The sequence below is a fragment of the Streptomyces sp. NPDC001717 genome, from assembly GCF_042892775.1.
Classification (GTDB): Bacteria; Actinomycetota; Actinomycetes; order Streptomycetales; family Streptomycetaceae; genus Streptomyces.
In genome coordinates this window covers 654548-712218 of sequence record NZ_JBIAUK010000001.1, presented here as the reverse complement: position 1 = coordinate 712218, position 57671 = coordinate 654548, and the positions used below count along the sequence as shown (strand labels likewise).

At 72.0% G+C, this 57671-nt stretch carries 40 protein-coding genes and 1 pseudogene (1 of these 41 cut by a window edge); 26 read left to right on the top strand and 15 right to left on the bottom strand.

Features of this window, described 5'->3' with window-relative positions; all coding sequences use genetic code 11:
- The 3 genes from ACFYZL_RS03465 to ACFYZL_RS03455 form a co-directional block, all read left to right on the top strand.
- Nucleotides 1-178, top strand: the 3' portion of a protein-coding gene (locus ACFYZL_RS03465) for a pyridoxal-phosphate dependent enzyme (protein WP_384744416.1). Its footprint begins 935 nt before the window's first position; only the last 178 of its 1113 coding nucleotides appear in the window; the start codon falls outside the window, past its left edge; its stop codon occupies nt 176-178.
- 318 nt (nt 179-496) lie between these two features.
- Nucleotides 497-1318 (top strand): isocitrate lyase/phosphoenolpyruvate mutase family protein, encoded by an 822-nt coding sequence (locus ACFYZL_RS03460; protein ID WP_388675598.1) that lies wholly within the window; start codon nt 497-499, stop codon nt 1316-1318.
- Between the two features lie 29 nt (nt 1319-1347).
- Nucleotides 1348-2283: an EamA family transporter gene (locus ACFYZL_RS03455; protein ID WP_384744413.1), complete on the top strand. Its 936-nt coding sequence runs from the start codon at nt 1348-1350 to the stop codon at nt 2281-2283.
- 24 nt (nt 2284-2307) lie between these two features.
- Here the strand turns inward: ACFYZL_RS03455 and ACFYZL_RS03450 are convergent, their stop codons facing one another.
- From ACFYZL_RS03450 to ACFYZL_RS03435, 4 genes are all read right to left on the bottom strand, one after another.
- Entirely contained in the window at nt 2308-3099 is a 792-nt protein-coding gene (locus ACFYZL_RS03450; protein WP_384744412.1) for a trypsin-like serine peptidase, read from the bottom strand.
- On the bottom strand, nt 3096-4187 hold the full coding sequence (locus tag ACFYZL_RS03445) for an alpha/beta hydrolase (RefSeq protein WP_384744410.1): 1092 nt from the start codon (nt 4185-4187) through the stop codon (nt 3096-3098). The genes ACFYZL_RS03450 and ACFYZL_RS03445 overlap by 4 nt, the downstream gene beginning before the upstream one ends.
- Nucleotides 4188-4398: 211 nt before the next feature.
- Nucleotides 4399-5550 (bottom strand): alpha/beta hydrolase, encoded by a 1152-nt coding sequence (locus ACFYZL_RS03440; protein ID WP_388675594.1) that lies wholly within the window; start codon nt 5548-5550, stop codon nt 4399-4401.
- 174 nt (nt 5551-5724) lie between these two features.
- On the bottom strand, nt 5725-6162 hold the full coding sequence (locus ACFYZL_RS03435; protein ID WP_384744407.1) for a MarR family winged helix-turn-helix transcriptional regulator: 438 nt from the start codon (nt 6160-6162) through the stop codon (nt 5725-5727).
- A gap of 87 nt (nt 6163-6249) precedes the next feature.
- Here ACFYZL_RS03435 and ACFYZL_RS03430 point away from each other — a divergent pair, with 87 nt between their 5' ends.
- The gene (locus ACFYZL_RS03430; protein WP_384744406.1) at nt 6250-7230 is read left to right on the top strand and encodes an SMP-30/gluconolactonase/LRE family protein; all 981 of its coding nucleotides are present in this window, start codon (nt 6250-6252) and stop codon (nt 7228-7230) included.
- A gap of 83 nt (nt 7231-7313) precedes the next feature.
- On the opposite strand, the gene ACFYZL_RS03425 is transcribed toward ACFYZL_RS03430, so the two are convergent.
- The 3 genes from ACFYZL_RS03425 to ACFYZL_RS03415 all read right to left on the bottom strand — a co-directional run bounded on the left by ACFYZL_RS03425 (nt 7314) and on the right by ACFYZL_RS03415 (nt 11410).
- A complete protein-coding gene (locus tag ACFYZL_RS03425; RefSeq protein WP_384744404.1) occupies nt 7314-9467 on the bottom strand; it encodes a DEAD/DEAH box helicase in 2154 nt (717 codons plus the stop codon).
- Between the two features lie 66 nt (nt 9468-9533).
- The gene (locus ACFYZL_RS03420; RefSeq protein WP_384744403.1) at nt 9534-10178 is read right to left on the bottom strand and encodes a LuxR C-terminal-related transcriptional regulator; all 645 of its coding nucleotides are present in this window, start codon (nt 10176-10178) and stop codon (nt 9534-9536) included.
- Nucleotides 10163-11410 (bottom strand): sensor histidine kinase, encoded by a 1248-nt coding sequence (locus tag ACFYZL_RS03415; protein ID WP_384744401.1) that lies wholly within the window; start codon nt 11408-11410, stop codon nt 10163-10165. The genes ACFYZL_RS03420 and ACFYZL_RS03415 overlap by 16 nt, the downstream gene beginning before the upstream one ends.
- A gap of 176 nt (nt 11411-11586) precedes the next feature.
- Between ACFYZL_RS03415 and ACFYZL_RS03410 the strand changes: the two genes are divergently transcribed.
- A complete protein-coding gene (locus tag ACFYZL_RS03410; RefSeq protein WP_388675588.1) occupies nt 11587-13506 on the top strand; it encodes a serine hydrolase domain-containing protein in 1920 nt (639 codons plus the stop codon).
- A gap of 105 nt (nt 13507-13611) precedes the next feature.
- Here ACFYZL_RS03410 and sbnB read toward each other — a convergent pair whose 3' ends face one another.
- Nucleotides 13612-14619, bottom strand: a complete 1008-nt coding sequence (gene sbnB, locus ACFYZL_RS03405) for a 2,3-diaminopropionate biosynthesis protein SbnB (protein WP_388675585.1) — start codon at nt 14617-14619, stop codon at nt 13612-13614.
- Nucleotides 14620-14673: 54 nt separating this feature from the next.
- Nucleotides 14674-16926, bottom strand: a complete 2253-nt coding sequence (locus ACFYZL_RS03400; protein WP_384744396.1) for an MMPL family transporter — start codon at nt 16924-16926, stop codon at nt 14674-14676.
- Nucleotides 16927-17284: 358 nt separating this feature from the next.
- Here ACFYZL_RS03400 and ACFYZL_RS03395 point away from each other — a divergent pair, with 358 nt between their 5' ends.
- The 12 genes and pseudogenes from ACFYZL_RS03395 to ACFYZL_RS03340 form a co-directional block, all read left to right on the top strand.
- Entirely contained in the window at nt 17285-18271 is a 987-nt protein-coding gene (locus ACFYZL_RS03395) for an ATP-binding cassette domain-containing protein (protein ID WP_384744394.1), read from the top strand.
- A complete protein-coding gene (locus tag ACFYZL_RS03390; RefSeq protein ID WP_384744392.1) occupies nt 18268-19071 on the top strand; it encodes an ABC transporter permease in 804 nt (267 codons plus the stop codon). Before ACFYZL_RS03395 ends, ACFYZL_RS03390 begins: the two co-directional genes overlap by 4 nt.
- A gap of 21 nt (nt 19072-19092) precedes the next feature.
- Nucleotides 19093-20073 carry a 2,3-diaminopropionate biosynthesis protein SbnA gene (sbnA, locus tag ACFYZL_RS03385; protein ID WP_384744391.1) on the top strand — a complete coding sequence of 327 codons (981 nt, stop codon included), beginning with the start codon at nt 19093-19095 and terminating at the stop codon, nt 20071-20073.
- A complete protein-coding gene (locus ACFYZL_RS03380) occupies nt 20070-27800 on the top strand; it encodes an amino acid adenylation domain-containing protein (RefSeq protein ID WP_388675580.1) in 7731 nt (2576 codons plus the stop codon). The genes sbnA and ACFYZL_RS03380 overlap by 4 nt, the downstream gene beginning before the upstream one ends.
- A complete protein-coding gene (locus tag ACFYZL_RS03375) occupies nt 27797-36247 on the top strand; it encodes an amino acid adenylation domain-containing protein (RefSeq protein WP_388675577.1) in 8451 nt (2816 codons plus the stop codon). The genes ACFYZL_RS03380 and ACFYZL_RS03375 overlap by 4 nt, the downstream gene beginning before the upstream one ends.
- A gap of 275 nt (nt 36248-36522) precedes the next feature.
- Nucleotides 36523-36732: an MbtH family protein gene (locus ACFYZL_RS03370; RefSeq protein ID WP_384743038.1), complete on the top strand. Its 210-nt coding sequence runs from the start codon at nt 36523-36525 to the stop codon at nt 36730-36732.
- Between the two features lie 34 nt (nt 36733-36766).
- A complete protein-coding gene (locus tag ACFYZL_RS03365; protein WP_384743040.1) occupies nt 36767-37024 on the top strand; it encodes an acyl carrier protein in 258 nt (85 codons plus the stop codon).
- On the top strand, nt 37021-38289 hold the full coding sequence (locus ACFYZL_RS03360; RefSeq protein ID WP_388675573.1) for a beta-ketoacyl-[acyl-carrier-protein] synthase family protein: 1269 nt from the start codon (nt 37021-37023) through the stop codon (nt 38287-38289). The genes ACFYZL_RS03365 and ACFYZL_RS03360 overlap by 4 nt, the downstream gene beginning before the upstream one ends.
- A complete protein-coding gene (locus ACFYZL_RS03355; RefSeq protein WP_384743046.1) occupies nt 38286-39359 on the top strand; it encodes a beta-ketoacyl synthase N-terminal-like domain-containing protein in 1074 nt (357 codons plus the stop codon). Before ACFYZL_RS03360 ends, ACFYZL_RS03355 begins: the two co-directional genes overlap by 4 nt.
- The gene (fabG, locus tag ACFYZL_RS03350; protein WP_384743048.1) at nt 39356-40108 is read left to right on the top strand and encodes a 3-oxoacyl-[acyl-carrier-protein] reductase; all 753 of its coding nucleotides are present in this window, start codon (nt 39356-39358) and stop codon (nt 40106-40108) included. The genes ACFYZL_RS03355 and fabG overlap by 4 nt, the downstream gene beginning before the upstream one ends.
- Entirely contained in the window at nt 40105-40911 is an 807-nt protein-coding gene (locus tag ACFYZL_RS03345) for a 4'-phosphopantetheinyl transferase family protein (RefSeq protein ID WP_388675569.1), read from the top strand. Before fabG ends, ACFYZL_RS03345 begins: the two co-directional genes overlap by 4 nt.
- Nucleotides 40908-41852 (top strand): annotated as a pseudogene (locus ACFYZL_RS03340) (hydroxyacid dehydrogenase); the annotation flags it as partial. The gene ACFYZL_RS03345 and the pseudogene ACFYZL_RS03340, both read left to right, overlap by 4 nt.
- Before the next feature lie 65 nt (nt 41853-41917).
- Here the strand turns inward: ACFYZL_RS03340 and ACFYZL_RS03335 are convergent.
- The gene (locus tag ACFYZL_RS03335; RefSeq protein ID WP_384743053.1) at nt 41918-42940 is read right to left on the bottom strand and encodes a LuxR C-terminal-related transcriptional regulator; all 1023 of its coding nucleotides are present in this window, start codon (nt 42938-42940) and stop codon (nt 41918-41920) included.
- 143 nt (nt 42941-43083) lie between these two features.
- Between ACFYZL_RS03335 and ACFYZL_RS03330 the strand changes: the two genes are divergently transcribed.
- The 8 genes from ACFYZL_RS03330 to ACFYZL_RS03295 all read left to right on the top strand — a co-directional run bounded on the left by ACFYZL_RS03330 (nt 43084) and on the right by ACFYZL_RS03295 (nt 51648).
- On the top strand, nt 43084-43434 hold the full coding sequence (locus ACFYZL_RS03330) for a hypothetical protein (protein ID WP_384743056.1): 351 nt from the start codon (nt 43084-43086) through the stop codon (nt 43432-43434).
- An 89-nt stretch (nt 43435-43523) separates the two neighbouring features.
- Nucleotides 43524-43751: a hypothetical protein gene (locus ACFYZL_RS03325; protein WP_384743059.1), complete on the top strand. Its 228-nt coding sequence runs from the start codon at nt 43524-43526 to the stop codon at nt 43749-43751.
- A gap of 2 nt (nt 43752-43753) precedes the next feature.
- The gene (locus ACFYZL_RS03320; protein WP_388675565.1) at nt 43754-44029 is read left to right on the top strand and encodes a chorismate mutase; all 276 of its coding nucleotides are present in this window, start codon (nt 43754-43756) and stop codon (nt 44027-44029) included.
- Between the two features lie 78 nt (nt 44030-44107).
- Nucleotides 44108-48130: an amino acid adenylation domain-containing protein gene (locus ACFYZL_RS03315; protein ID WP_388675562.1), complete on the top strand. Its 4023-nt coding sequence runs from the start codon at nt 44108-44110 to the stop codon at nt 48128-48130.
- A complete protein-coding gene (locus tag ACFYZL_RS03310) occupies nt 48112-48888 on the top strand; it encodes an SDR family NAD(P)-dependent oxidoreductase (protein ID WP_384743066.1) in 777 nt (258 codons plus the stop codon). Before ACFYZL_RS03315 ends, ACFYZL_RS03310 begins: the two co-directional genes overlap by 19 nt.
- Nucleotides 48889-48925: 37 nt before the next feature.
- Nucleotides 48926-49936 (top strand): 3-oxoacyl-ACP synthase III family protein, encoded by a 1011-nt coding sequence (locus ACFYZL_RS03305; protein ID WP_384743069.1) that lies wholly within the window; start codon nt 48926-48928, stop codon nt 49934-49936.
- 10 nt (nt 49937-49946) lie between these two features.
- Nucleotides 49947-50909 carry a zinc-binding dehydrogenase gene (locus tag ACFYZL_RS03300; RefSeq protein WP_388675558.1) on the top strand — a complete coding sequence of 321 codons (963 nt, stop codon included), beginning with the start codon at nt 49947-49949 and terminating at the stop codon, nt 50907-50909.
- Nucleotides 50910-51066: 157 nt separating this feature from the next.
- Nucleotides 51067-51648 (top strand): Uma2 family endonuclease, encoded by a 582-nt coding sequence (locus ACFYZL_RS03295; RefSeq protein ID WP_388675555.1) that lies wholly within the window; start codon nt 51067-51069, stop codon nt 51646-51648.
- A gap of 186 nt (nt 51649-51834) precedes the next feature.
- On the opposite strand, the gene ACFYZL_RS03290 is transcribed toward ACFYZL_RS03295, so the two are convergent.
- The 3 genes from ACFYZL_RS03290 to ychF all read right to left on the bottom strand — a co-directional run bounded on the left by ACFYZL_RS03290 (nt 51835) and on the right by ychF (nt 55228).
- Entirely contained in the window at nt 51835-52290 is a 456-nt protein-coding gene (locus tag ACFYZL_RS03290; protein ID WP_383505018.1) for a hypothetical protein, read from the bottom strand.
- A 14-nt stretch (nt 52291-52304) separates the two neighbouring features.
- Nucleotides 52305-53945, bottom strand: coding sequence for a restriction endonuclease fold toxin-2 domain-containing protein (locus ACFYZL_RS03285; RefSeq protein WP_388675552.1), 1641 nt, complete (start codon nt 53943-53945; stop codon nt 52305-52307).
- A gap of 194 nt (nt 53946-54139) precedes the next feature.
- On the bottom strand, nt 54140-55228 hold the full coding sequence (gene ychF / locus ACFYZL_RS03280) for a redox-regulated ATPase YchF (protein WP_384743076.1): 1089 nt from the start codon (nt 55226-55228) through the stop codon (nt 54140-54142).
- Nucleotides 55229-55549: 321 nt separating this feature from the next.
- Between ychF and ACFYZL_RS03275 the strand changes: the two genes are divergently transcribed.
- Nucleotides 55550-55885, top strand: coding sequence for a DUF6542 domain-containing protein (locus ACFYZL_RS03275; protein WP_388675549.1), 336 nt, complete (start codon nt 55550-55552; stop codon nt 55883-55885).
- Here ACFYZL_RS03275 and ppgK read toward each other — a convergent pair.
- Nucleotides 55882-56631 carry a polyphosphate--glucose phosphotransferase gene (gene ppgK / locus ACFYZL_RS03270; RefSeq protein ID WP_384743081.1) on the bottom strand — a complete coding sequence of 250 codons (750 nt, stop codon included), beginning with the start codon at nt 56629-56631 and terminating at the stop codon, nt 55882-55884. The genes ACFYZL_RS03275 and ppgK overlap by 4 nt on opposite strands.
- 21 nt (nt 56632-56652) lie before the next feature.
- Nucleotides 56653-57657 carry a 4-hydroxy-3-methylbut-2-enyl diphosphate reductase gene (locus ACFYZL_RS03265; protein ID WP_376662417.1) on the bottom strand — a complete coding sequence of 335 codons (1005 nt, stop codon included), beginning with the start codon at nt 57655-57657 and terminating at the stop codon, nt 56653-56655.
- Nucleotides 57658-57671 lie beyond the last annotated feature (14 nt).

Sequence of the window (57671 nt, the reverse complement as noted above, 5' to 3'; positions counted from 1 at the left end):
GGACGACCGGCTCCGGGAGGCCCAGCGGGACCTGGCGCGGCGCGGGCTGTTCGTGGAACCGACGGCCGCCGCGTGCTGGGCGGCCGTGGGGCCGGGCGCCCCGGACGACCCCCTGCGGGGCCGCACGGCGATCGTCCCCCTGTGCGGGGCGGGCGCCAAGACGGGCCTCCCCGCCTGACCCCGCCGCCGTACGCCCCCTGGGCTCCGCCCCGGACCCCGCTCCTCGAACGCCGGAGGGGCTGGAACGCGCCCTGCCGGTCTCCCGGGCGCGGCCGAAGGCACGCCGCTGCGCGGCTCCCTGGGCTCCGCCCGGACCCGCTCCTCAAACGCCGGAGGGGCTGGATTCCGCCCCTGCCGCCACCCAGGTGCGGCTCCCCCGGCGGACATCCAGCCCCGCCGGCGTTCGAGGAGCGGGGGCCGGGGTGGAGGATCGGCGGTGGGGGTACGTGTCGGAAATCCGCGAGCCTCCCGACGCCCCGCGTGATGGGGTGGGGGCATGACCATCACGCACCCCGAACTCACCGCCAAGGCAACCGCGTTCGCGGCCCTGCACACCCCCGCCTCCCCCCTCGCCCTCGCCAACGCCTGGGACGTCGCCTCCGCCCGGATCGTCGAGGCGGCCGGTGCGAGCGCCGTCGCCACCACCAGCGCGGGCGTCGCCTGGTCGCTCGGCTCCCCCGACGGTGACGCCCTGGCCCGCGACCGTGCCCTCGACCTCGTGGCCCGGGTGGCGTCCGCCGTCTCCGTGCCCGTCACCGCCGACATCGAAGGCGGCTTCGGAGCCGACCCCGCCGGCGTCGCCGAGACCGTCGCCGGAGTCCTGGCCGCCGGCGCGGTCGGCGTCAACATCGAGGACGGCCGCCGCGCCCCCGCCGACCACGCGGAGCGCCTCGCAGCGGCCCGCTCCGCCGCCGACGCCGCCGGGGTCCCGCTCTACGTCAACGCCCGCATCGACACGTACCTCTTCGGCCTCGGCGACCCGGCGACCCGTCTCGACGAGACCCTCACCCGCGCCGCCGCCTACCTCCGCGCCGGAGCCACCGGCGTCTTCGTGCCCGGCGTCACCGATCCGGCCACCGTCGCGGAGCTCGCGAAGGGCATCGACGCCCCGCTGAACGTCCTCGCCGGCCCCGACGCCCCCGGCGTCGCCGAGCTCGGCGCCCTCGGCGTCTGCCGCGTGAGCCTCGGCTCCTGGGTCGCGGAGGCCGCGTACGCCGTGGTCCGGCGGGCCACCGAGGAGCTGCTCTCCGGCGGTACCTACGGCACGCTCTCCCACGCACTGCCGTACGGCGAGCTGAACGGCCTCCTCAAGGGCTGAGGACGGGCCGACGACCATAGGATCTCGTCATGCGCACATCAGCTCCTGCGAGGGAGGGCAGCACGGTCAAGGCCACGACGGCCCCGGCCGCGGCCGTCTGGACCGCCCTCGCCCTCGTCTACGTGGTGTGGGGTTCGACCTACCTCGGCATCCGGGTCGTCGTCGAGACCATGCCGCCCTTCCTCTCCGCCGGAGCCCGCTTCATCACCGCCGGCCTGCTGCTGGTCGCCGCCGTCGCCTGGCGGTTCGGCCCGGCCGCGCTCAAGGCCACCCGGGCCCAGGTGGCCTCGGCGGTCCTGGTCGGCCTGCTGCTGATCCTCGGCGGGAACGGCCTGGTCGTGCTCGCCGAGACCTCCGTGCCCTCCGGGCTGGCCGCCCTGCTGGTCGCGGCGGTGCCGATGTGGGTGGTGGTGCTGCGGGCGGGCACCGGGGACCGGCCCCCGCGGCGCACCCTGGGCGGGGTCCTGGTGGGGCTGGCCGGGCTCGCGGTGCTGACCAGCCCGGGCATCGGCGGGGCCGTGCGGCTGTCCGGGGTGCTGCTGGTGGTGGCGGGCTCGGTGCTGTGGTCGCTGGGCTCGTTCTCCGCGTCGAAGCTGTCCCTGCCGGGCAACCCCTTCACGGGCAGCGCGTACCAGATGCTCGCGGGCGGGATCGGCGGCGTGGTGGTCGGCCTGGTGCGCGGCGAGCACCGCGGTCTGGACCCTGCGGCCTACTCCACCGCCTCCTGGCTGGCCCTCGGCTACCTGGTCGTCTTCGGCTCGCTCGTCGGCTTCACGGCGTACGTGTGGCTGCTCCAGGCCGCGCCGCTGTCGCTGGTGTCCACGTACGCGTACGTCAATCCGGTGGTCGCCGTCGTACTGGGATGGCTGATCCTCGACGAGGCGCTGACCTGGCCGATCGTGGTGGGCGGCGCGGTCGTCGTGGCGGCGGTGGGCGTGATCGTCGGTACGGAGCGCAAGAAGTAGCCGGGAGCGGGCACGCGCGCCCGCTCAGCCCCGGGCCGCCCGCTCGTACAGGGCCTTCGCCCGCTCGTCGAACAGTGCCGCCGTGGAGTCCACGTCCGTGTCCCCGCCGCTCAGCACTCCGATCAGCCGGCCGGGATGCCCCGGACCGCCGCGGTCGGCGATCCAGGGGCTGCCGCTGGTGCCCGTCCAGAAACCCGCGCAGCTCATGTAGAGCATGTCGGGGTCGTTGTCGTCGTGCCGGGTCTGCGTCGTGCAGGAGACGGGCTTGTTCTTCGGGTTGTGATCGGACTCCGGGTAGCCGACGACGGTCACGTCCCGGTCGTAGCCCGAGGTCCATTCGGGTTTCGGGGCCTCCGCCGCCCCGCCGACGGCCTCCTGCACGCTGCGCCCGTCCTCGTCCGGCGCGAGGGTGAGGAAGGCGAAGTCGGCGGTCTCCTCGCCCCACTTCGTCCAACGGTCGTCGACGTGGATCGAGCGGACCTTCCACACCCCCAGGGGCTGGGTGCCGGCGCCCTCGCCGGAGAAGGCGGGGGCGAAGGCGAGCTCTCCGATGGCCAGGCCGTCGTGGGCGACCTCGCCCGGTTGCCCGGCCTCGCCGGCCGGGGCCACGCAGTGCGCGGCGGTGGCGACGACGTTGCCCTTCGGGCTGTCGACGACGCTCGCCGTGCACCAGTGCTCGCCGCCCGCCATGAGCACGCCGACGGTGGGGAAGGGGAGCACGAGCCGGTCGCCGGGCGACTTCAGGAACGCGACGGCGCACACCGCCGCGATCCCCACCACGGCGGCCACCGAGGCCCCCTTCACCGCACGGCTCATCGCACGGTGGGATCGGGGGTCGGCGCGGACATCACCTTGCTGATCCACTCCAGCGCGCCCTCCCTCATGCCGCGAACGTACGACTTCCCGTTGTGCTCACCATCCTGGATCACCTGGAGCGTGGTGTGCACGGGACCCTTGCCGTAGTCCTGCATGAACTTCTCGGCCTTTTCGCGGCCGGTCTCCGCGGTGCCGATCTGGAAGTTGATGTAGACGTCCGGGCCGCCCGCGTTGATCAGCTTCTCGGCGAGCTTCTCCGGGTTGTCCAAGTCCATGGCCTGCGTGTTCCCGTTCCACAGCGGGGAATCGGGGACGATGTCGACCCCGCTCGCGATGGCCGCCTTGAAGCGGTCGGGGTACTTCAGGACGTGCTTGAAGGCGCCGAAGCCGCCCGCCGAGGACCCCATGAAGGCCCAGCCGTCGCGGGAGGTGAAGGTCCGGAAATTGGCCTTCGTGAAATCCGGGACGTCTTCGACCATCCAGGTGCCCATCTTGGGCTGGCCGGGGATGTCGGAGGCATCGAAGTGGTGCTTGGTGTCGGCGTTGTGCACCGGCATGATCAGGATGAAGGGCAGGCTCTTGCCCGACTTCGCCCCGTCGGCGACGGCCTTCTGCAGGCCGAGGCCGGGTCCCGTGCCCCAGTAGTTCGTGGGGTAGCCGCGGCCGCCGGGCAGGGAGATCAGCACCGGGAAGGCGCTCTTGGCGTACCTCGGCTCGTCGTACTCCTTCGGCACCCACACCCACACGTCACCCGTGAACCCGGACTTCGCCCCGGTGAGGGTGGTCTTCCCGATCTGGGTGCCGTCCGGCAGCCGGCTCGTACGGGTGAACTGGGCCTTCGGCCCGGTCGGCATCCGCACCCCCGGCGGCGCCTCGGACACCGCGGCGGCGGTGGAGGTCTTCTGCACCTTCCCGAAGGACACCGGTTCCCCTATGTCCGAGAAGAGGCCGTACTTGTACGCTGCCGCTCCGCCGCCGGCGGTCAGGACGAACGCGAGCCCGCCTCCGATCAGAAGCAGGCGCAGGCGCTTGGGGCGACGGCCGCCCTTGGTCGTGGGGCCGCCGTCGCCTTGCTGGTCATACTGCACGGAATTTGTCCCGTTCCCTCTCCGGTGCTCACCTCGGAGCGCCGGTCGGACCGTTCGGTCCCCCTTACACCCCTGTCAGAGGTATGAACGACGGGACGGGTTGCCTGGGACGGGCGTGACGTGTCGAGCGCCACCCGATGGTGGTCGGGTGTTCGACCGACCGGTCGAGGGTCGGGTCGGGGGCGCGCTCGACAGCCGGTTCGGGGCGCGGTCAGCCGGCCTCGGGCTTGGGGCCCTTCAGCACCTTGCTGATCCACTCCAGGGAGCCTTCCTTCATGCCCCGTACGTAGTGCCAGCCGTTGTGCTCGCCGTTCTGGATGTCGCGGATGGTCGTCTTGACCGGCCCCTTGCCGTAGGTCTGCACGAACTTCGTCATCCGCTCCTTCCCGCTCTCCTTGGTGCCGATCTGGAAGTTGATGTAGACCTCGGGGCCCTTGGAGTCGATCAGCTTCTTGGCGAGGACCTCGGGGTTGTTCGCGTCCATCTCCGCCTGGTGGCCCTTCCAGAGCGGGGAGTCCGGGACGATCTCGCCGCCGCTGGCGATCACGGCCTTGAACCTGTCCGGGTACTGGAGGAGCGTCTTCATGCCGACGAAGGCGCCGGAGGAGGAGCCCATGAAGGCCCAGCCGTCGCGGGACTTGTACGTACGGAAGTTGGCGCGGGTGAAGTCCGGGACGTCCTCGGCGATCCAGGTGCCCATCTTGGGCTGGCCGGGGATGTCGGCGCCGTCGTAGTAGTACTTGTTGTCCGGGTTGAGCACCGGCATGATCACGATGAACGGGAGGCTGGTGCCCGCCTGGACGCCCTCGGTGATGGCCTTCTGGAGGCCGAGGCTGCGGTCGGCCCAGTAGTTGTTCGGGTAGCCGTTGCCGCCGGGGAGCGCGATGAGCACCGGGAAGGCGCTCTTGGCGTACTTCGGGTCGTTGTACTCCTTGGGCGCCCACACCCACACGTCGCCCTCGAAGCCGGACTTCGCACCCGCGAGGCGGGTCTTGGCGATGATCGTGCCGTCGTCGAGCTTGGTGGTCTGCTTGAAGTCGGACTTCGGGCCGCTCGGCATCTGGACGTCGGGGTCGCCGGTCGGCGTGGGCGAGGCCGAGGCCGCCGGGGCTGCCGGGGTCTGCTTCTCGGACCCGGCCGGGGACGGGGACTGCTTGCCGAAGGTCACCGCGTCGCCGTTGCCGGAGAACCAGTCGAGCTTCCATGCGGCGAAGCCGCCGGCGCCGAGGAGGAGGGCGAGGGCGACGACCGCGGCGATCCATATTCGGCGCCGGGACCTGCCGGGCCGCTGCGGCTGCGGGTACTGCGAGTCCTCGGCCTCGTGGGGCCGGGGCGGGGCCGGGGGCTGCGGGTGCTGGTGCACGTACTTCGCTCCGAACGGTCGTGGCTGCCCGACGGGCAGAAGGACTTGCTGCTTTTCCTGATGTACGAATTGCCCCGCACAGTTCCAAATCCCGGCAAAAACATGTCGGAATCTTGGGTGAACGTCGGGGTCGGCCGCCGAGGTCGGCCACCGGCGTCGGCCGCCGGTCGGCCGTCAGCGTCGGCCGTCGAGGACCTCGGCGCACCGGCCCAACAGTGCGATGAGCTGCGCCCGCTCCTCCGCGGTGAACGCCTCGGCCAGCGCCCGCTCCACGCGCACCGCGCCCGCGTCGGCCTGCTCCATCACCGCCCGACCCTCCTGGGTGAGGCGGGTCTCCAGCACGTTGCGGTGGAGCTCGTGCGGGGTCCGCTCGATGAGCCCGCGCTCCTGGAGGTTCTTCAGGACGGTGTTCATGGTCGGCGGCGTCACCCCGCACAGCCGGGCGAGCGCGGCGGCGGAGACGCCGGGCTTCTCGGCCAGCCAGAGCAGTGCGGCGTACTGCGGAACCGTTACCGCGGCCGGCTTCACCGCGGCGTTCTTCGCCGCGAGGAGCGCCTGCTCGGCGCGCTTGATGTGCGCGCCGATGCGCTCGTCGGGGGCCATGGAGGTCATTCCCGCATCCTACGACCCTTGCGCACATTAGAGCTCTAACATAAATTCGCCTACACCTGCCAAGTAGAGGACACCTGGGGATACGTGATGAAATTCCTGCCCGCCGCCGCGCTGACCACCGCCCTGACCCTGGCCTGCCTGGGAGCGGCCCCGGCGTCCGCGCTCACCGCGTCGGCCGACGCCCGGATGTCCACCGCCTTCTCGATACCCGGCGCGAAGGTCTACCCGGAGGGCATCGCGACCGACGCCCGTACGCACACCGTCTACGTGGGCTCGTACGCGGACGGCACCGTCTACCGGGCCCGCCCCGGCCGCGCCGAGGCCGAGGTCTTCCTGCCCTCCGGGACCGACGGCCGCCGCACGGCGAACGGCCTGCGGGTCGACGCCCGGGGGCGGCTCTGGGTGACGGACTCCACGGCCGGGGTCTCGGTCTACGACACCAGGACCGGCTCCCGCCTGGCCCACTTCGAGGTGGCGGGCAGCGGACCCCGCTTCGTCAACGACCTGACGATCACCCCGGACGGCTCCGCGTACCTGACCGACAGCGTCCGCGGGGTGATCTACCGCGTGACCCCCGAGCAGCTGGCCGCCGGCAGCGGCCCCCTCACCGAGGCGTACGACCTGACCCCGGCCCTGCGCCCCCGCCCGGCGGGCGGCTTCAGCCTCAACGGGATCGTCTCGGACCGTGCCGGGCGGTACCTGCTGGCCGTCGACATGCCGGAGGGGGACCTGTACCGCGTGGACCTCGCCACCGGGGCCGTGCGGCGCGTCGACCTCGGCGGCCGGGACATGAAGGCCGCCGACGGCCTCGACCTCTCCCCCGACGGCACCCTGCGCGTGGCGCACAACACCACCAACACCCTGACCCGCTGGCAGCTCGGCGCGGACGGCACCAGGGCCCGCCTGACCCGCACGGTCACGGATCCGTCCCTGCAGATCCCGACGACCCTGTCCCACACGCCGGGCCGCACGCTGGTCGTCCGCTCCCAGTTCGACAAGGGCGGCCCGATGACCCCGAGCACGGGCAGTCCGACCACCTTCACGGTGGCCTCGGTGCGCGGGTTCTGACGGGACGACGGGGAGGGGCGGCCGCCAGGGGCTGTGGTCACGCGGTCGGTGGCGTCCGTCCCCACGAGGTCACACCCGCTCGATCAGCGGCTGCCGCCGGTCGCACCCAGCCGGGCCTGCTCGTCCTCGACGATCCGCCGGGCCAGGGCGGTGTCCGAGACGTCGACGGCGTCCGGGGTGGACTCGGCGACCGCGCTGCGCCGGGCGTACGCGTCGAAGAGCCTCGATTTGTTCGCCAGCATCCGCACCATCCGCTCGTCCACCCCGCCCGTGGCGAGGAGCCGGTGCACCTGGACCGGGCGCACCTGCCCCATGCGGTGCGCCCGCGCCACCGCCTGGTGCTCGACGGTGGGCTTGACCTGCGGCTCGCAGATGATCACGACGGAGGCGGCCTGGATGTTGAGGCCCACCCCTCCCGCCTCGATCTGCGCCAGCAGCACGGCGTGACCGGACACGGCCGCGAACTCGTCGACGAGCTGCTGCCGACGTGCGGGCGGCAGGTTCCCCGACAGCGGTCCGAAGACGTCGGCGGACGAGAGCGCGTCCCGGACCACGGCCAGGACGTCCCGGAAGGTGGAGAAGACGATGACCTTCAGCCCGCCCTCGGCGGCCTCCGCGACGATCTCCCGCAGCCGGTTCAGCTTCGCCGACTCCTCCGGGTGTGCGTACGCCGCCCTGCGCATCGCCATGAAATTGCCGTCCAGCACGGCCTTCCGATAGGCGTCCTCGTCCCGCGCGCTCGGCTCCTCCCACTCGTCCGTGTGCTGGAGCGCGGGCAGTTCGGCGAGCACGTCCAGCTGGTTGCGCCGCAGGTAGACGGGAGCGACCGCCTTCCGGAACGCCTTGGAGCCGGCCACGCCGGTGTGCTCGCCGATGGTGTCCGCGAGTCCGGGCCGGAGGATCTCCACCAGGCTGCGGAACTCCGCGACCCGGTTCTCCATGGGCGTGCCGGTCAAGAGGGCCACCCGTTCGCAGCGCTCGGCCCACTCCCGCACGGCCAGGGAGCGGCGGGCCTTCGGGTTCTTCACGTAGTGCGCCTCGTCGACGACGAGCATCGCCGGCTCTCCGCCCCGCGGCGCCGGGAAGCCCCGCAGGGCGTCGAAGGTGGTGACGCCGACACCGCCGCGCCCCTTCCAGTCGGCGAACGCCTCCTGGCGCTCGGGCCCGTGCAGGGCCGTCACCCGGAGCCTGCTCCGACTCTCGATCTCCCGCGTCCAGTTGATCAGCACGCCGGCCGGGCAGACCACCATGAAGTGGCTCTGCCCCTCGGCCGCGAGGTGCGCGAGCGCCGCGATCGCCTGGATGGTCTTGCCGAGTCCCATCTCGTCACCGACGATCACCCGGCGCTGGGCGAGCATGAAGCGGGCGCCGAACGCCTGGTAGCCGCGGAGCGAGACCCTGCGCTGCGTGTCGTCGAGCCGCTGGCCCCTGACCCGCTCGGCCACTTCGCCGGGCAGGAACCCCTCTGCCGCGGCGGGATCGGGCCGGCGGTCCGAGATCTCCGCGATGAGGCTGTAGTACTCGGCCGAGCGGAGTTCGAAGTCGACCAGGGCCGCGATCTCCGTGGCGGGGCCCCGCAGCAGGTCCACGGACGCCTGGGCGAGCAGCTCCGGCACGCCCTCCCGCTCGGCCTGCCCGGTCACGGCCCGGATCTCCGCGGCGGCCCCGAGCGCCCGTTTGCGTCCGGGCTTGCCCGCGACGAGCAGGCGCAGCCGGGAGGAGACCGGCCTGGCCTCGTCGAGCAGCGGCCCGAGCCGGTCCGACAGGGCCCGGGCCGCGTCGAGCGCCCGCCGCGCCTCGGGCCCCGCCTCCACCAGCACGTGCAGGGCGACGACCAGCGCGGTGGTCCGGGGATCCGGCCGGTCGACGTCGATGTGGACGGCGATGGTCTCCCGTACGGCATCGGCGATCTGGCGAGCGGCGGCGACGGTCTGGGCGGCGGTCCGCTGCCCGACCCCGGGGATCTGCCGCAACCGGTAGGGCCCGGCGTCGAGCACCTGCCGAACGGTACGGAAGCCGGCCCGCTCGACCTCCCCGAGCCGCAACCTCCCCTCGGTGACCTCCTTCAGCCGGGCCACCGGGATGGAGTCGAGCTCGCGTTCCGCGAGGCCCTCGCAGATCGGCGTCAAGGCCGCGCGCACCGCCTCGACGGCACGCGCGTGGTCCCCGACGACGCCCTGCGCCGCCCCGCACAACCGCCGCCCCCGGGCAACCGCCTCCCGGTCACTCCGCCCCATCGCGCCCCGGCCCCTCTCGTCAGCCCCCCGCATCCTCCCACCTGCGAAGGAGCCGGCGCGCCGGGCTCACTTGAGGTACGCGATGACCGCGAGCACCCTCCGGTTGTCCGCCTCCGACGGGGGCAGGTCGAGCTTGGTGAAGATGTTCGACGTGTGCTTGATGACCGCGCGTTCGGTGATCACCAGTTCCTGGGCTATCGCGGCGTTCGAGCGGCCCTCGGCCATCAGGCCGAGGACCTCGCGCTCGCGCGGGGTGAGGCGGGAGAGGGGGCCGTCGCGGTGGAGTTCCTTGGCGAAGAGCTTGGCGACGACGTCGGGGTCCATGGCGGTGCCGCCGGACGCGACACGGCGTACCGCGTCCACGAAGCCGTCGGGGTCGAAGACCCGGTCCTTGAGCAGGTAGCCGATGCCGCCGCTGCCGTCGGCGAGGAGTTCGCGGGCGTAGAGCTGCTCCACGTACTGGGAGAGGACCAGGACCGGCAGGCCGGGGACCTGGCGCCGGGCCTCCAGGGCGGCCCGCAGTCCCTCGTCGGTGAACGTCGGCGGGAGCCGGACGTCGACGACGGCGACGTCCGGCTTGTGGTCGAGGAGGGCCTGGAGCAGTCCGGGACCGTTGTCCACGGCGGCGACCACCTCGAAGTCGTACGACTCCAGCAGGCGGACCAGACCGTCCCGCAGCAGGAACAGGTCTTCGGCTAGGACAACGCGCACGGGAGCTCCATGGTGAGGGTGGTCGGTCCGCCCGGCTTGCTGTTGATCGCGAGGAGCCCGTCGAAGGCGGCGAGGCGGCGCTCGATGCCGCGCAGTCCGGTGCCGCGCGAGGGGTCCGCGCCGCCCTGGCCGTCGTCGACGACCTGGCTGCGCAGCGCGCCGCCCTCGTACCAGAGGTCGATGCTCACGGTCGTCGGCGAGGCGTGCTTGGCGGCGTTGGTGAGGGCTTCGGCGACCGCGAAGTACATCGCGGACTCGACGGGTGCCTCGAGCCGGCCGGTCAGGTCGGCGTTGACGGTGACGTCGAGCGGGCTGTCCAGGGCCAGGGCGCGCACCGCGTCCGCGAGGCCCCGGTCGGCGAGCACCGGCGGGTGGATGCCGCGGACGAGGTCGCGCAGCTCGGTCAGCGCGGCGGCGGAGGCCTTGCGGGTGTCGGCCAGGATGGTGCGTACGGCCTCCGGGTCCTTGGCGAGCAGCTGCTCCGCGACGCCGAGGTTCATCCCGAGGGCCACCAGACGGGCCTGCGCTCCGTCGTGCAGGTCCCGCTCGATGCGGCGCAGTTCGGCCGCGGAGCTGTTGACCGCGTCGCTGCGGCTGTCGGTGAGGCGGCGGACGCGCTCGACGGTGCGGGTCGGGCCGAGCAGCGTACGGGCCAGGGAGGCGTGGACGCGCAGCAGCGCGGGGCCGACGGCGAGACCGGCGAGCAGGGTGACGAGGCCGAGGGCGGCGGCGTACCAGGCGGAGGTCAGGTCGCTGATCTCGACCCACAGGTAGTAGTTCTGGCCGGCGTCGGCGATGGGCCGGTAGATCGCCGGCATCAGCATGCCGCCGAGTCCGCCGACGACGAGGACGAGCGGCGACAGCGCGAGCACCACACCCACCACCGGGTTGACCAGCATCCAGGCCAGGTCCCGCCAGGTCGCCGGGTCGGTCAGCACCCAATGCGTGCGCTGCCACTGTCCCTTGAGACCGGGCTCGGCGGCGGGCGCGGGAAGGTACGGCTCCTCGACCGCTCGGCCCGACCACCGCGCCGCGGTCCTGCGGGAGTTGTTCACCACGGCCCGTACGGCGACGGCGAGCGCCGGGACGAGCAGGACGCCGAGGCCGATGCCGAGCAGGGAGACCGCCGTCACGAAGAGGCAGAACAGGACGAGTTCCCCGATCGCGAGGAAGAGAACGGGCAGTCCCCTGCCGATGGAGCGGAAGCCAGTACGTATGTCCAGGTTGTTCACGATCGTTCCATTCCCCTCTGCGCACGGCTCGCTGCCGCGGTGATGTCCCTAGTCTTCTCGGCCCCGGCCCGCCACGCACGGGACGTGCGTGGCGTGTGCGGTGGTGTACCTAGGTCCCCCCTGGGACGCCACCGGGGTGTCTTTTTCGGCTCTGTCGTGGCGACTTGACTGTATACATGACGATGCGACTGCGGCTCCTTCTCCTTCCGCTGTGTGTCCTGCTGCTCCTGGCGGGTGGCACCAGCGCCGCCTCCGCGGAACCGGCACACCGGACGGGTGCCCGCTCCGCGGCCGGGCCGTCCGAACTGCCGGGACTTGCCGGGGCGGTCGACGCCCTCGTGCGCCGGCAGCTCACCGACTACCGCATCCCCGGCGCCTCCGTGGTGGTCGTCGAGAAGGGCGAGCCGGTCCTCACCCAGGGGTACGGCGTCACGGACGCCACCTCGGGGACACCGGTGGATCCGCGGAGCACCGGCTTCTTCATGGCCTCCGACGCCAAGCTGTTCACGGCGATCGCGGTCCTGCAGCAGGTCGAGCAGGGACGTCTCGACCTGGGCTCCGACGTCAACCGCTACCTCACCTCCTTCAAGGTGAAGGACACCTATCCGGGACACCCGGTGACCGTACGCGATCTCCTCACGCACACGGCGGGCTTCGACAACAACATCATCGGGCGGGCCACCACCCGGCCCGAGGACGTGCGCCCGCTCGGCGAGAGCCTCGCCGACCACCAGCCGCGCCGGGTGCGCCCGCCGGGTGAGGTCGCGAGCTACGACAACTACGGTGTGGCGCTGGCCGGTCACCTCGTCGAGACCGTGACGGGCACCCCCTTCGCCGCGTACGTGGACCGGTCGATCCTGCGGCCCCTCGGCATGAACCGTACGAGCTTCGCGCAGCCGCACACCCCCGCGATCGAGGCGGACCTCGCACGCGGCCACCGCCCGGACGGCGGGCACCAGCGCGTCCAGGACGGTCAGTACGGCGACTGGTCCCCGACCGGCGCCGGCGCCGTCACCACGGTGGCGGACATGGGGGAGTTGCTGCGCGCCCTGCTCGACGGCGGCGGTCCGATCCTGAGCGACCGCTCCGACTCGGCCCTGCTGACGCGGCAGTTCGGCAATGACGACCGGCTGCCCGGCCTCGGTTACATCCTCGAGGAGCGCGTCCGCGGCGGGCAGCGGATGCTCGTCAAGGACGGCGACCTGCCCGGCTTCCACGGCAATCTGGCGCTGCTGCCCGAACGGAACGCCGCGGTGTACGTCGTCTACAACGGCGATGGCGAGAACGGGCGCGCCACCTACGCGGGGCAGGAACTGGCCGACCTCGTCGCCGACCACTTCGGTGGGCCGGCCGCGGTGCGGCGCTCCACGTCGCTCGCCGATGTCGGGCAGTACGAGGGCGACTACCGCTCCACGCGCACCAGTTCTTCGGAGCTGACCCGGGTCAGCGCGCTGACCGGTTCGGTACGGGTGAGCGCGGGCGAAGGGGCGACGCTGACCACCACGGGACTGTCGCGCGACCCGGACGTGACCGAGCGTCACTGGGTGCAGCTGAGCCCGGGGCTCTTCCAGGAGCAGGACGGCCAGGACCGGATCGCCTTCCGTGACGGCCGCCTCTCCGTCGCCTCCGAGGTCTCCGTCGCGTACGAGCGGCTGCCCTGGTACCTGTCCCCCACGCTGCACCAGCAGGTGCTGCTCGGTTCGCTCGCGTTCCTCGCCCTGACCGTACTCGCGCTGCCGGTGCTCGCCCTGCTGCGCCGCCGCTCGCCGGGTGCGCCGGCCGGGGCGCGCGCCGCCAAGCTGCTGCTGTGGACGTCCGGAGCGCTGATCACCGCGGCGACGGTCTGCTTCCTGCTGCTGTCCGCCGACCCCAATGCCCTCAACCGCACGATCATCGTGGGCGACTCGCCGCTCCTGACCGCGGTACCGGCCCTGACCGGCATCGCGCTCGCGACCACGGTCGCCATGGCCGTCTGCGCGTTCCTTTCCTGGCGGCGGCGCTGGTGGCGCCTGTCCGGCCGGCTGCACTACACGTGCAGCACCCTGGCCTCGATGGTCTTCCTCGGGGTGTGCGCCTCGTACCGGCTGGTGGGCTAGGCCACCGCCCCACGACATGGGGGTCACGATCATTCCTTCGTCGGACGTGGGGCGGCCCGGGCAGGAGCTCCTCCTGCCCGGGCCGCGTACGCAAGGGACCGGCGACTACCAGCGGGTCGTCTCGCCGAAGAAGTCCGCGATCTCCACGGCCTCGCCCGAGGCCCGCGCCGCGCGCAGGACGTGCAGGCCGACCGCCAGGTCGAGGACGCCCAGGCCGAACGGCGAGAAGATCACCGGCTTGTCGGCGCCGGTGGTCACCTCGCCGTTGATGAACTGGGCGAGCGTGCCGGTGACGAAGTGCCGGTCGCCGTACTTCTGCTCCGCGAGGTGCGGCGAGGTGTTGGCCTTCATGCAGTGCTCGACGTCGTCGAAGATGTTGTACGCGCCCTCGATCAGCTCCGGACCGATGTCCCGCAGCGAGATGTTGAGGACGACCTGACCGGGTGCGAAGGCCTTCGGGTCGAGGATGTACGGCTCGGCGGCGGTCGTCGCGAGGACCACCACGTCGGCGCCGGCGAGGGCCGCGGCGAGGTCGGACTCCGTGCCGGCCGAGTAGCCGAGGGCGTTCGTCGCGTGGGCGGCGAGCGCGGAGCCGTACTCCTCGCTCCTGTCGTGCACGACGACCGAACCGACCTGCCAGTCGCGGGACTTGAAGAACTCCAGGATGTTGCGCGCGATGATGCCCGCGCCGACGACCGCCAGCTTCCCCGCGGTGCGCCCGCCGGTCAGCTGCTCCGCGGCCAGCACCGCCGAAGCGGCCGTACGGGCGGCGCTGATCTGCGAGGCCTCCAGGCACGCGAAGGGGTAGCCGGTCTCGTGGTCGTTGAGCAGCAGGGCCGCCGACGCACGCGGGATGCCGCGCTCGATGTTCGCCGGGAAGCTGCTGATCCACTTGATTCCGGAGACGTCGGCGCCGGCGCCCAGGTGCGCGGGGAGCGCGATGATGCGGGCGTCGGGCTTCTCGGGGAAGCGCAGGAAGTAGCTGTCGGGGTTCACCGAGTCGCCCGCCTCGTGGGCGAGGTAGGTGTCGCGGACGACGTCGACGATGTCCTGCCGGGAGGCCGAGATGATCTCCCGTGCGGTCTTGCCGCCGATGACGCTGAACTCGTACATGGAGAAGGATCCTTGGAATCGTGAGCGGATACGGGGGTGAGGGCCTCGGGCCGCTCAGCGGCCCGCGAGGGTGGGCTGGGCCGGCTCGGTCCGCCGGTGCCCGGCGGGTGCGGCGTGCTGCCGTACCGGAGCCGGCTCTTCCTCGCCGTGCGAGAGCTCGGGCAGCCACTTGAGCCAGGAGGGCAGCCACCAGTTGGACCGGCCGAGCAGCACCATCACGGCGGGCAGCAGGACGGCGCGTACGAGCGTGGCGTCGAGCAGGACCGCGACGGCCAGACCCACGCCCAGCTGCTTGAAGTCCTGCATGGACAGCGTGCCGAAGACCGCGAAGACGGCCACCATGATCAGGCCGGCACTGGTGACGACCCCGGCGGTGGAGCGGACGCCGTGGGCGACGGCCGCCCGGTTGCCGACGCCCTTGTCGTAGGCCTCGCGGATCCGGGAGACCACGAAGACGTGGTAGTCCATCGACAGGCCGAACAGGACGACGAAGACGAACAGCGGCATCCAGGACTCGATCGCGCCGACGGCCTTCGTGCCGACCAGCTCGTCGCCCCAGCCCTTCTGGAAGACCGCGGTCATCACACCGTAGGCGGCCACCACGGACAGGAGGTTGAGGATGATCGAGGTGATCGCGATGACCGGGGAACGGAAGCAGAGCAGCATCAGCAGGAAGCTGATGCCCATCACGAAGGCGAAGACGGGCAGGATCGACGACTTGAGCTGGTCGTTGTAGTCGGTCGAGAACGCGAGGTCGCCACCGACCGGCGCCTGGTTCGATCCGTCCTTCTTCAGGGTGGCCGGGATGATCACGTCGCGCAGCTGCTTCAGGGCGCGGACCGAGGTCGCGTTGCGGCCGTCACCGGCGAGGGGCGCGTTGATGACCGCGATGTTCTCGTCCTTGTGGACGGTCACCTCGATGGGGTTCTTGACGTGGCCGGAGGCCAGCGCCCGCTCCTTGAAGGCGGCGATGGCGCCGTTGGCCTCGGCCGAGGTGACGTTGCCGGTCTTGAAGACGATCTGGGCCGGTGCCGGGGCGCCGGGGAAGGCCTTCTCGATCCGCCGGGCGGTCTGCGCGGTGACGTTGTCGGCGGGCAGCAGCTGGTCGAAGCCCAGCTTCTCGGTCTTCATGGACAGCGCGGGCGCGGCGAGGGCGAGCAGGAGCGCGATGCCGAGGAAGGCGAACAGTGCGGGCGCCTTCAGGACCGCGCCGAGCAGCCGGCCCGGCTTCTCGCCCATGGTGCGTACGCGCGTCTTGCGGCGCAGGCCCGGGATCCGGCCGGCGTCGATCTTGTCGCCGAGCATCGCCATCACGGCGGGCAGCACCGTCATGGAGCCGAGCACCGCGATCAGGACGACCTCGATGGTGGCGACGGCGAAGCCCTCGAAGACCGTGAGGCCGGAGAGGAACATGCCGGCCATGGCGACGGCCACGGTCAGACCGGAGATCAGCACCGAGCGCCCGGAGGTCGCGGCGGCGATGCGCAGCGCGCTCTCGCCGTCGCGGCCGGCGGCGCGCTCCTCGCGCTCGCGGCGGATGTAGAAGAGGCAGTAGTCGACGCCGACGGCGAGGCCCATCAGGAGCAGCACCGAGTTGGTCATCGCGTCGACCGGGACCAGCTGGCTGGAGAGCGCGAGCAGGCCCATGGCGGCGACGCACGCGGTGATGGCGAGGATCAGCGGCAGGACGGCGGCCAGGAGCGCGCCGAACACGACGAGCAGGATGCCGAGTGCGACGGGCACGGCGGTGAACTCGGCGCGGGTGAAGTCGTCGCCGAGCGAGTCGTTGATGCCCTTGAGTCCGCTGGCGGCGCCGTACTGGCCGAACGTGACGCCCGTGTGGGCCTCGTCCGCCTTGGCCAGCGCGTCGACGACGGGCTGGATGCGGTCGGCGGCGGTGTCCGGGTCGCCCTTCACCGCGAACTGGACCAGCGCGTCGTGCTTGTCCTCGGAGAACGCGCCGGTCTCGTACGGGTCTCCGATGTTCTGCGCGAGGCCGGTGCCGTCCACGGCCGCGATCGCGGCAGCGACGGCCTTCTTGAACTCGGGGTCCTCGGCGGCCAGTCGATCGCTGTGGACGAGGACCATCTCGGGCGCCGGGGTCTTGATGCCGGCGTCGACGAGGATCCGGGCGGCGCGGCCCGACTCCCCCGTGCCGTAGTCGGCTTCGGTCAGGCTCTTCTGGCCCGTCAGACCGCCGAGGACCGTGAGCACGATGACAGCGAAGAGCCATCCGAAAAGTGCGGTCTTGCGGTGCCGGGCGCTCCAGGCTCCCAGTGAAGCCGCCAGATTTCGTTGCCTTGCCATTACCTCTCCCAGTGGGACGTCTGCGGTGACCGTTGATGAGCGACGTCTTTCACTGTAGATATTCGGCGCCGGTGGACTCCCTTGGCGATATGTCAGCTCAATGCGGCTGCAGCATCCTGCCGGCACGGAGGCAACACGAGGTCGGCAGCATGCTGCCGCGGCAGTCTGTGGCCACCTGGAACGACGGGATCCGGCCAAGTCGCCGGTTAGGTTCCTTCTCGTCGGGAGATACGGGGCGACACGGACTGCGATTCAGCCACACGCGACCCGCAGCATGTCTACCCGCCGAACAACTCCCCAATCCAGCACCAGCCAAACAACTCGGAAATTCACCTGAGAAATGAAAGGGGGGAATTCCGTGAACACCGCGATCGAGGCCGCCGGCCTGACGAAACAGTACGGCAGCCACCGCGCCTTGGACGGTGTGGACCTGTCGGTCGAAGCGGGCACGGTGCTCGGTCTGCTCGGGCCCAACGGCGCGGGCAAGACCACCACGGTCCGCATGCTCGCCACCCTGCTCGAACCCGATGCCGGCACGGCTCGCGTCGCGGGCTTCGACATCGTGCGGCAGCGACGCGAAGTGCGCCGCCGGATAGGTCTCGCCGGGCAGTACGCCGCCGTCGACGAGCTCCTCACGGGCCGCGAGAACCTCATCCTGCTCGGCAGGCTGCTGCGGCTCGGCCGCAGGGGCTCGGGGGTCCGCGCCGCCGAACTCCTCGCACAGTTCGAGCTGGAGGCCGCCGCGGACAAGCCCGCCAAGGAGTACTCGGGCGGCATGCGCCGCCGACTCGATCTGGCCGCGAGCCTGATCGCCTCGCCCGAGGTGCTGTTCCTCGACGAGCCCACCACCGGACTCGACCCGGCCAGCCGGGCCACGCTGTGGCGGATGGTGCAGGACCAGGTCGACCGGGGCGTCACCGTCCTGCTGACCACCCAGTACCTGGAGGAGGCCGACTTCCTCGCGGACCGGATCCTGGTCGTCGACCGGGGCCGGGTGATCGCCGAGGGCACTTCCGACGAGCTCAAGCGGAAGGTCGGGGGCGAGCGCCTGGAGGTGGCCGTCGCCGACGCCGCCGCGCTCGCGCAGGCCGCCTCCGTGCTCGCGCCGCTCGCGGTGAGTCCGCCGCAGCTGGACGAGCGGCAGCGCACCGTCCACGTACAGCTGCCGGACGGCATGGGCGCGCTGGCGTCCGCCGCGACCGCACTCGACTACGCGGGCGTCACCGTCGAGGAGTTCGCCCTGCGGCGGCCCTCGCTCGACGACGTGTTCTTCCACCTGACCGGCGAGCTGTCGGGCGCGCCGGCCTCGCACCCCGGCGCAGCGAATGCGGAGGCGTCCCTATGAGTTCGGTGCTTGCCCACGGCGGAGACGTCGCGGCCCTCACCGGCCGGCATCTGCGCCATCTGCGGCGCACCCCGGAGAAGATCATCGGTGTGGCGCTCACGCCCGTCGCGATGGTCGTGATCCTGGGGTATCTCTTCGCGACCGTCGTCGAGGTGAAGAACACCGGCGGCAGCTACCGCGAATACATCATGGCCGGGGTGTTCGCCCAGATCGGACTCTCCTGCATCGGCATCACCGCGATCGGTGTGGCCGCCGACCTCGAGAAGGGGCTGATCGACCGGTTCCGCTCGCTGCCGATGGGCCGGGCCACCGTCCTCGTCAGCCATACGCTCGCCGACCTCGCCGCCGCGGCCCTGAGCATCGTGCTCGTGGCCGTCACCGGCCTCGCCATCGGCTGGCGCGTGCACGGGTCGTTCGCCGAGAACGCGGCCGGCTTCCTGCTGCTGCTCGCCTTCGCCTACGCCATGCTCTGGGTCGGCGCGCTCCTCGGCATGGTGATGCGCAACCTGGAGGCGATCAGCGGCGTGGCCGCCCTGCTCCTGGTCCTGTTCTCCTTCCTCTCCAGCTCGTTCATGCCGCTGACCGGACTTCCCGGCTGGCTGCAGGCCGTCGCCGAATGGAATCCGGTCAGTGCGGTCTCGGAGGCCTGTCGGCAATTGTGGGGAAATACCGACGTCGCCGCGTCCGGCAGTTTCCCGGTGGAGCATCCGGTGATCGTCTCGGTGGCGAGCATCGGGCTGCTCGTCGCCATTCTCGTACCGCTGAGCCTGCGCGTGTACCGCACATCGGCCACGCGATAGCCTTGTCTTGATGGGGGGATCATGCCGGTTATCTCGGCACCGCACGAATTCAATACCGAGGATCTCTACGTAGATCTCCGGGAGATGTACGGATATCCGCTGCACCTCAAATGCGAAGGGTTCAATTTCGCCGGTTCCATCAAGCTCAAGGCCGCCGCGAGCATGATCGAGGCGGCCGAGCGCAGCGGTCGGCTCACCAAGGGCTCGACGCTGGTGGAGTCGTCGTCCGGCAACCTCGGGGTCGCGCTCAGCGTGATCGCCGCGGCCAAGGGCTACCACTTCATCTGCGTGATCGACCCGCGGACCAACGTCGCGACGCGCAAGCTCATCGAGTCGCTCGGCAGCGAGGTGCACACCGTCACGGAGCCCGCCGCGGAAGGCGGGTTCCTGGCGGCGCGGCTGGAGTACGTACGGTCGCTGCTCGCCCACAACCCGCGGGCCGTGTGGCTGAACCAGCACGCCAACCCGGACAACTGGCGGGCGCACTACCGCACCACTGCCCCGCAGATCGAGAAGCAGTTCCCCGACCTGGAGCTGCTGTTCATCGGCGCCGGCACCACGGGCACCCTGATGGGCTGCGCCCGCTACTTCAAGGAGCTGCCGCGGCCGGTGACGGTCGTCGCGGTCGACAGCGTCGGCTCCGTCACCTTCGGCGGACCGGCGGGCCCGCGCATGATCCCCGGACTCGGCACGGGAGTACGGCCCGCGCTGCTCGACACCTCGTACATCGACGACGTCGTGCACGTCCCCGAGGCCGACACCGTGCGCGCCAGTCACACCCTGGCACGTGGCGGATTCCTCTTCGGCGGCTCCACCGGAACGGTGGTGAGCGGTGCGGTGCGCTGGCTCGCCGAGCACCGTCCGGGCCAGAACGTCACGGCGGTCGCCATCGCCCCGGACCTGGGCGAGCGCTACATCGACACCGTCTACCAGCCGAGCTGGGTGCGTGACGTGTACGGCATCGAAACGTCCGAACTTTCCACTGGAGCACTGCAGTCATGATCCCCGCACCCCCCGCCCGGCAGCTGCCGCTCTCCGCCGCTCAGCGCGAGATGTGGTACGGGCAGCAGGCCGACCCGGGCAACCCCGTCTTCACCATGGGCGACTTCCTAGAGCTCCGCGGCCCCCTGGACACCGCCCGGTTCACGGCCGCCTGGCAGGGGGTGCTGCGGGAGGCCGGCACCCTTCGTGCCCTGTTCACCGAGCTCGACGGCGAGCCGCGCCAGGAGCTCGCCGATGTCGGGGACTTCCCCGTCGAGACGCTCGACCTGTCCCGGGAGCCGCGACCGCGCGACGCCGCCGAGGCGTTCATGCGCCAGGACCTGCTCACGCCGCCGGACCTGACCGCGGGCACGCTGCGTTCGGTGCTGCTGCGGCTCGGCCCGGAGCACCTGCTGTTCTACATCCGGGTCAACCACATCCTGGTCGACGGGTTCAGCCGCGTCCTCATCTACAACCGGCTCGTCGCGCTGTACGCGGACCCGGACGCCGAGGGCGCCTTCCCCGATCCGCGCACGCTCACCGACGACGAGGCCGAGTACGCCGAGACCGCCAAGTACCTGAAGGAACAGGAGTTCTGGCGCGGCCGCTTCGAGGAGCAGCCCGAACCGGTGAGCCTCTCGCCGCGCCCCGGCGGGCCCGCCCGCAGTTCGCTGCGGTGCGAGGCCGTACTGCCCGCGGCCACGGTCGAGCGGCTGCGGGCACTGGCCTGGGACTCCCGCGTCACCTGGCAGACGCTGCTGATCGCCGCGACCGGCGCGTACGTCCAGCGGGCGGCCGGCGTGGACCGCGCCCTGCTCACCCTCGCGGTGCCGGCCCGTGCGACGGCGGCCGCCCGCGCCGTTCCGGGCATGCGCGCCAACTTCGTGCCGCATCCCGTACGCGTGCTGCCCGGCCGTACGGTCGCCGAGTTCCTGGGCGACAGCGCGGGCGAACTGCGCGCCACACTGCGCCACCAGAACTACCGGGGCGACCGGATCCGTCGGGACCTCGGCTTCACCGGGGACGCGGGACGCTCGCTCGGGCCGACCGTCAACGTCCTCGAATCGGGCTTCGACTACGCGTTCGGCGAGTGCGCCGGACGCCTGCACAACCTGTCGACCGGCCCGGTCGAGGACATGCAGATCATCTATCTCGACTCGGCCGAGGACGGCTACGCGGTACGCCTCGACGCCAATCCCTCGCGCTACACGCAGCAGGAGCTCGAACTCCACCAGCGCCGCCTGTTCGGCTGGCTGGGGACGCTGGCCGACGCGGGGCCGGAAGCGGTCGTCGACCGGCTGGACATCCTGCTGCCGGACGAGTCGGCCGCGCTGCGCGCGGGGTGGAACGCCACCGCGATCGACGATACATACGCCGGGGTGGTCGAGCGTGTACGGGCATTGGCTGTCGACGAGCCCGAGAAGACTGCGGTGCAGGATCCGCAGGGTTCTGTTTCATACGGTGAGCTGGTCGCTCTCGCCTCGGCCCTGAGTCGCCGCCTGGTCGCGGCCGGCGTGCGTCCCGGGTCGCGGGTGGCGATGCTCTGCGAGCCCGGAATCCCCTTCGTGACCGGCATCCTCGCCGTCCTGGGCGCCGGAGCCGCCTGGGTCCCCCTCGACCTCCGCGCCCCCCGGGCCCGGACCGCCGCACTCCTCGACGACGCACGACCCGACGTCCTCTACACCGGACCCGGACTCGACCGCACGGCCGGCGAACTCCTGGCCACCACATCGAGCAACCCGACCGTCATCGCATGGGACGGCGCCCACGACACCGAACTCGCCACACCCATCGGCGGCGCCGACGACCTCGCCTACATCATCTTCACCTCCGGCTCCACCGGCCGCCCCAAGGGCGCCATGGTCCACCGCGCCGGCATGGTCAACCACCTCCTCGCCAAAGTCGACGACCTCCACCTCACCGACACCGACGTCATCGTCCACAACGCCCCCGTCACCTTCGACATCTCCGTATGGCAGATGCTCTCCCCCCTCGTCACCGGCGGACGCCTGATCGTCGTCGACCGCGACACCGCCGCCGACCCCCAGGAACTCTTCGGACGCATCGCCACCGACCACATCACCATCCTCGAAGTCGTCCCCTCCCTCCTGCGCGCCGCCATCGACTCCTGGCAGTCGGGCACCCCCCGTCCCTCGCTGGACGGACTGCGTTCGCTCATGGTCACGGGCGAGACCCTGCCGGCCGATCTCGCCGTCCAGTGGGGCGAGCTGGAGCCCGGTATCCCCCTGGTGAACGCCTACGGGCCGACCGAGTGCTCCGACGACGTCACCCACGCCGTCATTCACGCGGGCGGCGACATCGGCTCCCGCGCGCCGATCGGGCACGCTGTCCGCAACACCCGTCTGTACGTCCTGGACTCCCACCTGCGGCCCGTACCGCCCGGCACCCCCGGCGAGCTCTACGTCGCCGGGACCGGCGTCGGACACGGCTACCTCGACGACCCCGTCAAGACCGCCGTCACCTTCACGGCCGACCCGCACGCCATCGAGCCCGGCTCCCGGATGTACCGCACCGGCGACCGCGTCCGCCAACGCCCGGACGGGCAGCTGGAGTTCCTGGAACGCACCGACCACCAGGTCAAGATCCGCGGCCACCGCATCGAACTCGGCGAAATCGAGACCGCGCTGCGCCGCCTGCCCGGCATCACCGACGCCGCCGCGGCCGTCCACCACGGGCGCCTCGTCGCCTACCTCATCGGCACCACCGACGACCCCAAGACCGCACTCGCCGCCACCCTGCCCGGCTACATGCTGCCCAGCGCGTTCCTCACCCTGGACGCCCTTCCCCTCACCCCCAACGGAAAGGTCGACCGCAAGGCCCTCCCCGCTCCCGACCCCTCGGCCGCCGTCTCCGGGCAGCTCCCCGCGCGCAATCCGCGCGAGCAGGCGCTGTGCGAGATCTTCGCGGACGTGCTCGGGCTGCCGGCCGTCGGCATCGACGACGGCTTCTTCGACCTCGGGGGCCACTCGCTGCTCGCCACCAAGGTCGCGTCCCGGATCCGGGCCCGGCTGGGCGCCGAGGTCTCCATCCGTACGCTCTTCCAGGCGCCCACGGTCGCGGAACTCGCCGCCCGTCTGGACGAGGCCGACGCCCCCGTGCGACCCGCGCTGACCCGGGCCGCCGAGCGCCCGGCCGAGCTGCCGCTCTCCCCCGCCCAGCAGCGGCTGTGGTTCCTGAACCAGCTGGAGAACGGTTCGGCGACCTATCACCTGCCGTTCGCCGTACGCCTGACCGGCGCCCTGGACGTCGCCGCACTGAGCGCTGCGCTGAGCGATGTCGTGGCCCGCCACGAGAGCCTGCGCACCGTCTTCCCCGACGCCGGGGGCCGGCCGCGGCAGCGGATCGTCCCCCCGGCCGAGGCTCACGTGGCCCTGCCCGTCACCGGGACCACCCCCGAGGCGCTGCCCGAGGTCCTGGCCGCCGCGGCCGCCCGCGGCTTCGAGCTGGGAGCCGGACTCCCGCTGCGCACGGAACTGTTCCGGCTGTCCGACGACGAGCACGTGCTGCTCCTCGTCCTGCACCACATCGCCTCCGACGGCTGGTCCGTCGCCCCGCTGGCCCGCGAGCTCGCCGAGGCCTACGCGCTGCGACGGGAGGGCTCGGCCCCCGACTGGGCGCCGCTGCCCGTCCAGTACGCGGACTACACGCTGTGGCAGCGCGAACTCCTCGATGCCGTGTCGGACGAGCAGCTCGCCTACTGGAACACGGCACTGGCCGGCATCCCGGAGGAACTGGAGCTGCCGGTCGACCGTCCGCGGCCCACCGTGCCCAGTCACCGCGGCGGCACGGTCGGGTTCCGTGTCGACAGCGGGCTGCACGCGGCGATCACCGCGCTGGCCCGCACCCAGGGTGCGAGCACCTTCATGGTGCTGCAGGCCGCCCTCGCCACGCTCCTGTCGAGCCTCGGCGCGGGCGAGGACATCCCGCTCGGGACGCCCGTCGCGGGACGTACCGACCCGGCGCTCGACGAGCTCGTCGGCTTCTTCGTCAACACCCTCGTGCTGCGCACCGACCTGTCCGGCGACCCGACCTTCCGCGAGCTGCTGGACCGCGTCCGTACGAGCGATCTGGCCGCCTACGCCCACCAGGACCTGCCGTTCGAGGCCCTGGTCGACGCGCTCGCACCCAGCCGGTCGCTGTCCCGGCAGCCGCTGTTCCAGACCATGCTGGTGCTGCAGAACAACGCCTCCGCCGACCTCGCCCTGCCCGGCCTGCGCGTCGAGAACGTCCCGGTCCGCAGCGGCACCGCCAAGCTGGACCTGGCCTTCGAGCTGACGGAGCGGCACGGGTCCGACGGGACGCCGGAGGGGATCGACGCGGTCCTGGAGTACAGCAGCGACCTGTTCGACGAGGCGACGGCACGGTCGATCGCGGATCGGTTCGCCCACCTCATCGGCGTGCTGACCAGTGACCCCGATCTCCCGCTCGGCCGTGTCGACGCCCTGCTGCCGGCCGAGCGGGAGCGCGTACTCGGCGACTGGGTGGGCCCCGTGCAGGACGTCGAGCCGGCTCCGGTGCACGAGCTGTACGCGGCCAAGGCGGCCGCGCAGCCCGGGCACCCGGCCCTGGAGTTCGGTGAGACGGTCCTGTCGTACGCCGAGCTGGACGCCCGCGCGAACCGGCTGGCCCATGAGCTGGCCGCCCGCGGCACCGGGCCCGGCGACCTGGTCGCGCTGCTGCTGCCGCGCTCGCCGGAGATGGTCGTCGCGCTGCTGGCCGTCCTCAAGGCGGGGGCCGCCTACCTGCCGATCGACGCCGCCTATCCGCAGGACCGCATCGCGTACATGCTCGATGACGCCCGGCCCGCGCTCGCCCTGACGATGGGCGTCGAATCCGCCGGTCTGGGCACCTCGGACGTGACCCGGCTGCTGCTCGACGACCCGGGCGTACGCGCCACGGTCGCGGCACGGCCCGCCCGCGCGCTGACGGACGCCGACCGGACGCGGCCGCTGACCGTGCGCGACCCCGCGTACGTCATCTACACCTCCGGCTCCACCGGGCGCCCCAAGGGCGTCGTCGTGGAGCACCGCACGGTCGCCGTGATGGTGGCCGACCAGGGCCCGCGCATGGGCATCGGACCCGGCACGCGCTGGCTGCAGTTCGCCTCGTACAGCTTCGACGCCGCGTCCTGGGAGCTCTCCATCGGGCTGCTCTCGGGCGCGACGATGATCCTGTCGACGGCCGAGGACCGCGGCCCGGGCGCGCCCCTGGCCGAGCTCGTGGAGCGCACCGGCACCACCATGGTGTGCCTGCCGCCGACGGTCCTGTCCGCGTGGCCGGCCGACCGGCCGATGCCCGGGGGCGTGCAGTTGGTCGTGGCGGGCGAGGCCTGTCCGCCGGAGCTGGTGGAGCGGTTCTCGCGCGGGCGCGTGATGCGCAACGCGTACGGGCCGACCGAGGCCACCGTGTGCGCGAGCATCAGCGAACCGCTGTCCGGTGCCGTCAAGCCGCCCATCGGGTTCCCGCTGCACAACACGCGGCTGTACGTCCTGGACGCACGGCTGCGGCCGGTGGCGCCGGGAGTGACCGGCGAGCTGTACATCGGCGGCGACCAGCTGGCCCGCGGCTACCTGCGGCGGCCGGAGCTGACGGCGAACCGTTTCGTCGCCGACCCGTACGCCACCACGCCGGGCGGCCGGATGTACCGTTCGGGCGACCTGGTGCGCTGGAACGCCGACGGCAGCCTCGACTACGTGGGGCGCGTCGACGACCAGGTGAAGCTGCGCGGTTTCCGCATCGAGCCGGGCGAGATCGAAGGCGTCCTGCTCGCGCGGGACGACATCGCGCGGGCCGCGGTGATCGTCCGCGAGGACAGGCCCGGCGACAAGCGCCTCGTCGCGTACGTCGTCGCCCCGGGTGCTCCCGTGGACGTCAGGGAGATCCGCGCGGGCCTCTCCGCCGAACTGCCCGAGCACATGGTGCCGAGCGCCGTCGTCGTCCTCGACGTGCTGCCGCTCACCGGCAACGGCAAGCTGGACCGCCGGGCCCTGCCCGCGCCCGACTACACGCAGGTCACCTCGGGTCTGGCCCCCGCGAACGAGCGGGAGGCCGCGCTGTGCCGGGCGTTCGCGGAGGTGCTCGGACTGGAGTCGGCGGGCGCCGACGCGAGCTTCTTCGACCTCGGCGGCGACAGCATCAGCTCGATCCAGCTGGTCGGCAAGGCACGGGAAGCGGGCCTTGCGATCACCGCGCAGGACGTGTTCGTGCACCGCACTCCTCAGGGCCTCGCGCTCGCCGCGCAGGCCGCCGGAGGAACCGCGACGGTGGGCGTCGGGGACGGCACCGGACCGGTGCCGGCCACGCCGATCACCGCCTGGTTCGACGCGATCCCCGGGCCGACCGACGGCTTCCACCAGGCGGCCGTGGTCCAGACGCCGGCAGGGGCCTCGTACGAGCGGATCGCGGCCGCGCTGCAGACGCTGCTCGACCACCACGACGTCCTGCGCCGACGCGGCGACGTCATCCGGGACGCCGGAGCGGTACGGGCCGAGGACGTGTTGCGCAGGGTCGCGGCCGACTCCGGCGACCTGGCTCCCCTCGTCCGCGGGGAAGCCGCCGCCGCCGCGCGGGAACTGGCGCCCGGCAAGGGCGACGTGCTGCGCGCGGTGTGGCTCGACGCCGGTGCCGGGCGGCCCGGCAGGCTGCTGCTCACGCTGCACCACCTGGTGGTGGACGGCGTCTCCTGGCGCATCCTGCTGCCCGATCTGGCCCAGGCCTACGAGCGCCCGGAGCGGCCCCTCGCCCCGGTCGGCACCTCCTTCCGGCAGTGGGCGCTCCTGCTGCACGACGAGGCCGTACTGGAGGGACGCCGGGCCGAACTGCCCCTGTGGCAGGAGATGTCGGAGGGCGGCGACCCGCCGATCGGTTCGCGCCCGCTCGACCCCGGGCAGGACACCGCGGCCACGGCTCACCGGCTGCGGCTCGAACTGCCCGCCGCGTACACGGCCGAACTGCTCACCACCGTTCCGGCCGCCTTCCACGCCGAGATCAACGACGTGCTCCTGACGGCGCTCGCGCTCGCCGTCGCCGACTGGCGGCGCGGGCGCGGCGAGGCGCAGAACGTGCTCGTCGACCTCGAAGGGCACGGGCGCGAGCCCGTGGTGCCCGGCGTCGATCTGGCCCGCACGGTGGGCTGGTTCACCAGTACGCACCCGGTACGCCTCGATGTGGGCCTGTGCGACTGGGACGAGGTGTGGGCGGGCGGGCCCGCGCTCGGCCAGGCGCTCAAGGAGGTCAAGGAGCAGCTGCGCCGGGTGCCGGACCACGGCATCGGCCATGGTCTGCTGAGCCGGCTCGACGCCGGCTCGGCGGCGCTGCTCGGCGCGTGCGCGGCGCCGCAGCTCGGGTTCAACTACCTGGGGCGGATGGCGCTTTCGGAGCCCGGCGACTGGCAGGTCGCGCCCGAGTCGCTGGACGTCGCGGCCGGCACCGATCCGCAGATGCCGCTGCCGCACGCACTCGGCGTCAACGCACGCACCGAGGACCTCCCCGACGGCCCCCGCCTGGTCGCCGAGTGGGCGTGGGCGGGCCGCACCGTGGCCGACGCCGACGCCGAGGCGATCGCGCACGGCTGGTTCAGGGCGCTGAAGGCGCTGGCCGGGCATGCCGCGCGGCCCGAGTCCGGCGGCTTCACGCCCTCGGACCTGGGGCTCGTCGAGGGACTCGACCAGGACGAGATCGACGAGTTCGAGAACGAATTCGCAGATGAGTGGGGGAACGAAGGATGAGCACGACCGCACCCGGGAAGGCACCGAAGGGGCCGCGGCAGGCGGGCGGCCTGAGCGACGTACTGCCGCTGACGCCACTGCAGGAGGGCCTGCTCTTCCATGCCGTGTACGACCGGCAGGAACTCGACGTGTACGCGGTCCAGCTCGTGCTCGACCTCGAGGGACCGCTCGACCGCGGCGCGCTCAAGGCCGCCGCGGCCGGCGTCCTGGCCCGGCACCCGAATCTGCGGGCGGGCTTCCGCTACCGCAAGAACGGGAAGCCGGTCCAGCTGATACCGCGCGAAGTGCCCGTTCCCTGGCGGGAGGTGCGGGAGGCGGGCGATCTGGAGGCGCTGACCGACCGGGACCGCACCGAGCCGTTCGACGTGGGCCGGCCGCCGCTGATCCGCTTCACCCTGATCGCCACGGGCACGGACCGCCACCGGTTCCTCGTCACCTGCCACCACATCCTGCTCGACGGCTGGTCGATGCCGTTGCTGCTCTCCGAGCTCTTCACCGCGTACACCGCGGGCGGCGACGCCTCCGTGCTGCCCGCCGTCACCTCGTACAAGAGCTACCTGTCCTGGCTGAACGGCCAGGACGAGCAGGCCGCGGCGGCGGCCTACCGGGAGCTGCTCGCCGGCCTGGAGGAGCCCACCCGGCTCGCACCGGCGCCGCCCGGCCGTGCACCGGTGCTGCCCGAGCAGCACGTCGCCCGCCTCGACAGCGCGTCGACCGCGCGCCTGACCGAGTGGGCACGTGCGCGGGGCGTCACCCTGTCGAGCGTGCTGCAGGGTGTCTGGGCGGTCGTCCTGGGGGCCCTGACCGGCCGGGACGACCTGGTGTTCGGCACCACGACGTCGGGGCGTCCGCCGGAGCTGCCGGGCGTCGAGTCGATGGTCGGCCTGTTCATCAACACGCTTCCCGTACGTCTGCGCACGCCCGCCGCGCGCACCCTCGCGGAGGTCGTGGAGTCGGCCCAGGAGCAGCACACCGCGCTGCTGCCGCACCAGCACCTGGGTCTCTCCCGCATCCAGCGGGACGCGGGCCACGGCGAGCTGTTCGACACCGTCATGATCTTCGAGAACTATCCGCTGGACCCGGACGCCCTGCGCACGGCCGTACCCGGTCTGACGGTCACGGGCATCAAGGGCCGCGACGCCACCCACTATCCGCTGTCGCTGCTCGTGCTGCCCGGTGACGAACTGACGCTGCGGCTCGACCACGCGCCCGACCTGGTCACCGCCGAGGAGGCCGCGGCGCTGTCCGGGCGGGTGCTGCGGCTCCTCGCGACGCTCCCCGACACGGCCGACCTGCCGCTCTCCCGGCTGGAGCTGCTCGGCGCGCAGGAGCGGACGACGCTGCTCGTCTCGTACAACGACACCGCCCGCGCCCACCCGCGCCACGCCCTGCGCGAGCAGCTGGCGGCGCGCGCCACCGCCACCCCGGACGCGCCCGCGCTGCGCTGCGGGGCCGAGCGGCTGAGCCACGCGGATCTGCACGCCCGCGCCGACCGGCTCGCCCACGAGCTGGTGGCGCGCGGCGCGGGACCGGGAGCACTGGTGGCGCTCGCTCTGCCGCGTTCTACGGACCTGATCGTCGCGACGCTCGCCGTCGTCAAGGCGGGCGCCGGCTATCTGCCGCTCGACCCCGACTACCCGGCCGACCGCATCGGCTACATGCTCGACGACGCGGCGCCCGCCCTCGTGGTCACCACGACCGGCGTCGCGGCCGCGCTGCCCGCGGTCACCGAGCGCGCCCACCTGACCCTGGACACGGCGGCCGCCCTGCTCGCGGAGCGGCCCACCGGGCCGGTGGGCACCGCGGACCCGGATCCGCTGGAGACCGCCTACACGATCTACACCTCCGGCTCGACGGGCCGGCCCAAGGGAGTGGTCGTCCCCCAGGGTGCGCTGATCAACCTCGTGCACGACATGGCCGAGCGGTTCCGCATCGAGGGCGGGGACCGTTTCCTGTCGGTCACCACCTTCGGCTTCGACATCTCCAATCTGGAGATCTTCGTTCCGCTGCTCACCGGCGCCGAACTGGTCCTCGCGGAGCGCGACACCGTACGCGACCCGGCCGCGCTCGCCGCCCTGATCACCGGCAGCGACGCCACCGTCATGCAGGCCACCCCGACCCTGTGGCACGCCCTGGTCACCGAGCACCCGGAGAGCCTCGCCGCGCTGCGCGTCCTGATCGGCGGCGAGGCGGTCGGCGAACCGCTCGCCGACGCGCTGCGCGCCGCGTCCCGTGAGGTCACCAACGTCTACGGACCCACCGAGACGACCATCTGGTCGACCGCCGCCGCCCTGGACGGCGAGCGCGGCGGAGTGCCGCCGATCGGCCGGCCCATCGCCAACACCCAGGTGTACGTCCTCGACGACGCGCTGCGTCCCGCTCCGGCGGGTGCCGTCGGCGAGCTCTACATCGCCGGTGACGGCGTGGCGCGCGGCTACCACGGACGGCCCGCACTGACCTCGACCCGTTTCGTGCCGGACCCGTTCGGTCCGCGGGGCAGCCGGATGTACCGGACCGGTGACGTCGTGCGCTGGGGCGCCGACGGGCAGATCGAGTACATCGGACGGGCCGACCACCAGGTCAAGATCCGAGGCTTCCGGATCGAGCTCGGCGAGATCGAATCCGCGCTCGCGGCCCACCCCGAGGTGTCCCAGGCGACGGTCGTGGCGCGCGAGGACCTGCCGGGCGGCACGCAGTTGGTGGCCTACACCGTCGGGACGGCCGCTCCGGGGGCACTGCGCGCGCACCTGGCCGAGACCCTGCCCGCGCACATGGTGCCCGCCCTGTACGTGGCGATGGACGCCCTGCCGCTCACCGCGAACGGCAAGATCGACCGCAAGCTGCTGCCCGCGCCCGCCCAGGGTGCGCGCACCGCGGCCCGTGCGCCGCGCACGCCTCAGGAGCAGCTGCTGTGCGAGGTGTTCGGCGAGGTGCTCGGGCTGCCCGCGCCCGTGGGTCCGGACGACTCGTTCTTCGAGCTCGGCGGCCACTCGCTGCTCGCCACCCGTCTCACCGGCCTGATCAGGACGGCGCTCGGCGCCGATCTGCCGGTCCGCGCGGTCTTCGACGCGCCGACCCCGGCCGCCCTCGCGGCGCGCGTCGCGGACGCCGGGGAGGCCCGGCCCGCTCCGGCGCCGGCTGTGCGCCCGGACGTGCTTCCGCTCTCCCCCGCCCAGCAGCGGCTCTGGTTCCTCGCACAGCTGGAGGCGGACAATCCCGCGTACAACATCCCGGTCGCCGTCCGCCTGACGGGAGCCCTCGACGTGGCCGCCCTGCGTGCGGCGGTGCGGGACGTCGTCGTACGCCATGAGGCGCTGCGCACCCGCTACCCGGACACGGACGGGCGCGCCCGCCAGGAGATCGTGGACGCCGAGTCGGTACGGGTGGACCTGCCGGTCTCCGCGTTGAGCGAGGACGCGGTGCGGGCGGCGGCGAGGCGCGGCTTCGACCTGGCGTCCGAACTGCCGCTGCGGGCGGAGCTGTTCCGGCTCTCGGACGAGGAGCACGTACTGCTGCTCGTGGTGCACCACATCGCGGCCGACGGCTGGTCGGTGGGCCCGCTGGGTGCCGATCTCGCGCGGGCCTACGAGGCGCGCCGTGCGGGCGGGGCGCCGGTGTGGACGCCGCTGCCGGTGCAGTACGCGGACTACACCCTGTGGCAGCGCGAGCTGCTCGCGGCCGTATCGGACGAGCAGCTCGCCTACTGGCGCGAGGCGCTGAACGGCCTTCCCGACGAACTGGAGCTGCCGGCCGACCGGCCGCGGCCCGCCGCCCCCACGCACCGGGGCGGGCAGGTCGACTTCCGTATCGACGCCGCCCTGCACGCGGCGGTCGGCGACCTGGCGCGGGCGCAGGGCGTGAGCACGTTCATGGTGCTCCAGGCCACGCTCGCCACCCTGCTGTCCAAGCTGGGCGCGGGCGACGACATCCCGCTCGGCGCGCCCGTCGCGGGACGTACCGACCCGGCCCTCGACGAGCTCGTCGGCTTGTTCGTCAACACCCTGGTGCTGCGCACCGACGTGTCCGGCGACCCGACCTTCCGCGAGCTGCTCGACCGCGTACGCGCCACGGATCTGGCCGCCTACGCGCACCAGGACCTGCCCTTCGAGGCCCTGGTCGACGCGCTCGCACCCACCCGGTCGCTGGCACGGCACCCGCTGTTCCAGACGATGCTCACGCTGCACAACACGCCGGATTCCGCCGTGCGGCTGGCGGGCGTGGAGTCGGAGCCGCTGCTGATCGGCACGGGGACCGCCAAGGCCGACCTGGCCTTCGAGCTCTTCGAACGGCGTACGGGGGAAGGAGCCGCCGACGGGATCGACGCGGTCCTGGAGTACAGCAGCGATCTGTTCGACGAGGCGACCGCGCGGTCCTTCGCCGAGCGGCTCACCCATCTGCTCGGCGCCTTCGTCGCGATGCCCGACCGGCCGGTGCGCGAGACCGAGGTGCTGCTGCCGGCCGAGGCCGCGGCGGTGCGTGCGAGCTGGGCTGGGACGACGGTCGAGGAGGCGTACTCCGGGGTCGTGGAGCGGGTGCGGGTGCACGCCTCCGAACAGCCGGACAGGCTCGCGGTGCAGGATCCGCAGGGTTCTGTTTCCTACGGTGAGCTGGTCGCTCTCGCCTCGGCTCTGAGTCGCCGCCTGGTCGCGGCCGGCGTGCGTCCCGGGTCGCGGGTGGCGATGCTCTGCGAGCCCGGAATCCCCTTCGTGACCGGCATCCTCGCCGTCCTGGGCGCCGGAGCCGCCTGGGTCCCCCTCGACCTCCGCGCCCCCCGGGCCCGGACCGCCGCACTCCTCGACGACGCACGACCCGACGTCCTCTACACCGGACCCGGACTCGACCGCACGGCCGGCGAACTCCTGGCCACCGCATCGAGCAACCCGACCGTCATCGCATGGGACGGCGCCCACGACACCGAACTCGCCACACCCATCGGCGGCGCCGACGACCTCGCCTACATCATCTTCACCTCCGGCTCCACCGGCCGCCCCAAGGGCGCCATGGTCCACCGCGCCGGCATGGTCAACCACCTCCTCGCCAAGGTCGACGACCTCCACCTCACCGACGACGACGTCATCGTCCACAACGCCCCCGTCACCTTCGACATCTCCGTATGGCAGATGCTCTCCCCCCTCGTCACCGGCGGACGCCTGATCGTCGTCGACCGCGACACCGCCGCCGACCCCCAGGAACTCTTCGGACGCATCGCCACCGACCACGTCACCATCCTCGAAGTCGTCCCCTCCCTCCTGCGCGCCGCCATCGACTCCTGGAACAACGGCCTGGCCCGCCCCGAACTCGCGCCGCTCACCCACCTGATGGTGACCGGCGAGGCGCTGCCGGCCGACCTGGCGCGCGAGTGGGTGGCCCTGGCCCCGCACGTTCCCCTGGTGAACGCCTACGGGCCCACCGAGTGCTCCGACGACGTCACCCACGCCGTCATCACTCCGGCGACCTCGCTCGGCTCGCGCGCCCCGATCGGGCACCCGGTCCGCAACACCCGCCTGTACGTCCTGGACGCCGGGCTCCAGCCCGTGCCGGCGGGCACAGCCGGCGAGCTCTACGTCGCCGGGACCGGCGTCGGACACGGCTACCTCGACGACCCCGTCAAGACCGCCGTCACCTTCACGGCCGACCCGCACGCCATCGAGCCCGGCTCCCGGATGTACCGCACCGGCGACCGCGTCCGCCAACGCCCCGACGGACAGCTGGAGTTCCTGGAGCGAACCGACCACCAGGTCAAGATCCGCGGCCACCGCATCGAACTCGGCGAAATCGAGACCGCGCTCCGCCGCCTGCCCGGCATCACCGACGCCGCCGCCGCCGTCCACCACGGACGCCTCGTCGCCTACCTCATCGGCACCACCGACGACCCCAAGACCGCACTCGCCGCCACCCTGCCCGGCTACATGCTGCCCAGCGCGTTCCTCACCCTGGACGCCCTTCCCCTCACCCCCAACGGAAAGGTCGACCGCAAGGCCCTCCCCACGCCGGATCCGCAGGCCCTCACGACCGGTCCCGGGCGACAGCCCCGTACGGACACCGAGCGCGCCCTCTGCGCGGTCTTCGCGACCGTGCTCGGGCTGCCCTCCATCGGCATCGACGACAGCTTCTTCGACCTCGGCGGCGACAGCATCCGTTCCATCGAGGTGGTCGCCGGAGCCCGGCGGGCCGGACTGCGGGTCACCGCGGCCGATGTGTTCACCTACAAGTCGGTGGCCGCGCTGGCCGGCGCCGTCGGCGAGACCGAGCCGGTCGAGACGGTCGGCACCGACGACGGCGTGGGCGAACTGGCACCCACACCGGTCATGCTGCGGCTGCTCGAAGAGGGTGGCCCGATCGACGGGTTCAACCAGTCCGTCGTCCTCACCACCCCCGCGGGCCTTGACCTGGAGCGGCTCACCGCAGCGCTCCAGCGGGTCGTCGACCACCACGACGCCCTGCGGCTGCGGCTGATCGGACAGGGCGCCGGCGACTGGCGGCTCGTGATCGGCGAGCCGGGTACGGTCCGGGTCGCGCCACTGGTGACCCGCATCGACGCCGGTCATCACGCCTACGCGGACGAGGCTCTGCTGCGCCGGGCCGTCGCCGCGCAGTCGGAGGCCGCCCGCGACCGGCTCGCCCCGCGCGACGGGGTCACGCTGCAGGCCGTGTGGATCGACCGCGGGGACAGCCGCCTCGGCCGGCTGGTCCTGATGCTGCACCACTTGGTGGTGGACGGCGTCTCCTGGCGCGTGCTGCTGCCCGACCTGCTCACCGCGTACGAACGTCCCGGCACGGCACTCGACCCGGTCGGCACCTCGCTGCGCCACTGGTCGCAGCTGCTGCACGGGCAGGCCACGACCCGCGGCGACGAACTGCCGTACTGGAAGCAGCTGCTGTCCCGTGAGGAGCGGCCGATCGGGGCGCGTCCGCTGGATCCGGCCCGGGACACCCACACCACGGCCCGGACGCTGCGCGTGACCCTGCCGGCCGAGCACACCGGCCCGCTCCTGGAGCGCGGCCCCGCCGCCTTCCAGGCCGAGGTCAACGACGTGCTGCTCGCCGGCCTCGATCTCGCGGTCGCCGAGTGGCGCGGCCGGAGCCTGCTCGTCGAGGTCGAGTCCCACGGCCGCGAACAACTGCACGCGGGCGTCGACCTCTCCCGCACGGCCGGCTGGTTCACCAGCACCCACCCGGTGCTGCTGAGGGCCGCCGCGCTCGGTGCCGAGCAGTCGGTCAAGGAGATGCGCGAGCAGCTCGCGGCGCTGCCCGACCACGGTCTCGGCCACGGCATCCTGCGCCATCTCGGCGACGCGCCCGCTCCGCTGCCGGCGGTGAACCCGCAGCTCGGATTCAACTACCTGGGCCGTTTCGCCGCGGTGGAGTCGTACGACGGCGGGTGGGCGGCCGCGCCCGAGTCGCGGGAGGCGTTCGCGGCGACGTCCGGCGGCATGCCGCTCGCCCATGTCATCGAGGTGGACGCCCTGGTAGAGGACGGCCCTGACGGGCCCGTTCTGGTCGCCAACTGGACGTGGGCGGGGCAGGTGCTGGAGCCGGGCGACGCGCAGGCGCTGGCCGAGGGCTGGTTCCGCGCGCTGCGCACTCTGGCCGAGCGGGCCGGCGAACTCGCCGCGAGCGGCCCCTCCTCGACCGGCGAGCGGCGGCCCTCGCTGCTCACCGAGGCCTTCGAGACCGTGCTGCCCATCAGGCCCGACGGCACCCGTGCGCCGCTGTTCTTCCTGCACGGCGGCGTGGGTCTCAGCTGGCCCTATCTCGGGCTCGCCGAACACCTGGCCAAGGAATTCCCGGTATACGGATTCCAGGCGTCCGGAATCGTCACGGAAGCACCGCTTCCGTCGTCGATCGCGGAAATGGCGGAGGAATACGTACGCAGAATTCTGGAAATTCAGCCGGCCGGACCCTACTATGTTCTCGGCTGGTCCTTCGGCGGACTTCTCGCCCATGCGGCGGCCACCCGCCTCGAAGGTCTCGGACACCGCGTCGCGCTCCTCGCGAACCTCGACAGCTACCCGGTCCCCGAGCCGGACGGCATCCCGGACGACCGGGCCCTGCTCGCGAAGATCCTGGAGTACTGCGGGTACGACGCGGCCGCGTTCGCCGGCGGCGAGCCCACGCTCTCCGAGGTCCTGGCCCTGTTCCGGCGGGACGCCAACCCGCTGGCGGGCCTCGGCGAGGAGCAGCTGGCCCGACTGCTGCGGATCGTGCGCAACCACGCGGTGCTCAGTGCGGAGTTCACGCCGGACCGCTTCAGCGGGGACGTGCTCTTCGTGGCGGCCGCGCAGGGCACGGACGGGCAGTCCCCGACGGTCGCGGAATGGGAGCCGTACATCGGCGGCCGCATCTCCCACCACAGCGTCGCCTCCGACCACGACGGAATGATGCGGCCCGAACCTCAGCGGGCGATCGGCCGGATCATCGCCGCACACCTCGAATCATTGCGGTGATCGCGCGGGAGCGCTCGCATCGAATTCCGGCGAGCGCTCCCGGCGGGGGGGGGGGGGGGGGGGGGGGGGGGGGGGGGGGGGGGGGGGGGGGGGGGGGGGGGGGGGGGGGGGGGGGGGGGGGGGGGGGGCGGGTAATCGCCCCACACCTCTAAACTTTGCGGTTTTGGCGGGGGCGCGGCCGCATCTAATACCGGCGAGCGCACCCGGCGGATCCCCCCCCCCCCCCCCACTAATTCCCCACGACTTTCCCTACGCGCACCCGGAGAAAAGAAGCCATGAAGAACAACCCGTTCGACGACGAAAACGGCACCTTCCTGGTGCTGACCAACGACGAGGGCCAGCACTGCATCTGGCCCGAGTTCGCCGCCGTCCCCGCCGGCTGGACCACGGTCCTCCCGGCCGGCCCCCGCCAGGCCGCGCTCGACCACATCGAGCGCACCTGGACCGACATGCGCCCCAAGTCCCTGATCCGCACCGCGGCCTGAACACCAGGCCATCCAGATCCGAGAGGCAGCTGCCATGACCGTGAACACTCCCGTGGACGCCACGGCCGTACGGGCCATCATCACCGACATCCTGGAGCTCGAGGACGACGAGCTGACCGGCACCAGCCTGTTCATCGAGGACCACGGCGCCGACTCGCTGGGCGCCATCGAGATCCTCTCCCGCATCGAGAAGGAACTCGGCGTGGTCATCCCGCAGGACGACCTGGTCAAGCTGGTCCACCTGGACGCCGTCCTCGAAGTGCTCGCCACTGCCGAGCGGCGTACGCCATGAGTGCCGCAGGGACTCCGGCCGGCCCCGCCACGGGGCCGCGCCGGGTCGTCCTCACCGGCTGCGGCGTACTGTCCAGCATCGGCAACGGGGTCGCGGAGTTCACCACCGCCCTGCGGGCCGGCCGGGTCGGCACCGGGGACATCACCGCCTTCGACACCACCGGCTTCCCCAGCCGCCGCGGCCACCAGGTGCACGGCTTCGACGCCGCCACCGCCCTGCACCGGGTGCGGCCCGAACACACCGGGCGTGCCACGCAGTTCGCCGCCGCGGCCGCCCGGATGGCGCTCGACGACGCGGGCCTCGACGAGGCCTGGCTGCGCGAACGGCGCGGCACCGTCGTCCTCGGCACCACCGACGGCGAGGTCGGCGAGCTCGACCTGCTCACCGAGTCGGCGCTCGCCATCGGGCTCGCCGCGTTCACCGGCTCGGCCCTGAGCAGGACCGCCACGGGCAGTCTCGCTCTCGGTGTCGTACGCGAACTCGACCTGTCCGACGTGGAGTCGTCGACGATCGCCACCGCCTGCGCCGCCGGCAACTACGCGATCGGCACCGGTTTCGACGCGGTCCGCAGCGGCCGCGCCGAATGGGCACTGGTGGGCGGCGCGGACGCGCTGAACCGCAAGACCTTCGCGGGCTTCGCCCGGCTCGGGCTGATCGCACCCGACGAGTGCCGTCCGTTCGACGCCGACCGCGTGGGCCTGCTCACCGGCGAGGGCGCGGGCCTGCTGCTGCTCGAAACCGAGGAGTCGGCGCTCGCCCGCGGCGCGCACATCTACGCGGAGGTGCTCGGCTACGGCCTCAACTGCGACGCCGCGCACCCCACCGCGCCCGAGAAGGACAGCGTCGCCCGCTGCATCCGCCTCGCCCTGGAGGACGCGTCCGTCAAGCCGGAGGAGGTCGACCTGATCTCCGCGCACGGCACCGGCACCCCGACCAACGACACGACCGAGGTCGCGGCCATCCGCGAGGTGTACGGGGACAGGACGCCGCGCACCGTCGGCGTCAAGGCGATGATCGGCCACACCATGGGAGCGGCCAGCGCCCTGGGCGCCATCGCCTCGGCGCTCGCCATCCGGTACGGGTTCATACCGCCGACGGCCAACCACCGCAGCACCGACCCGGACTGCGCCGTCGACGTCGTACCGAACGTCTCCGTGGCCGCCGACGTGCGCATCGTGCAGAACAACGGGCTCGCTTTCGGCGGCAACAACGCCGTCGTCCTGCTCGGCCGCCATGAAAGCCCCCGAGGGGAGTACGTCCGATGAGTACCGCGGTCATCACCGCATGGTCGGCCGTGTCGCCGTACGGCACCGGCCGCGCCCCGCTCGCGGCGGGGCTGCGCACCCGCACCGCACCGCCCGAGTCCGCCGGGCCCGAGGAGTGGACGGCGCAGGCCGGCACGACCGCCCGCGTCGTCCCCGGGTTCGAGGTCCGCGAGGCGCTGGGGAAGGTCGGCACCCGGGGACTGGACCGACTGACCGGGCTCACCGCGGTGACCGTACGGGAGCTGCTGTCCGGGGCGTCCCCGGCCGGCGAGGACGGAGATCCGGGCACCGGTGTCGTGCTCGGCACGGCCTCCGGCAGCGTCCAGGGGTTCATGGAGTTCACCAAGTCCTCCCTCGAAGGGGACCGGCCCATCGACGTGATGCCGGTGCGGATCCCCAACATGGCGATGAACAGGGCGGCTTCGGCCAGCGCCATCCGTCATGCGCTCAAGGGCCCCAACACCACCGTCGCGGCCGGCCGGCTCTCCGGTCTCGTCGCCCTGGACCAGGCGTGCCGGCTGCTCGCCGACGGGCGCGCCGAGCGGATGCTGGCCGGCTCGGCCGAGGAGTTCTCGGCGACCCGCGCCCACCTCACGCGGGCGGCGCACGGCAGCGACGTGGTGCTGGGCGAGGGCTGCGTGATGGTCCTCCTGGAACACGGCGACACCGCGACCGGTGAACCGCTGGCCGAGGTGCTCGCGGTCCACCACCGGGTCGCGCCGCCCGGCGAGTTCACCGCGGCGCTCACGGCAGCCGTGCGCGCCGCGCTCGCGGAGGCGGGCGTCTCGTCCGGCGAGGTCTGGGCCGCCGTGCCCGGCGAGGCCCCCGGTGCGGCGGGCGAGCAGGAGCGCCGGGTGCACGAGGAGCTGTTCCCGGCGGAGGTGCGCGCCCGCGCGGCGTCCGTCGCGCTGCTCGGCGAGACGGCCGCGGCCACCGGCGCGTTCCAGCTCGCCGCGCTGCTGTCCGAGCCGGGTGAGCCGGGCCGCGTCGCGCTCCTCACCGCCACGGATCCGGACGGTCCCGTGGGGTGCGCCGTGCTGCGGCTGCTGACGGAAGGAGAGGCCGCATGAGCGAGGCCCGGAACGTGGACTCCAGGCCCGTCGCCCTCGTCAGCGGCGGCTCCCGCGGGATCGGCCGGGCCGTCGCCCTGCGACTCGCACGGGACGGACACGACGTCTCCTTCTGCTTCCGCGGCGACGAGCAGGCCGCCGCGAACCTGGAGAAGGAGCTGGCCGATCTCGGCGCCCGCGCACTGGGGCGGCGGGTCGACGTCGCCGACGCGCAGTCCGTACGGGACTGGGTGGAGGCCACCGAGCAGGACTTCGGCCCGGTCTCGGTCGCCGTCACGTCGGCCGGCATCACCAGGGACAAGCCCCTGCTGCTGATGTCCGACAGCGACTGGAACGAGGTCGTGGACACCAACCTGGACGGCGTGTACCACGTCTGCCGGTCCGTGATCTTCCCGATGATGAAGCGCCGGGGCGGCAGCATCGTGACCGTCGCCTCCGTGTCCGGGCTGTACGGCAACGCGGGCCAGACCAACTACGCCGCCTCCAAGGCCGGGATCATCGCCTTCTCGCGTTCCCTCGCGAAGGAGGTCGGCCGGCGCGGGATCCGCGTCAACGCGGTGGCTCCGGGCCTGATCGACACCGACATGTCGGCGGTGCTCGACGACCAGGTCAAGAAGCAGGTCACCGAGCGGACGGCCCTGGGCCGGACCGGGCTCGCGGCGGAGGTCGCCGAGGCCGTGGCCTTCCTGGCCTCGGCGCGGGCCTCGTACGTCACCGGCGCCGTGCTGCCCGTGGACGGCGGGCTGTGACGGACGGTGCGGCGCAGGCCGTACCGGCGCTGCGGCCCGGCGCGTGCCAGCTGTGGTGGGCGTCGGCCGGTGACGCCCACCCGCGGCTGCGCGGGCTCCTCGACGAGGGTGAGCGTGCCCGCTCCGACCGGCTGCGACGGCCGACCGAGCGGGCGCTCCACCTCACCGCGCGCGTGCTCGCCCGCACGGTGGCCGCCGCTCAACTCGGCGTCCCTGCCGCGGCGTTGCCGCTGACAGCCGTGTGCAAGCAGTGCGGCGGCCCGCACGGGAAGCCCCAGCCTCCGCCGCCTCTCAGGCTCTCCTGGTCGCACTCCGGCGAGCGGGTGGTGGTCGCCCTCTCGCTCGGCACCGAGATCGGTGTGGACGTGGAGCGGATCGCGCCGTTCGCGCCGGAGACCGCGGAAAGGGTTCTCTGCGCACCGGAGCGCACCGCCCTCGCGGCCCTGCCCGCGGCGCGGCGCCCCGAGGGCTTCGTGCGCTACTGGACGCGCAAGGAGGCCCTGCTCAAGGCGACCGGCGACGGGCTCGCCGTCCCCCCGGAGCTCCTGCACGTCACGGCTCCCGACGCCCCGCCCCGGCTGCTGTCCTGGTCGGGGCCCGAGCGCCCCCGGCTGCCCCTGCACCTGTACGACCTGGACGCGGGTACCGGCCACCTGGCCGCGCTCGCCGCCGTCGGCGCCCCGGTGCGCCCGACGCAGCACGACGGGTCCGCCCTGCTGGCCGCGATCGGCGCGTCGACGGGCGTACCCGAAACCTCATGCCACCCCACCCTTCCCGCCGCTGAAAGGCCACTCGCCTCATGAGTCAGTACGTCGCCCTCATCGCCGACGCGCTCAGCCCGCAGGCCACGGAGGTCCTCGCACGGGACGCCGCCATCGAGGTGCGACACGTCGACGGCACCGACCGGCCCGCGCTGCTCGCCGCCCTCGCCGAGGCCGATGCCGTCCTGGTCCGCTCCGCCACCCGCGTCGATGCCGAGGCCCTCGCCGCGGCGCCACGGCTCAAGGTCGTCGCCCGGGCCGGGGTCGGCCTCGACAACGTGGACGTGCCCGCGGCCACCGCCGCCGGTGTCCTCGTCGCCAACGCGCCCGCGTCCAATGTCGTCAGCGCCGCCGAGCACGCCGTCGCGCTGCTCCTGTCCCTCGCCCGCCATGTCCCGCAGGCGCACGCCGCCCTCAAGGACGGCCGCTGGGCGCGCGGCTCCTACACGGGTGTGGAGCTGGCGGGCAAGACGCTCGGCGTCCTCGGCCTCGGCCGGATCGGCTCGCTGGTGGCGCGCCGGCTCGCCGCGTTCGACATGGAGGTGATCGCGTACGACCCGTACGCGGACGAGGCGCACGCCCGCGGTCTCGGCGTACGCCTGACCAGCCTCGACGAGGTCCTGGCCCGGGCCCGGTTCCTCACGGTCCATCTGCCGCTGAACGAGGGGACCTCCGGGCTGATCGGCTTCGACGCCTTCCGGCGCGTCCGCCCCGATCTGCGCCTGGTGAACGCGGCGCGCGGCGGCATCGTCGACGAGCAGGAGCTGTACGCGGCGCTCAAGGAGGGCCGGATCGCGGGCGCCGCCCTGGACGTGTACGCGCAGGAGCCCTGCACGGACTCCCCGCTGTTCGAGCTGGAGAACGTGATCGCGACACCGCACCTGGGCGCGAGCACCCCCGAGGCGCAGGAGCGGGCAGGCACCCAGGCCGCCGAATCCGTCCTGCTCGCGCTCACGGGGATGCCCGTACCCGACGCGGTCAACGCGCCGCACGAGACCCGCGCGCACGCGCGGTGAGGTCGGGCAGGGGCGCGGCGCGCACGGCGGAGTCAGTCGCTCCCGAGGGCCTCGCCGGTCTCCGCGCCAGGCCCGAGCCACCCGCGCTCCATCGCCAGCGCCCCCGCCTGGTAGCGGCTGCGGGCGCCGAGACGGGCCATCAGGTCGGCGGTGATCCGCCGACCCGTACGCACCGACACTCCGAGCTTGCGGGCGACGACATCATCGGTGTGCCCCTCGAAGAGCAGATCGAGGACGGCCCGCTCCTGCCCGGTGAGCCCGTCCGGCTGCGCCGCGGCCGCCCTGCTCACGCCGAGCGGCTGCGCCTGCTCCCAGGTCTGCTGGAAGAGCGAGACCAGGGCGGTGACGACACCGGCACCCCGCAGGATCAGCACCCCTCGGGCGGCGGCCTCGGGGTCGATGGGCACGATGGCGGCACGGCGGTCAAAGATGATCATCCGCGGCGGCAGGTGGGGCAGCACGCGCACCTCGCCGCCGATGTCGTGCAGCCAGCGCGCGTAGCCCAGTGTCGCCGGGTCATTGCGCACCGAGTCCAGGTAGATGTACCGCAGCTGCACACCGCGCTCGACGGCGGCCTGGTCGAGGGGCCGGGCGGCCTCGAGGGACTCCTCCGTCTGGGCGCCACCCGGTGCGAACACCTCGACGCTGCTCTCCGCCCCGTGCGCCAGCCGCTCGATCTGGGAGTTGATGGCGTCGAGTCCGGTGTACCGGCGGACCTCGTCGGTCTGCGCCTCCTGGTCCTCGCCGTACTCGCTGAGCACCTGCGTGATGGCCAGCCGGGTGGCGGCGACGGCCTGCTGGCGCTGGGCCAGCTCCTCTTCCTGACGCTGCAGGAGGCCGGCGAGCCCGAACTCCGGGTTGACGAGGCGGACCTTGCCCAGCTCCTCGGAGGAGTTCCGTACGAGCGTGAGTTCGGCGAGTCGGTCCAGGGTGGCCCTGGCGCGCTCGACGGGCCAGGCGAGCCCTTCCGCGATCTCCACGACACCGGCCCTGGGCCGCTTCAGCAGGATCCGGTAGACCGCCTCTGCATCCGCATCAAGACCCAGCTGTCCCATTACCAACTCCCCCCAGAGTTCCCCCGTCGACCGCACAAAACCGCAGCCCAGTCCCCTGGACTATCTCAGACCCGTTCGATCACGAGCAACGTTACTCATTGGTACGCGAGACCGCTCACAGGACATTCACGGAGGCGCAATCCATGTTTCTCGTAACGGCGACCGTGCCCGCCGGAGCGCTTCCCGGCGAGCCCTCACTCGACGACCGCATTCGCCAACTCGCCCTTCCCGAAGATCATTTGGAACACGTCCACGTACTCCGCGCGCCCGACGGCGGCGCGCGCCTGACGCTCTTCCTCGGCCATCCCGACAGCAAGGGGACCGAAGCGGCGGCGGTCCGCCTCATGGCCCGCGCGCTGCCGGCGACGGCCGGCACGGAACTCGGCTGGGCCCCGGCCACCTCGCTCGTCAGCGCCCTGGAAGAGCTCGGGGCGGGCGCCCGGAGCGGCCCTCATGTCAGGGAGCTGCCATCACAGGACCCTGACAATCGGTAGTGCTGACGGGACACGCGGTGAATGTGAGACTCGAACCGACCAAGAACGAGCTCCACACCGAAGTCAGAAGTTCCAGGGGGAAACACCGAATGCGCGCCATCGTCCACCACCGCAGCCACGGCAACCACTCCACCGCCAAGCCCGCCGCCCTCAGGGTCGCCACCATCGCCCTCGCCCTCTTCGCGGCCACCCTTCCGGCGTCGACGGCCATGGCCTCGGAGTCCGCCCCGGGCAGCACCACCGCTGCGGCGGCCAAGACCATCGCCGACACGGCGAAGGACCTGCTGAAGCCCCTCGGCCACACCTGGGGCAACTGATCATGGCGCACGCCGAACCGACCGCACTCGCGGACGTGACCGCGCTCCGCGCCGAACTCGACGTCGTGGACGCCGAGATCCGCACCCTGCTGGAGCGCCGCCGCGCGCTCTCCCGCGAAGTCCAGCGCACCCGCCTGTCCTCCGGCGGCACCCGCACCGACTTCACCCGTGAGATGCGCGTCATCGCCCCGTACACGGCGGCGTACGGGCGGCAGGGAACGGCGATCGCGATGGCCGTGCTGGAGATCTGCCGCGGCGCGAGCGTCCCCGCCCCGTAGCCGTACGGGTTCCTCACGCAGCAGCACCGAGCAGGAGGGCCGGGTTTCCCGGCCCTCCTCCCACGAGAGGGCTCCGCCGTGCCCGCTTCACCCGTCGACTTCCCACCCAGGCTTCCCCTCACCGAGGGTCAGGCCGGAATCTGGTACGGCCAGCGGCTGGACGATTCCAAGCTCGCGTACTCCTACGCGGAATTCCTGGACATCCGTGGCCCGTTGGCCCCGGAGCTGCTTCAGGAAGCGGTCCGCCGGGTCATCACCGAGGCGGAAGCGCTGCGCGCGTCCTTCGGAGAGGACGCGCAAGGGCCGTGGCAACGGGTGGAACCCCGACCGGATCCCCACGTGCCGCTCCTCGACTTCACCGGCCGGGCGGAGCCGTGGGAAGCGGCGCACGACTGGATGCGCGCGCGCATCGGCTCCCCCCTCGACCCCGCCACGGGAGACGTCCAGCGCCAAGCGGTTCTTCGCCTCTCGCCGGAAAGACACCTGTGGTTCTGGCAGTTGCACCACATCGTCTGCGACGGCGTGGGCTCACAGCTCCTCGTCCACCGTGCCGCGGAGGTCTACGGCGCGCTGGCCGCCGGCCGGACACCGCCCGCCACACCCTTCGGACGTCTTGCCTCCCTCGTCGAGGAGGACCGCCGCTACCGCGCCTCGGCCGGCTTCCGGGACGACCGTCGGTACTGGCTCGACGAGTTCGCCGACATCGAGCACGTGCCGGGCTTCGCCGACGCGTCCATGGCTCCGACGGGCGTCGCGCTCAGGGAGACCTGGTACGCGGACACCCGACTCGTGGACCTTCTGCACGAGTTCACCCGCACCCATGGCGTGAAGTGGTCGCACGTGGTGATCGCCGCGTTCGCCGCGTACGTCAGCCGGATCACGGGTACCCCCGACGCCGTGCTGGGGCTTCCGGTGTCGAACCGCCACACGGACGCGGCGGCGACCACGCCGGGCATGGTCTCCAACATCATCCCGCTGCGAGTGCGCGGCGCCCACTCGGGCACCTTCCTCGCACTGCTGGAGCGCGTTTCCCGAAAGCTCGACGAGACGCGCGCCCACCGACGTTACCGGTTCGAGGACATCCGGCGCGGCCTGCGCACGCTGCGGGGAAGCGCCCGCGTCTTCGGCCCCACGGCGAACGTCCTGTCGCTCGACGCGGAGCCGTCGTTCGGCGGGTGCTCCGCGCAGCACCGCAATCTCGCGCCGGGCCCGATCGAGGACTTCATGCTCGGCGTGTACGCGACGCCCCGGCGCATGACGTTCACCCTCGACGCCAACGCGGGCCTCTACGGCGCCGAGGAACTCGGCGATCACCGGGCACGGTTCGAAGCGTTCCTGCGGCAGGTCATCGCGCGGGCCGACCGTCCGCTCGGCGAGATCGACGTGCTCGGCGCCGAGGAGCGGCGCGCGCTCCTGGAGGTGCGCCCGCGGCAGCGCGCGGACGACGGGTACCGCACCCTCGTGGACGCCTTCGAGGCACAGGCGAGCCGGACGCCGGACGCGGTCGCCGTGACGTGCGGGACCGCGTCCCTGTCGTACGGAGAGCTGAACGCGCGGGCCAATCGACTGGCGCGGCTGCTCGTGCGGCACGGCTGCGGGCCGGAGCGCCTGGTGGCGCTCTGCCTGCCGCCGTCCGTCGAACTCGTGGTGTCGCTCCTGGCGATCCTCAAATCAGGCGCCGCGTACCTTCCCGTCGACCCGGAGTACCCGCCGGACCGGATCGGTTCCCTGCTCGCGGACGCGGAGCCCTTCCTGCTGCTCGGCACGGACCGCGGGGCGCCCCGGCCTTCGGTCCCGGGCCTGGTCACCGTGGAGATCGACAGCGCGGTCACCCGGGCGCACCTGGCCGCTCTCCCCCAGGACGACCTGCGCCCCGGGGAACGCGACTGCCCCCTCACCCGGGACAACGCCGCCTACGTCATCCACACCTCGGGTTCCACGGGGCGCCCCAAGGGCGTGGTCGTCCCGCACAAGAACGTGCTCGGCCTCTTCTCGGCGGCCCGGGAACTGTTCGACTTCCGTGGGGACGACGTATGGACCATGGCCCACTCCTTCTCCTTCGACTTCTCCGTCTGGGAGCTGTGGGGACCCCTGCTCCACGGCGGACGCCTCGTCCTGGTCCCCCCGGCCACGCGCCGTGCGCCGGACCGCTTCCTCCGGCTCCTGGTGGAGGAAGGCGTCACCGTGCTGAACCAGACGCCTTCGGCGTTCCAGCAGCTGCTTCAGGCGTACGGGGACGATCCACGGCTCGGCCGGAACCTGGCCCTGCGCTACATCGTCTTCGGTGGTGAGGCGCTCGACGTCCGGCGGCTCGAAGAGTGGTACGGCCTGCACCCCGGCGACGCCCCGGTGCTGGTCAACATGTACGGGATCACGGAGACCACGGTCCACGCGAGCCATCTCGCGCTCGACCGGTCCGCTCTCTCCGCCCGGGGCGGGAGTCCGATCGGACAGAGCCTGCCGGGCCTCGCGCTCTACGTCCTCGACGGGGAACTGCGGCCCGTCCCGCCCGGTGTCACGGGTGAGATCTACGTGGCCGGCGATCAGACGGCCCGCGGGTACCTGAACCGGCCGGCCCTCACCGCCGTGCGTTTCCTCCCCGACCCGTTCGGCCCGCCCGGCTCCGTCATGTACCGCTCCGGAGACCTTGCCCGCCGGACCGCCGGAGGTCTCCTCCGGTACGAAGGCCGCGCGGACGACCAGGTGAAGATCCGCGGGCACAGGATCGAACTCGGGGAGATCGAGGCCGAGCTGCGGGCCGCCCCGGGCGTCGAGAGCTGCTGTGCCCTCGTGCGCGAGGACGCGGTCGGCGACAGCGTCCTGGCCGCGTACGTCGTGCCCGCGGATCCGTCGGGCCTCGACACGGCCGACCTGCGCCGTCTCCTCGCGCGCCGGCTGCCCTCCCACATGGTGCCGGCCACCGTGACGGCGATCGACCGGATCCCCCTCACTCCCCACGGAAAGCTCGACCGGCGCGCCCTGCCGGATCCGGTGACGACCGCCGGTCCGGACGCCACGGCGGCGTCGACCCCCGCCGAGCAGGAGGTCGTCGACGCCTTCCGGCACGCCCTCGGGGTTCACGGGATCTCCCCCGGGGACGACTTCTTCGACCTGGGCGGAGACTCCTTCAAAGCGGTGCGTCTGGCGCGCCGCCTCGGCCGGGGCACCGAGGTCCTCGACGTGCTCCAGCACCCCACGCCGGCGAGCCTGGCCCTCCGCATCCGGGAGATCCAGGAGACGCACGGGACGCACGGGACGCACGGGACCCGCGACGTCCCCGGCGCGGAGGCCACCGCGGGAAGGCAGCGCATCCTGCGGCGCCTGGCCGCCGGCGCGGAAGGCGCGGACCTCACGCTCGTCTGCATCCCCTACGGAGGCGGCACCGCGGCGGCCTACCACCGTCTTGCCACCGAGCTGGCACCCGGGATCGAGATCCGAAGCGCCGCACTGCCCGGACACGACCCGACCCGGTCCGGGGAACCCCTGCTGTCCCTGGACGAGACCGCCGATCTGATCGCCGCGGAGATCAGCGGCTCCCTCGGCGGACCCTTCGCCCTGTACGGCCACTGCGCCGGTTCGGCTCTCGCGCTCGCGGTCGCGCGACGACTGGAGCGGCAGGGGCGGGAGCCGGCGGCCGTGTACATCGGTGCCGCACTGCCCGCCGCCGCGCCCGCGCGGGAACTGGAGCACGCCCGGCTCTGGTCCGCGGACGCCCTGTACGCGTACATGAAGTCGCTCGGCGGATTCGACGGGGCGCTGGAGGACTCCGATCTGCAGACCGTCCTGAAGGTGATCCGGCACGACATGACGCAGGGCCTGCGTTTCCAGATCGAAGCGGAGGAGGACCGTCACCCACCGCTGGCCACTCCGCTCGTCCTGGTCATCGGTGACGCCGACAGCGCCACCGAGGGCTACGAGCACGCGTACCTGAACTGGAAGCGCTACGCGACCCACGTCGAGCTGGCCGAAATACCCGGGGCCGGCCACTACTTCGTCACCCATCAGCCACGCGCGCTCGCCGCGATCATCGCCGGACGTCTCGGCGTGTCCGGACGTCCCGGCACCCCCGATGAGGAGAACCGATGCCACCCGCCACGGTAGCCCTGATCACCGGCGGCACCTCCGGGCTCGGGCTCGCCGTCGCCGAGCGGCTCATGGCCTGCGGCGTCCTTCCGGTCGTCTTCGGCCGGAGCGAGGAACGCGGCCGGTCCGCGCTGAAGACGTTGGGCGGCTCTGCGGTGTTCGTACGCGGCGACGTGGCCGGCGAGTCGGAGGTGGCCGCTGCCGTGGACGCCGCGACGCGGCACGGCTCCCTGCGCATCGTCGTGAACTGTGCCGGAGTGCCCCACGCGGCAAAGGTGATCGGCCGGGCGGGCCCGCATTCCCTGCGGCAGTTCACCGACGTCGTCACGGCGAACCTCGTGGGCACCTTCAACGTCGTACGCCTGGCCGCCGAACGGATGGCCGCGAACCCGCCGGTGGAGCAGGAGCGCGGCGTCATCGTCAACACGGCCTCGCTGGCGGCCTTCGACGGGCAGGTCGGACAGGCGGCCTACGCGGCGTCCAAGGGCGGGATCGTCTCCATGACGCTGCCCCTGGCCCGCGAACTGGCCGGTTCGCTCATCCGGGTCGTCACCGTCGCACCGGGATTCTTCACGACACCCGCGGTCGCCGCGGTCCCCGCGGCGGCCCGGGGCGCATTGGACCGTGACCTCGTACATCCACAACGGTGGGGAAATCCCGCCGAATTCGCCGGGCTTGTCGCCCACATCGTCGAAAACCAGATGATCAACGGCGAGACGATCCGCCTCGACGGCGCGGTGCGCATGTCTCCCGGCCTACGGCGTCATGGCCCGTGAAACCGCAGAATCCGAAACCGGGGGAAGTGAAGGAATCATGAACGGCTCTGTCGGCATACGCTCCATAGGCGTGTGCGTTCCCGAGAACGAGGTCACCAACGCACAGCTCGTCGAACGCTTCGACACCAGCGACGCCTGGATGCGCGAGCGGCTCGGTATCGTCAGCCGCCGCGTCGCCGGGCCCGACGAGCTCACCTCGGACCTCGCGCTCGGCGCGTTCGAGGACGCGTGCAAGCGGGTCGGTGTGGATCCGGGAAGCATCGATCTCCTGATCTGCTGCACCTCCACGCCCGATCACATGATCCCGGCCGTGGCCACGATGATCCTGCGCAAGGCGCAGATCCACGGCGTTCCCGGATTCGATGTGAACGCGGGCGGCTGCGCCGGCGGCCTCTTCGCCCTGGACGTCGGACACAAGTACGTGCAGTCGGGACAGTACGACCGCGTGGCCGTCGTCGTCGCCGACACCGTCGCCCAGCTGAACGACCCGGACGACCGGACGCAGCACGCGATCTTCGGGGACGGCGCCGCGTGCTACCTCCTGGAGCGCTGCTCGGACAGCCCGGGGATCGGCCGGACGCTCCTGGGGACGGACCCGGACCGCTACTACACGGCTCTCATCGAACGCCTCCCCGGCGAAGGGCAGTTGAACCGCTTCAGCGGAACGAACGTGACGCGGATGGACGGCAGGGGGGTCAAGGACTTCGCCCTCTCCGTCGTTCCCGGCCTCGTGGACAGGGTGATCGAATCGGCGGGCGTCACGCTCGACGACGTGAAACTGATCGTCACGCATCAGGCGAACCCCACCCTCGTACGGCAGCTGATCGACCTCCTCGGCCAGCCGGGCGACAAGGCCGTCATCGTGGCCGACAGGCTGGGCAACACCAGCGGCTCCAGCGTGGTGATCGCGCTCGCCGAAGCCGAGCGAACGGGCCGGCTCAGCCCCGGCGACGCCGTTCTCCTGCTCGGCTTCGGCGCCGGGATGAGCTACGGGGGAACCGTCGTCCACTGGTGCGGCAGCGAGAACTTCCCGCAGCGAGAGTGGTGAGCGCCCCCTCGTGTTCGCCGCCTACGCCGCCGAGATCGGACTGCGCCGACCCCTCCAGGGACTGCGGCTGGGGGAACGCCCCGCTCCGCGGGCCCGTACGGGATGGAGCCGCGTCAACGTCAGGGCCGCCTCCCTGAACCACCACGACCTGTGGTCGCTGCGCGGGGTCGGCCTCTCCGCGGACCGACTCCCCATGATCCTCGGCACGGACGCCGCAGGCGTCGACGAGGACGGCAACGAGGTCGTCCTGCACCCGGTGGTCGGACTGACCGGCCACGGGCTCGCTCCCGGGGAACCCCGCTCGATCCTCACAGAGAAGTACCAGGGCACCTTCGCCGAGCAGGTGCTCGTACCCACGGCGAACCTCGTGCCGAAGCCGCCGGCCCTCTCCTTCGCGGAGGCCGCCTGTCTGCCGACGGCCTGGCTGACCGCGTACCGCATGCTCTTCACCAAGGCCGGCGTACGCCCCGGCGGCTCGGTCCTCGTCCAGGGCGCCGGCGGCGGAGTGGCCACCGCCGCGATCGTGCTCGGCACGGCGGCCGGCCTGCGCGTCTTCGCCACCAGCCGGGACGAACGCAAGCGCGAGCGGGCGGTGCGGCTCGGCGCCGTCGCGGCACTGGCCCCGGGCGAACGACTGCCGCATCGCGTGGACGCGGTCATCGAGACCGTCGGCGCCGCCACCTGGTCCCACTCGGTGCGGTCCCTGCGACGGGGCGGCACGCTGGTCATCTCGGGCGCCACGAGCGGGGACCGGCCCACGCATGCGGAGCTCACCCGCATCTTCTACCGGGAACTCACCGTCGTCGGTTCGACCGTGGCGACCAAGGAGGAACTCACGGCCCTGCTGTCCTTCTGCGCCACCACCGGCGTACGCCCGACCATCGACGAGACCCTGCCCCTGGACCGCGCCCCCGAGGGCTTCGCCCGCATGGAATCCGGCGAGCACTTCGGCAAAATCGTCTTCACGCTCTGAGCCACCGCGGGAAACGGAAGGGGGAGATGACCACCGTGGAGACCTGGACCGATGAGTCGCTCATGGCCGAATGCCAGGCGCGCGGCCGGTTGCCGAAAACCACCGGACCGGGTTCGTCGACTCTCCTGCTTGAGCTGCGGCCCGCTACCGTGAAGCCATGACCGCACTGCCCGACTGGATGCGCCCTCCGCGCGCGGAAGGCTGGTTCGCGGAGGACCTCGACCGCCTCCCCGAGGCACCCCGCCACACCGAGCTGATCGACGGAGCCCTCGTCTTCATGCTGTCGCCCCAGCGGTCCTGGCACGGCCGCCTCGTCACCGCCCTGACCACCACCCTCATGGCGCAGGCGCCGGACGGCTTCGAGGTCGAGCGTGAGATGACGATCCGCCTCGATGCCCGCAACCGGCCTGAGCCGGACCTCCTGTTGACGAACCTGTCCTATGACCCCGACCGCACCTGGTATGCCCCTGAGGACGTGAAACTCGTCGTGGAGGCGGTCTCGCCCGAGTCCGCCCATCGCGATCGCACAGTAAAGCTCCGCAAGTACGCGGAGGCCGGCATCCCTCACTACTGGTGCATCGAGGACGAGGACGGGGCACCGGTCGTCCACGTCTACGAGCTCGACGGACCCACCGGCGCCTACGCGCCCGCCGGGATCTTCCGGGGCGCCCTCCAGCGCCCGGTGCCCTTCGAGATCAGCCTGGACCTCGACAAGCTCACGCCGCCCCGGAGCAGCTGAGAAGTACGGCCTGACCCACGTTCTCGCAGGTCAGGCCGCCTCTGGGGCTGCGATCAGACGTTGAAGCGGAATGTCTGCGGCCCGATCCTGACCTGCGACGGAGTCCCGCACAGGGCCCTGACCTGGATTTTCCCGTCGGTATGCGTTGGCACCCGACAGCCATTTACGGGTGTTCTGCGGACTGGCCTACAGGCCCTCGATGGAGTCGAGGTGCCTGCGGAGCTCCGCAGTGATGTCTTCGTCTCCGCCCTCGGCCGGCAGCGGCCATGGGTCCTGCTCGCCGTTCGCCACGGCGAGGCTGCTCGCGAACCAGACGAGGTGCGGTGCGGGAGCGAAGGAGTCCCGGAGCCACCGGGCGAAGACAGCGGCCTCACCGGCGGTCACGTCGGTCAGGGTGATGTAGGCATAGTCGGGCTTCGGCATCGACGCCGTCCCATCGATCCACACGTCCGGCGCCAGCTCGATCTCAAAGTCAAGTACGGGGACGCTGTGGATCCCCGAGATCCGATACTCCACGGTGGGCTCGGGGAATGCCTCCCTCAGAGCCCTCTCCAGGGACTCGGCAGTGGCACGCCATGCTCCGCCGTCACCCTGGGGCGGGTAGAAAGCGAAATTGGTGCGGATGTTCCGTTCAGTGGGCACGGTCTTCCTCTGTCTCACGGCACGTATCGCGTCGAGCCCGGCGTACCCGACATCGCCATCATGGACTGCCAGTAGGCAGCGTTGTCCTTGCCGTTCGTGACGATCTCCAGTCCCCGTATCTCGCTGTTCGCGGGGTTCTCCATGGCTTGCTTGTACCGAACGAGCTCCTTCTCGTCACCGGCGTACATGGAGTCGATGACGGGATCCCAAGCGATCTTTCCCTGCGAGTCCACCTTGACCGGTTTGGTCAAAGTCTCTTCCAAGCGGTCAAGCGATCGGAAGCTCTTCTTCTTGCAGTCGGGATCGCGAACGTGCTTCGCCTCGACGAGGTACCCGTCAACGGGCCGAATGCCGTCCACCATCAGTCCACGGTTCTTGCCGGCCAGTGGCACCTCCCGCTCCGGGTACCCGGAAGTGCGCAACTGGTAGGCGTTGTCCGGATCGCTCGGGCCTCCGCCGCCTGCGAAGCCGCCAGGCGTGAGCGAGTTCATCCACGTGCGAAATTGCTGCTGCTCAGAGGCCGTGAGCAGCTTCGTGGTACCGGGGACCGGGGCGATGGGATCGGCGAACGGGATGCCGGGGTCGACAGAGTTGACCATCGGGAGGAGGGCAGGAGCCCCCGCATACGACGCGAGCCTGATCGGCAAGGGGACGGGCACGCGGATGAGCGGAGGCAGGAACGGCACCCCGGGGAGTCCGGGGGCTCCAGGACCTTCTGCGTTGGGGAGAGCGACTCGCGCGGCAGAGGAGTCGAGCGCGTGGGCGACGTCGCCCAGATCGCGTATCCAGGAGTCGCCGAGAACGGCATCGTGCAGCCCACCGTCGTAGCCGTTGGCTCCGAACATGGGAGTGTCCCAGGGCATGTCCACTTCGAACAGGTCGCTCTTGTGTTCCTGGATCTTCGCCTTGGCGGCTTCCACGTGATCGGCGTACCGATGGCATGCCTTTGCCAGCTGGGAGCAGGCGGCGACCAGGTTCGTCACCAGGGGTTCGTCTTGCTGCGCCTTTGCCGGCGGGCAGGTAAGACCGACGGAGTGCTTGAAGTACGACTGGAAGGCATCTGCCGCCTCCCCGGAGTGCGCTTTGCCGGCAGTCGATGCATAGGTCTGGGCGTCTTCCAGGAAGCGCTGCAGGAGGGAGCCCGCGTGCTGCCAGGACTTGGCAACGTCGCGGATCTTCTCCGGTGAGCCGCGGAACCGGTCACTACGCCCCGCCGGCGCGTACTGGTCGTACCAAGCGGTTTCGCCCACCACTTCGGGGAGCCCCTGCCCGAGGCCGAGATAGGTCTCCGTGCAGTCGGCACCCGGGTCACCCATGCCCACGGTGAGATCGACCTGCTTGCCCAGGAACGCCGACACCTGCCGGCTCTCCACGGCCATGAATTCACGGGCATTGCGCATCAGACCACGGCTCGTGGCCCCGAAGATGTAAGAGCTGAACCCCATCTTGTCCAGCGCCGTGGACGCCGCGGACACGTAGACCTTCGCGAACGAGCGGCCCGCATCGTCATCACCGGCCATCCCGTGCTGCCGCGCCAGCTCGTGGCCGAGCGCGATGGCGGTGTCCCGAGCCCCACGCATCGACTCGATCAGCCCCATGGATCCGCGGATCATGCCCTCCGCGATGAACTCCACTTCAGGCGCAAGCCCGCTCATGGCGCCCCTCCCCACTGCAGAGGTGAACGATCAAGCTAACGCACGAATACAGCAACGTCTGCGCGAGATTGCGCCTAGAGTTCGAATGATCGTCGAGGAGGTCTCCCCGGGGTCAAACCGTTCTGCGGACCGTTGCGGACAGCACAACGGCCTGACCCGCGTTCTTGCAGGTCAGGCCGCCTTTAGGTATGCGACTACACGTTGAAGCGGAACTCGACCACGTCGCCGTCCTGCATGACGTAGTCCTTGCCTTCCATGCGGGCCTTGCCCTTCGAGCGGGCCTCGGCCACCGAGCCGCATTCGACCAGGTCGGCGAAGGAGATGACCTCGGCCTTGATGAAGCCGCGCTGGAAGTCCGTGTGGATGACGCCGGCCGCCTCGGGGGCGGTGGCGCCCTGCTTGATGGTCCAGGCGCGGGTTTCCTTCGGGCCGGCCGTCAGGTAGGTCTGGAGGCCCAGGGTGGCGAAGCCGACGCGGCCCAGGGTGGCCATGCCCGGCTCGTCCTGGCCGACCGACTGGAGGAGTTCGAGGGCCTCGTCGTCCTCCAGCTCGATGAGCTCCTGCTCCAGCTTCGCGTTCAGGAAGATGGCCTCGGCCGGGGCGACCAGGGCGCGCTGCTCGTCCTTGAAGGCCTCGTCCGTCAGCTCGTCCTCGTCCACGTTGAAGACGTAGAGGAAGGGCTTCGTGGTGAGGAGGTGGAGCTCGTGGAGGAGGTCGCCCTGCTCCGTGCCCTTGGTGATGCCCTTCGAGAAGAGCGTGTCGCCCGCTTCGAGGATCTTCTTGGCCTCGACGACGGCCGCGAGGACCGCGACCTTCTCCTTCTGGAGGCGGGACTCCTTCGTCAGGCGCGGCTCGGCCTTCTCGATGGACTGGAGGTCGGCGAGGATCAGCTCGGTGTTGATCGTCTCGATGTCGTCCTTGGGCGAGACCTTGCCGTCGACGTGGACGACGTTCTCGTCCTTGAAGGCACGGATGACCTGGCAGATCGCGTCCGACTCGCGGATGTTCGCGAGGAACTTGTTGCCCAGGCCCTCGCCCTCCGAGGCGCCGCGCACGATGCCGGCGATGTCGACGAAGTCGACCGTGGCCGGCAGGACGCGCTGGGAGCCGAAGATGCCGGCGAGGGTCGCCAGGCGGGAGTCGGGGACGCCGACGACGCCCACGTTCGGCTCGATGGTGGCGAACGGGTAGTTGGCCGCCAGCACGTCGTTCTTGGTCAGGGCGTTGAACAGGGTCGACTTGCCGACATTCGGCAGACCGACGATTCCGATCGTGAGCGACACGTTGGCGACTTCCCGTAGCTGGAGGGGGCGGCGGCCCGGGTGCGGGCCACCGGACAGTTTACTTTCCGATGAGTGGCGGTGGATGTACGCGTGTCCGGGACCGGATCCGGCGGCTCCCCCGCCTAGTTTTGTGGGGTGGAGCGATACAGGACGCGACCGGTCCCTCACCCCCAGCGAGTACCGAGGCCCCAGCGGCCCCAGCGGCCCGTGCGGCCCCCGGCGCAGCGCACGCGCCCGACGGCGGCGGCCGCGAGCGTCGCGCGGCGGCTGCCGCGGCCTCGGCTGACGGGGCTCGGCGGCGGGTTGTTCGCGTGTGCCGCCATGGTGCTGGTCGCCGGGTTCGCCTGGCTGCTCTTCGACTCGTCGCTGTTCGTCTACGGGCTGCTGTTCCCGCCCGTGGCCGCGGCCACCGCCCTGTGGGTGCGGCCCGCCGATCTGATCACCGCGCCGATCGCCGCGCCCATCGCCTTCGCCGCCGGAGTCTGGCCCGTGTCGGGCGGCTCCGGCGGCTTCGGCGGGCAGCTGATGGGGCTGGTGTCCGCGCTGTCCCTGCACGCCGGGTGGCTGTACGCGGGGACGCTGGTCGCCGCCCTGATCGCCGTCGTGCGCAAGGCCGTGCTGATCGGGCGGCGGAGGGTTCCCCGGCGTACGGCCTAGGAGACGTGGGCGGCCTTCGCCGCCATCGCCGCTCCCACGATGCCCGCGTTGTTCTGGAGCTTCGCCGGGACGATCTCCGCGCGGATGCCGTCGAGCAGCGGCAGGAACCTCTCCGGCTTGCGGCTGACCCCGCCGCCGATGATGAAGAGGTCCGGGGAGAACAGCATCTCCACGTGGGCCAGGTACTTCCGCAGGCGGTGCGCCCAGCGCTCCCAGGTCAGGTCGCCGTCCTCCTTGGCCTTCACCGACGCCCGCGTCTCCGCGTCGTGGCCCTTGAGCTCCAGGTGGCCGAGCTCCGAGTTCGGGACCAGGCGCCCATCCGTGAACAGGGCGCTGCCGATGCCCGTTCCCAGGGTGAGCAGGATGACCGTGCCCGAGCGTCCCGCGCCCGCCCCGTACGTCATCTCCGCGACGCCCGCCGCGTCCGCGTCGTTGAGGACCGTCACCGGCAGGCCGCCCAGCTCGCGCGAGAAGAGATCCGCGGCGTCGGCACCCACCCATCCCTTGTCGACGTTGGCCGCCGAGCGGGTGATCCCGTTCGCGACCACGCCAGGGAAGGTGACCCCGACCGGCCCCGACCAGGAGAAGGCGCCGACCACCTCCGCAACGCATCCGGCCACCCCCTCGGGGGTGGCCGGATGTGGTGTCAGTACCTTGTGGCGCTCCTGGGCCAGGTCGCCCTTCTCCAGGTCCACGGGAGCGCCCTTGATCCCGGATCCGCCGATGTCCACACCCATGATCTGCATGGACATACGGTACGAAACCAGTTACTTGTCCGCGACCAGTTCGGCCGCTTCGGCGCGCAGGTCGCGGCGCAGTTCCTTCGGGAGGGAGAAGACGATCGACTCCTCGGCCGTCTTGACGATCTCCACGTCGGCGTAGCCGCGCGCGGCCAGCCACTCCAGGACCTCCTCGACCAGCACCTCCGGCACCGAGGCGCCCGAGGTCAGGCCGACCGTGGTGACGCCCTCCAGCCAGGCCTCGTCGATCTCGCTCGCGAAGTCGACCAGGTACGCGGCCTTGGCGCCGGCGTCCTTGGCGACCTCGACCAGCCGGATGGAGTTCGAGGAGTTCTTCGAGCCGACCACGATGACCAGGTCGGAGTCGGCGCCCATCACCTTCACGGCGGCCTGCCGGTTCGAGGTGGCGTAGCAGATGTCGTCGCTGGGCGGGGAGACCAGGAGCGGGAACTTCGTCTTCAGCGCGTCGACCGTCTCCATCGTCTCGTCGACGGAGAGGGTGGTCTGGGAGAGCCAGACGACCTTGGACTCGTCACGGACCTCGACCTTCGCCACGTCCTCCGGGCCGTCGACGATCGTGATGTGGTCCGGGGCCTCGCCGGAGGTGCCGATGACCTCCTCGTGGCCCTCGTGGCCGATGAGGAGGATGTCGAAGTCCTCGTTCGCGTACCGGATGGCTTCCTTGTGCACCTTGGTGACCAGCGGGCACGTGGCGTCGATCGTCGCGAGCCTGCCGCGCGCCGCCTCCTCGTGCACCACCGGCGCCACGCCGTGCGCGGAGAACATCACGATGTTGCCCTCGGGCACCTCTTCGGTCCGCTCGACGAAGATGGCGCCCTTCTTCTCCAGGGTCTGCACGACGTACTTGTTGTGCACGATCTCGTGCCGGACGTAGACCGGCGCCCCGTACTGCTCGAGGGCTTTCTCGACGGCGATCACGGCTCGGTCCACGCCCGCGCAGTAGCCGCGGGGCGCGGCGAGCAGGACACGGCGGGAGGCGGGAGCAGGGGCGGGAGCAGTCATGTGCTCCATCGTACGGGGGTCTT

What these genes read in the sequence shown, in the direction of transcription:
- ACFYZL_RS03335 (WP_384743053.1), bottom strand. Translation starts at nt 42,940, where the DNA reads ATGGGACAGCTGGGTCTTGATGCGGATGCAGAGGCGGTCTACCGGATC.
- ACFYZL_RS03310 (WP_384743066.1), top strand. Translation starts at nt 48,112, where the DNA reads ATGCCACCCGCCACGGTAGCCCTGATCACCGGCGGCACCTCCGGGCTC.
- fabG (WP_384743048.1), top strand. Translation starts at nt 39,356, where the DNA reads ATGAGCGAGGCCCGGAACGTGGACTCCAGGCCCGTCGCCCTCGTCAGC.
- ACFYZL_RS03380 (WP_388675580.1), top strand. Translation starts at nt 20,070, where the DNA reads ATGATCCCCGCACCCCCCGCCCGGCAGCTGCCGCTCTCCGCCGCTCAG.
- ACFYZL_RS03295 (WP_388675555.1), top strand. Translation starts at nt 51,067, where the DNA reads ATGACCGCACTGCCCGACTGGATGCGCCCTCCGCGCGCGGAAGGCTGG.
- ACFYZL_RS03460 (WP_388675598.1), top strand. Translation starts at nt 497, where the DNA reads ATGACCATCACGCACCCCGAACTCACCGCCAAGGCAACCGCGTTCGCG.
- sbnB (WP_388675585.1), bottom strand. Translation starts at nt 14,619, where the DNA reads ATGTACGAGTTCAGCGTCATCGGCGGCAAGACCGCACGGGAGATCATC.
- sbnA (WP_384744391.1), top strand. Translation starts at nt 19,093, where the DNA reads ATGCCGGTTATCTCGGCACCGCACGAATTCAATACCGAGGATCTCTAC.
- ACFYZL_RS03450 (WP_384744412.1), bottom strand. Translation starts at nt 3,099, where the DNA reads ATGAGCCGTGCGGTGAAGGGGGCCTCGGTGGCCGCCGTGGTGGGGATC.
- ACFYZL_RS03305 (WP_384743069.1), top strand. Translation starts at nt 48,926, where the DNA reads ATGAACGGCTCTGTCGGCATACGCTCCATAGGCGTGTGCGTTCCCGAG.
- ACFYZL_RS03375 (WP_388675577.1), top strand. Translation starts at nt 27,797, where the DNA reads ATGAGCACGACCGCACCCGGGAAGGCACCGAAGGGGCCGCGGCAGGCG.
- ACFYZL_RS03430 (WP_384744406.1), top strand. Translation starts at nt 6,250, where the DNA reads ATGAAATTCCTGCCCGCCGCCGCGCTGACCACCGCCCTGACCCTGGCC.
- ACFYZL_RS03370 (WP_384743038.1), top strand. Translation starts at nt 36,523, where the DNA reads ATGAAGAACAACCCGTTCGACGACGAAAACGGCACCTTCCTGGTGCTG.
- ACFYZL_RS03455 (WP_384744413.1), top strand. Translation starts at nt 1,348, where the DNA reads ATGCGCACATCAGCTCCTGCGAGGGAGGGCAGCACGGTCAAGGCCACG.
- ACFYZL_RS03330 (WP_384743056.1), top strand. Translation starts at nt 43,084, where the DNA reads ATGTTTCTCGTAACGGCGACCGTGCCCGCCGGAGCGCTTCCCGGCGAG.
- ACFYZL_RS03400 (WP_384744396.1), bottom strand. Translation starts at nt 16,926, where the DNA reads ATGGCAAGGCAACGAAATCTGGCGGCTTCACTGGGAGCCTGGAGCGCC.
- ACFYZL_RS03435 (WP_384744407.1), bottom strand. Translation starts at nt 6,162, where the DNA reads ATGACCTCCATGGCCCCCGACGAGCGCATCGGCGCGCACATCAAGCGC.
- ACFYZL_RS03410 (WP_388675588.1), top strand. Translation starts at nt 11,587, where the DNA reads ATGACGATGCGACTGCGGCTCCTTCTCCTTCCGCTGTGTGTCCTGCTG.
- ACFYZL_RS03360 (WP_388675573.1), top strand. Translation starts at nt 37,021, where the DNA reads ATGAGTGCCGCAGGGACTCCGGCCGGCCCCGCCACGGGGCCGCGCCGG.
- ACFYZL_RS03365 (WP_384743040.1), top strand. Translation starts at nt 36,767, where the DNA reads ATGACCGTGAACACTCCCGTGGACGCCACGGCCGTACGGGCCATCATC.
- ppgK (WP_384743081.1), bottom strand. Translation starts at nt 56,631, where the DNA reads ATGCAGATCATGGGTGTGGACATCGGCGGATCCGGGATCAAGGGCGCT.
- ACFYZL_RS03325 (WP_384743059.1), top strand. Translation starts at nt 43,524, where the DNA reads ATGCGCGCCATCGTCCACCACCGCAGCCACGGCAACCACTCCACCGCC.
- ACFYZL_RS03390 (WP_384744392.1), top strand. Translation starts at nt 18,268, where the DNA reads ATGAGTTCGGTGCTTGCCCACGGCGGAGACGTCGCGGCCCTCACCGGC.
- ACFYZL_RS03275 (WP_388675549.1), top strand. Translation starts at nt 55,550, where the DNA reads ATGGTGCTGGTCGCCGGGTTCGCCTGGCTGCTCTTCGACTCGTCGCTG.
- ACFYZL_RS03425 (WP_384744404.1), bottom strand. Translation starts at nt 9,467, where the DNA reads ATGGGGCGGAGTGACCGGGAGGCGGTTGCCCGGGGGCGGCGGTTGTGC.
- ACFYZL_RS03285 (WP_388675552.1), bottom strand. Translation starts at nt 53,945, where the DNA reads ATGAGCGGGCTTGCGCCTGAAGTGGAGTTCATCGCGGAGGGCATGATC.
- ACFYZL_RS03320 (WP_388675565.1), top strand. Translation starts at nt 43,754, where the DNA reads ATGGCGCACGCCGAACCGACCGCACTCGCGGACGTGACCGCGCTCCGC.
- ACFYZL_RS03265 (WP_376662417.1), bottom strand. Translation starts at nt 57,657, where the DNA reads ATGGAGCACATGACTGCTCCCGCCCCTGCTCCCGCCTCCCGCCGTGTC.
- ACFYZL_RS03355 (WP_384743046.1), top strand. Translation starts at nt 38,286, where the DNA reads ATGAGTACCGCGGTCATCACCGCATGGTCGGCCGTGTCGCCGTACGGC.